A 57671-nucleotide genomic window follows, 5' to 3' on the forward strand; every position below is an offset into this window, starting at 1 on the left:
CTTTAAAGTTTACTAAATTGTATAAATACATTACTTTATACGTTATTACCTCATAACTTATTAAATTGATCTCGTTTAAACCATTAATTCCGTTTTCTGACTTAAGCCTATATTCTTGTAATGCTTTTTTTATTGAATAATTGTATTTATCAACTTCATATGTTGTGTAACATCCTGAATTTCCTATTGAATACTTTATATCTTTTAATTGACATTCTGATACTACTGGCACATTAAAATGTGAAGATAACCTTTTTATAAATTCCCAATCTGTTTCTTTATATTGAACTATTAACTTATCTATTTTAGTCCCATTCGTAATACTGTCTAATATGTTGATGTTATTATATTCACCATTCACAATATTAAAGATTTCTCCATAACTAGAGTTTTTATCTTGAAATGTTCTACTTTTTTTCTTGATATCCATCAAAAAAGTTCTGCTTAACGCCTCTATTTCTAAGGTTCTTACATCTTTATTTGCATTAACTTGAATATTCGTAACTACCCCTTGGAACACATCAGTAACAGAATCTTTATCATCCTTAAGTGATATTGTAATACTAGACTTTTCATCTGATGTTTCAACATATTTATCAATATTTTCTTCATCAATAATTCCACTTATATAAAGTTTTGCATGCTCATTTAGATCCCTAGTTACCTTTAGTTTTAATATTTTTTGGAATTCATAAGGTGCAATTAAGATATCTCCCTGTGTATACATGTATTCCTCACTCATTAATTCTCATCTCCCTTCTCCCCTTCTACTACCTTTAAATTATTTATTACTTGAAAAGCGACATCTCTCCAATCATTATATTTTTTATAGGGACAACTGAAAGTTCCCATTAAAGTCTTTTCCTTAAATTCCAAAAAGAACATTAAATTATATAAGAAATCATCTATTACTGAGCTCTTAAATTCAAAGAATCCTATGTTCTTAGACTCAACTTCTAAAACCCCATCCTCATAAAATACATTAGATGGATTACTTTTCTTTATAATCATCTTCATTCCATCTTTAAGTTCTTCAACACGTTCTTCATCTAATGGACTATCAATAATGTTGAGTGTTATAGCTATACTTCCTTCTTCATTACTCTTTATTATTTCTGGACGACTTTCCGATGGATATTTAAATTTTCTTACATCAAGTGGCATATCCTCAAAATCCTTTGGAATATATATTTTCAATTTTTCATCAAAAAAATCTTTTTCTTCGAATTCGTAATATCTATTTCCAATTTTTATAGGTCCACTACAAATATCTTTTTTTGCTTGTTTTTTTTCTGATTCATTTATAAAATCTAAAATTTTCTCATCGATTCTTTTATCCATATTTTCTACATTCCTCCTATTCTTATATAAAAATGAAGCTTTGCCTATTTCATAAATGTTTTTAGGTACATGTAAAGTTTATAAGCACTCATATATTCTAATTTATAACTAGTTCCCCAAAATAAAACATATTATACCTTCCATTATATCATAATATATACCTTAATTTTACTCATTTGTAATCCTTTTTAAAAAGTTCCATTTCTCCCATCCTTTCATAGCAAATTTCTTTTTAATGCATCTCTCGTTGTTCTAAATAAACTATGAATACATTTTAAAGCCAATTTTTCATTGATCATGGGGATACCTCATATATGCTTACGGAGCAACAGTTTAAACTTCATGACGTTGACTTCGCTGTAATTCAAGTAATTGGGCCTACTAATAATGATCCTGTTTCAATTAAATATCGATGGATTAAATAAAAATGTGTTTTTATTGTCATCCTTAATTTTTAAAGCTGCAATTACATGTTGACAAAAATAGTGTCTTAAGTGTATAGTGTGTATTAAACAGATACACACTAATTTTTGGGAAGGTGATAAGGTGACATGAAGATTCTAATTTCTAATATATCTAATATACCCCTATACCAACAAATAAAAGATCAACTAAAAGATATTATTTTTAAAGGTGAGATGTCTGAGGGTGATGCACTTCCATCTATCAGAAATTTTGCCACTGATTTGAAAGTAAGCGTTCTTACTATTCGTCGTGTATACAATGAATTAGAACAAGAGGGTTTTATTACAAGTCAGGTAGGCATTGGCACTTTTATTTCTGCAGGTAATTTAGAACTACTTCGGGACTCTAAACGGCGTATTGTTGAACAAAAAATGCAGGACTTAATTGTAGCAGCAAAGACGTTGAAAATTTCTAAAGAGGAATTAAACGCAATGATGGATATTCTATATGAGGAGGATGAACAATGAGCAATGTATTAGAAGTATCAGTTTTAAATAAATCTTATGGGGATTTTGCCCTTAATGATGTTAGTTTCTCTTTACAGGAAGAGTGTATTACAGGGTTTATCGGCATCAATGGGGCTGGTAAAACAACCACTATAAGGACCATTCTTAATCTTGTAATGAGAAATTCCGGTACTGTCAAATTCTTTGGAAAGGATATGGATAAGCACGAGCATGAATTAAAAAATCGTATTGGAGTTGTATTGGATGGAAATTGCTTTTATGACGAATTGTCAATGAAAGAGATGAAAAGCATTATCGCACCGGCATATTCTAGTTGGAATGAACGAGATTATAAAACCTATATGGAACGTTTTTCGCTAAATCCGCGCCAGAAGATTTCAACACTTTCAAAAGGTATGAGTATGAAGTTCGCATTAACTTTGGCACTTTCTCATCAGGCAGACTTACTTATTATGGACGAACCTACTAGTGGACTTGATCCCTTAATCCGTAGCCAGCTTATGAATATCTTAACGGATTATATGAAACAAGGTGGCAAAAGCGTTTTCTTTTCAACGCACATCACTTCAGATCTTGATAAAATTGCTGATATTATAATTCTTATTAATAATGGCAAAATTTTGTTTGATAAAGAGAAGGATACATTGATGGATACCCATAGATTAGTAAGAGGTGATAACAAAGATTTGACTGTTGACACAAGAAAACTATTCTTAAATATTCAAGAATCAAGATTTGGATTTACTGGTATCACAAATAAATTATCTCAAGTTCAAAATAGCATGAAAGACATATTGATTGAAAGGCCTAATATAGAAGATATTATGCTTGGTTATGTAGAAGGAGGGGGAAAATAATGTTGTTTCATCTTGTTAAAAAAGACTTTTTACTTATAAAAAAATATTTGCTACTTTTGGTAGCTTTACCATTCATTGTGACATTTCTTATAATGATACAAGCATCCCACATGACACAAGAACCCCAAATTTTAGGGCTTATTGTTTTTGTGTTATCAGTAACTTTTACGGTGTTTATGTTGTATCAATATGTTTTGATGGCAGAAATGAAATACCCTAAAGCCGAAGCTCTGCTATGTTCTACGCCATACTCTCGCAGTATTCTTGTAAAAGCCAGATATGTTTTTCTCCTATTACTATTTGCTTATTGCTGTGTGGCATACAATGTATTAGCACTACTATTTGCCAAAATTGAGTATCTTACTCCATTCAGCTACATTATTACTCTATTACTTTCAGTAATCCTATTTGGCGTATATACACCTGTACAATATAAATTAGGCTTTGAAAAAACAAAGTATTTCTTCATGATAGTAATCATGGGATCGCCATTTTTAATAACTTTATTACTAAAATTCAATATTAAACTCGATTTTATGGGATTCTCTACTATGCCTATTTTTGTCCAATACCTGCTACTGATTGTGGCTATAATTGCTGTTCTCTTTATTTCTATAAATGTATCCATAAAAATTTACTCAAAGAAAGAATTACTATAACTACTTTATTACTTATTCATTTTGAGAAAGGAGTCATACCTATGCAAGATTTACAACCAATAGCAATAACATTATGTGTGCTGTTTCCCTTTGTGTATTTAACTTATAAGCACTTTAAAGATAATCCAAAAAAATAAACTATATCTTTAAATAGAAATAGAAATTGAAATGGCATTAGCTAATGCTAATGCCACAATCAAAACCTATATATTATTTTTCATTGCATTTTTACAGCTTTAATTAATAAAAAATTTGGTTTATGGATATCTTTTTCCATATTCGGTATAAGCTCTAAATCTTCCTCGTCTGGTAATGGTTCAAGCATTTTTTCAATTTTAAAGCCCGTTTCAATTAGAGTGTTTATAATTTCAGAAAATGGTCTATGATATTTTATTACACCTTCAACAAACCATTTCACACTACGTTCACCACTTTCCATATAGTCAGAAAGATTATAAAACAAAGGTTTTTTATTTTCATCTAATGTCCATATTGGCCCTTGTTTTGGAGCTGTGGTAAGCGGATGCTCTTGTGAATAAATAAGCAAGCCATTATCTTTTAGTAAATAATTTATGTCTCTAAGTAATTTGCTAAAAGATTTAACATAATGAAAAGCAAGGGAACTATAAACTATATCAAACTTATCCTCTATTGTGCTTATATCATTCATATCAAGATGAATATATTCAATATTTTCAAAGGCATTATCAACTTTTGCAATTGATAGCATTTTTTCTGAGATATCAACACCTACAACCCTGGCAGCGCCCCTATTTAAGAAATTAACACAGTTCTCTCCAAAACCACAACCTAAATCAAGTACAGTTTTTCCGACCATATCAGGGAGCAAACTTTGCATTGCAGGTTTTTCCTGAATATTGTTGTAATTAATTTTGTTATCTCGAAGCTTCTTGTATCCTTCAAAGAAAATTTCGTTATCATATATATTTTGAACATTAGACATAAAATCCACTCCTCTAAAAGTATTAAATAAGATTTAGTAACCTATAAATATATTATATACCATAAATTTACATTGTACAATTTACAAAATGCCGTAAGTATATCTATAAAAAAATAAGTTTACAATCATTTTAATTTAATGATTATAAACTTATTTTATTGAGCATCTATCCTAAACAAATATTTAATATATTACTTTGAAGCTTATAATACCTCACCTGCTACTTCTGATTCTACTTTAACTTCTATATCAGCTATTATAGGTAAATCTTTATTTATCTTAGCATAAACACTAAGTATATAGTCTTTGTCTATATAGTAATCTTTAGTGTCTTCGGAAGGAGCATCATATCTTAAATCTCTTAAAACTCTTGAAACAATACTAACTAATCCTCTGGCACCCATCTTTTCTTCAATAGCTATATCCGCAATTGCTTCAAAGCAATTATTGTTAAACTCAAGATTTTTACCCAAATAAGCAAATATCTTTCTATACTGTTCAAATACACTAGTATCAAGTTTAAGTACTTCAATAAGATTATCTCTTGATAATGGATCTAAATTTGATAATACTTGAAATCTACCAAGTAACTCTGGAATTAATCCAAACTCCTGCAAATCTTTTTTAATTATGTTTGATCTAAGATACTTTGTATATTCATAATCTTTTTCATAATTCTTTACAGTTGATTCTACATTGTCAGTTACATTAAAACCTAATTTCCTTACAATTCCTGGCTTAGTAAACTGTTTCAACCTATTATTTGGACTGAATTTAAGACGATTTTCGACAATAGTTTCAATACCATCAAAAGATCCACCTGCAATAAATAAAATATTAGTTGTATTTATCTCAATCATTTTACTTGTAGGGTTCTTACGACCTCCACCTTCAGGTACTCTAACAATACTACCTTCAACCATCTTAAGTAAACCTTGCTGAACTCCTTCGCCGGATACATCTCTTGTAATAGTCATTGTCTCACCTTTTTTGGCTATTTTATCAAGTTCATCAATAAATATAATTCCTTTTTGGGCAAGTTCAATATCACCCTCTGCCCTTACTAAAAGTGAGTATATCATGCTCTCAATATCATCACCAACATATCCAGCCTCGGTCAAACTTGTAGCGTCACCAATAACAAATGGTACTTGGGCAATATCTGATAATTTTTTGGCTAGTAACGTTTTTCCAGTACCTGTTGGTCCAGTTAGTAATATATTATGCTTTTCTAAATCTATACCAGTTGCAATCCTTATCATATGATTATGTAATTCTATAGATAACTCTATTTTAGCCCCTTCTTGGCCTATTATAGACTGATCTAATAGTTCTTTTATCATTTTTGGTGTGATTGTTATCCTTGTTTCTTCTGATGTTATATTTCCGTAAACTGCCTCTTTTTGCTGTGGTTTTATTGCTATACTACGTTTATTTAACATTTAATACACCATCCTTTTAAATTTACACTGCCTTTTAAACTTTTTATTTTTTCTAAAGCTACTTTTCATCACTTTCATAGTATTCAAATATTTAGCAAGTGATTGAGTATTTTTCCTATTCTGTATATGACTTGTGGCAAATAAAACACGTTTAACTTCTTCGCTTATAGGACATCTAACATCAATTCTATTTATATAGCTTTTAATAAGTTTAACATACACTAATAAGAAAGACTTAAATATGTAGCTAATATAATAAAATTGTATTCTATCTAGACAGCATTTACAATTAAAATAGTCTTTAAATAGAAAAAAGAACATATTTTATGCTTTAATTGAATATCTCTTTACATAATATTCTTATGTTAAATATTTGAATTTATATTAATATTCTATATAATTGAATAATGACCTGCTTATATTAAAAGTTGAAGCAAAGTTTAGTTAAAATGCAACTACTATTATTATTAAATGGAAAATATTTTTTCTATGCGAGACAACGCAAATAAAAAGGCATATCTAAGAATTTTCTTAAATATGCCTTTATTCCATCAATTGCTGCTACAAATGTTTATTCTCAATGGCACAAAAATAAATAAATAACAATATTCTATATTCTTACTCTAGATTTTTTTCATCTAACAAGTAAATCTTATCAGCATATTTTGACTCATCTGAAATCTTCAGCTCAGAATTTTTAGTCGCTTGTTTAACCTGACCACCAGCTATGTTAGGTTTGACAATACACCCAGCTCCAGCCACGCAGCCACCCGGACACGCCATTCCTTCAAGGAGATATCCATCATACTTTCCTTTTGCGGCATCATTACACATCTCTCTGCATTCTCTCAGCCCATTCGCAGCTTTAATCTTCACTTCTCGCCCTGGATGTTCTTTTGTTATCAAATCAGCTACAGCCTTAGCAACTCCACCTGCAACCGCAAAGCCTCTTCCTGAACCAGTTGCTTCATTACTCAAGCTCATATCTGTACCAATTATTCCTACTTCTTTGGCTTCTAACATTCCAGATAACTCCTCATATGTAATTACAAAATCAACTTCACTCTTTACGCTTTTTCTTGAAGCTTCTAGTTTTTTAGCGCTACATGGTCCAACAAAAACAATCTTTGCATCTTTATGTTTTTCTCTCACAAATCGAGCAGCAAAAACCATTGGAGTCAAAGTCATTGAAATATTTTGTGCATGCTGCGGATATAATTTTTTAGCCATAACAGACCAAGCAGGGCAGCATGAAGTACCCATGAATGAAAGTTTTTCAGGTACATTTTCTATAAAATCGTTTGCCTCCTCAATCGTACAAATATCTGCACCAATCGCAACTTCAACAACATCTTTAAATCCAATTGTAATCATCGCTTTTTTAAAATCATTAAATCCAACATTTCTACCAAACTGCCCCACATATGATGGAGCTACAATTGCAATTACTTCTTTCTTTTGATTAATCGCCTGAATCAGTTGAAATATTTGACTTTTATCAGATATTGCTCCAAAAGGACAATTTACCAAACACATTCCACAGCTAACACATTTATCATAATCTATTGATGCTCTGCCATACTCATCCGTATATATTGCATCCACTCCACATGCCTTGGCACAAGGTCGCTCATGTTTTATTATTGCTGAATATGGACACGCTTTAGCACATAAACCACACTTTATACATTTTTCCTGATCAATAACACTTTTCCCATTAACTATACTAACTGCACCTTTAGGACAGACTTCTACACAAGGGTGTGCTAGGCAGCCGCGGCACATATTTGTAACCTCATAACTATTTGTTGGGCAAGAATTACAAGCAAATTTTATAATATTTACAAGTGGCGGTTCATAATACTTTGAAGGTTTTGTTGCCTCTTCTAACCCTTCTGTAATTGCTCTTGATTTATCATTTAGTCTTAGATTTAATCCCATTGCCAAACGGATTCGCTCACTAACTATTGCTCTTTCAAGAAATGTACTTTCTCTATACTTACCCACATCTCCAGTAATAATCTCATATGGAATATTTCCCATTTCTTTTAAATTGTCTTCAAAAGCCATCTTACTTACGGCCGTAAAAACTTTGTGTCTAATACTAGCTAGTGTTTTATATTCGTATTTCATTATAACTCCTTTTTTGCTTTAATATTTATAAAAACTATATATATATTCTTCGATAGAATATCATATAGCAACAATTTAGTCAATTTTGTTTGTGCATTTATTTCAATTTTACTGAGTTAATTTTTTATTTGAATTTTGATTGATAAATGATAATGAGAGTAATCATCATTTGAATCTCTGTACAGAGATATGATAAATAAATTTCCTGTTATATAAATCATTCCAAACTAAAAAACCACGAAAATCTATTTTTTGATTTTCGTAGTAGAGCATCGAGCTGAGGATAAATCACAGCTCTCTTACCTTTTCTATATGACTATACCATCACAATGGTCTACTTCATGTTGAATAATTTGAGCGATCCATCCTGAGTATTTTCCCCTTCGCTTCTTAAATTCGGAATCAAAATACTCTACTTCAATCTCTTTGAATCTATTAGTTTTTCTAACACCTATAAGTGAAAGGCATCCTTCTTCTGTTTCATATTGACCCGATTTATTTACTATCACAGGGTTAATCATCGCAGCGTTCATATCGCCCATACTGATAACAATAATTCTTTTTTTGACACCAATCATATTAGCTGCCATTCCTACACATCCTTCTTTATTTGCTTTAAGCGTATCAAGCAAATCCTGTATCACCTGAACATCTGCTTTTGTAGCAGGTTCTGATTTTTGATTAAGAAAGAATATGTCTTTCATAATTGATCTAACCATATGTTATACTCCTTTATATTTATCTTTTTTATTATATCACATTTAATTGTATCTTCTTTTATCATTTTACCTATATTCCAGTATAACGATACAAGTTCATATTTTACAGAATACTATCCCCTTTCCTTATAACATTATAAAATAAAAACCGTATTTAAATAAAGTAATATTAGTTTTAAAATGCTGAAGACCATTAAGCGCAGCCATTACGATGGCTGAATTTATTACAAATGTCACCACGCAAAAGGTAACAGATTTTTTTCTTGTAAGCATTGTGTGATTCAATAATGTATTCAAAAGAGCAATAGTTATTTCAAATAGTAAATCCATAAGCGCCCTTCCTTCCATTTTCTTACTTTAGTTGATCACTTTTGTTTTCTTCAATTATTTTTTACGTTTCTCATGTACCTAAATTAGCTCACCTGCTTCATATTTACTTTCATGCTAACATTATAATCAATTTTGGTATTAAAATATATACTACTAAACATTTAATAATTATCTGATACTAGGTGACAATTCTTATTGTACTTCAATTAAAGATGGAAAAAGCTCTAAGCAAAAAAAAGCTGAAGATATGATTTTAAATGGTCTAGATATTCAAGTAATACCTGAAACTACATTTTATCAAATATTAAAGAACGAATAAATTGGGAGGGTATAAGCTTGAGTTTAGAAAATGTAATAAAAGATATTTTTCAAGACATCATTTAGGTAAAAATATAGAAAATTTTGACCCATCATTATTTGAATTCACCTTAATATATCCTCCATGCTGCATTATGATTTCTCTACTTAAATAAAGTCCAATTCCTATACCTTCAGCATCTCCTATATTTCTACCTCTGTAGAACCTTGAAAATATCTTAGGAAACTCATCCTCATTTATTCCTATTCCATTATCTTCTATATCAACCCTGCAAAAGACCTCATAGGTTTTAATTGTAATATCAATTCTTCCACCATCTTTTGTATATTTAACTCCATTTTCTAAGATATTGAATATTGCTTCTGATAACCAATTTTTATCATGATTAATAATAATTTTATCTACTTCATTTAAGCCAATAAGTATATGTTTATTTCTAGCTTTTTTCTGAACTTCGCATAAAGCTAATAAAACTGTTTCGTTTAATGAATCTTTTTCTAATTTCAATCCAATAACTCCACTTTCAAGCCTTGACATTTTTATCATACTTTCAACTAAAAATGTTAGCTTATTTAATGAAAATAAAACTATAGTATTAAACTCTTTTCTTTCGTCTTCTTTTAAATTATCATCCTGTAAAAACTCACTATACATTTTTATATTGCTTAATGGAGTTTTTAGTTGATGGGCAATATCTGAAATCAAAGATTTTATTTCATTTTTTTCTTCTTCTATTTCCTTATTTTGAGATATTAATAAATTAGTTAATTTTGTAGTTTGGCTTTGTAGTTTTGAAAAAATTGTATCTTCCGTTGTTAAAAAAACTTCTTCACTTTCCATATGACTAATTGTTTCTAGCATATCTGAAAGCTCTTCTAAAATAGATGTCATGTAGTTTTTAAATAATATATCATAAAGAAAAATAAAGCTTATTATTCCTAAAGAAAATATTGCTGTTATAATTGTTATCTGTATATTTAATGTTTTAAAATAAATTGTTGTATTAAATAAGAAACAAAATAATATAATAGAAGTTTTATAAATTAACATTTTCAAGTTATAGTTTGTCTTCATCACTACTCCCCAAAGGTATATCCAATACCAAACACTGTAATTATATATTCTGGTTTTTTAGAATCCTTTTCTATCTTTTTTCTAAGTCTTCTTATATTAACACTTAAAGTATTTTCGTCTACAAAATTACCGTTACTATCCCATACCTTATCTAAAAGCCTATCCTTTGTAATTACCTTACCTTTATTTTTAGCTAGTATTTCTAATAACTTATATTCAGTAACTGTTAAGTTAACTTCTTTGCCTTCTATTGTTACTAATATTCTATCAAAATCTATTATTAAATTATTGCAATCAAACTTATTTTTATTTGCTGGCTTATTTCTCTTTAAAATAGCATTTATTTTATACTTTAAGACTTCAATAGAAAATGGTTTTGCTAAATAATCATCTGCTCCAACTTCAAAGCCTTTCACCGTATCCTCTTCTGTATCATTTGCTGTAAAGAAAACTATAGGAAAATCTATTTTTTCTCTAATTTCTTTGCAAAAATCAAGTCCATTTCCATCAGGAAGATTTATATCTAAAAGAAGAAAATCTATTTTACTATTTAGCATTTCGTTCTTTCCTTCTAGTATTGAATATGCTGAAATAACCTCATACCCTTCTTTTTTAAGAGCAAATGCAACTCCCTTATTAAGATTTTTATCATCTTCAACAATTAATATCCTACTCACTTTACCACCCCTGTATTTATTATACCCAAAAGTGGCATATTTTCAATAACATGCCACTAAGTAAGGTTATTCTATTCCTCTAATTCTTTCCGTTACACTCTTCTTTGTAGAATTAGTAAATAAAATAGCTGGTGTAATTAAACATACTATAAAAATAACTATTATTACTGATATTATTTCTATTGCTGGGACGGTAGATACAGCATAGTCTGCAATTTCTCTGGTTAAAGTCCCAACTCCATAAATAACAGCCATTCCTACTGTTAATATTAAGATAGTAGTTATTCCTGCATAATAAAGCCCCTCAAAGGTAAGCATCTTCTTGATTTGCTTTTTAGTCATTCCAATGCTCTCCATAATTGCAAGCTCTTTTAATCTTACATTTACTCCTGTTATCATTATATTTATGAAATTGAGTATTCCAATTAATATTAGTATTATGGAAATACCTCCACCTAAAACACTCATTACTAATTGAGATTTATTGAACTCTTCTGTTTTTTCACTTTTTGATTCAAACCAGAGGCCACGTTCACTACTCATTTTCTTTAATTCCATATTTATTTTCGGTTCATACTTTTTCTCTCCATCAATATATAAAATATAATTATTTGTAGCCTCATCAAGCTTTTCTAAAGCTGATGTACTCATATAAATAGTTGGAAGTCCAAGAGATGCTGGTAATCCTGGAGGTAAGAACTCTGTGTTATCTTTGAAAATTTGAACTGGATAGGTTTCTTCTTTTCCAGTCTTAGTATTTTTAATAGTTAAGTCACCCTTAATATTTTTATAGTTATCTCCATACGACCAAGATTCGATTAATATTAGTTCTCCTTTTTTAAAAGCTTCAATATCAAATTTTTCTTTAGCTTCCTTATGAATTCTTTCTATTAAATTATCATCTATTCCAATAATAGAACTAGAAAGTAAGCTTGGATTCTTTTTAGTAGATTTTAAAAATCCCTTTAATTGTGCTTCTGATTGACCAAGTCTTTTATAGACTTCATTAAATGCTGGTAATAATACGTCATCATTCATTTCTAATTGTAAAAAGGATGTCTTTGTTCCATAGACTGTATTTACACCTTTAACAGATTTTATTTTTTCTATAAAAGTATCATCTATCTTCCCTTTTTCAGCCTTTATATTTTGTATTGTAAAATCCTGTTTAACATATTTGTTTATATAATTTTCTACCTTCACACTACCTAAAAAGGTACTTACACTTAGAAATGTTATAATCCCCATAAATAATGATAAGAACACTATTATAGCCCTTTTCTTTTCTCTAAAAATGTTATACCAAGCCATTTTATATAGTTTCCCACCATTAGTAGTTTTTCTCTCCTTCTTCTTTTTAATATTAGCTCCTGTATATCTAAGTGCCTCTGCTTCCGATATATTACCTGCTATTTTAGCTGGTTTTCTGCAACTTAATATAACTGTTAATAAAGAAAATAAAGCTGCTGCTAAAAATATAAAAGGATTAAATGAAACATCGGTTGGCATTGCTCCTGCCTCTGCTCCCGAAAATAATATTCTCATTGCCATTGGAACAATTCCAAAAGAAACTATTGCTCCTAAAACAAGACCTATTGGAATTCCCATTAAAGAAAGCCTTAAAGCTTGCCCTTTCACTATTTTTTTAATTTGTTTAGGTGATGCTCCTATAGTTTTTAGTAAGCCATAGAAATTTATGTCCTTATTAACAGCTATATATAAAACGTTGTAAATAAGAAGATATCCACTAAGAACTATAAATAATACTATCATTATAGCAACTCCAGCTGTTGCAATTGCTGTGTCCGATAAACTATCTGTTATATCATAATTAAAAGAAAACTCTTGCTGACCAATTAATTTAACTTCTTTTCCTAATATTTTTGGTGCTGCATCTTTACTGCTTTCTTTTAAAGTAATAAGCAGGTTTCCATCTTTTTCTAAAGATAGTCCATTTTCCTTTATAAAATTTTCTGAAACCAATAAGTAACCAGTATCTTGAACTATGTCATAAGTTGTATATATTCCACTTAATATAAATTCTTTATTTACTACTTTTCCATCTATTTGGGCTGGAACTTCTATTTTATCCCCTATCTTAGCATCACTTTTCCCTAAAAACTCTAAGGCCTTTCTTGATGCCATAACCTCACTTTCTTCTGTTGGATATTTACCTTTAATATTGCTTATAGCTGGTTTGCTTTGCTTTTCAAAATTATCTAAACTGCTATTCTTTATAATAATCTTTGTTCTGTTTTTAGTTAAACTATCTAAGTCAACTCTTCCAGCACTAATTTCATAGCCAATATCTGTAGCTAAATCTAAATCTTTAATTTTATTTATTTGAGTCTCAGTTGGTTTTCCTAAAGCTACACTAGCTGTGGTTCCTTGGATTCTTAAATTCATAGTTTTATAATTCTTAATAAAACTAATACCTATACTAAATACAGAGGAAATCATAAATGTTGTTAGAATAATTGCAAGTATTGCAAATATATTTCTAATTTTATTAGTTTTTAAAGAACGGTTAGTTATTCTTTTAATAACTTCCTTATTATTATTTTCAAACTTCATTATTTTTCACCACCTATAACTGTAACCTTTCCATCTTCGATTCTTATTATCTTATCTGCAAGCTGAGCTATTTCTTCATTGTGAGTAATCATAACCATAGTTTGATTGAATTTTTTACTAGTTGTTTTTAATAAACCTATTACATCCATACTAGTTTTACTATCTAGATTTCCCGTTGGTTCATCTGCTAAAATCAAACTAGGTTTTGTAGCTAATGCCCTTGCTATTGCTACTCTTTGTTGTTGACCTCCTGAAAGATTATTAGGCATACTATTTAGCTTTTCTTTTAAGCCTAAAGTGTTAATTACTGAATCAACATACTCTTTATCTACCTTGACTCCATCTAGCTCTATTGGTAAAACTATATTTTCATAAACATTTAATATAGGAACAAGGTTATAGTTTTGAAATATAAATCCTATATTTCTTCTTCTAAAAATAGTTAGTTCTTCATCATTCATATTGCCAATATTTTTATTTGATATAATTGTTTCTCCACTAGTTGGCTTGTCAAGTCCACCTAACATATTTAAAAGAGTTGATTTTCCACTTCCTGAAGTACCTATTATGGCAACAAACTCCCCTTCGTTTACTTCAATGCTAACATTATCTAAGGCCTTAACTATAGTTGGCTCTTGACCGTATAATTTCACTAATTTTTCCGTTTTTAAAATACTCATATCTTCACCCCAAAATTTATTTTATTTGCTATACTTTATATTTTACCAATAACTTCTTACAATCTTCTGACATAACTAAAGCAAAAAATATAACCGCCTGTAAGCAGCTATTTAAGCACCCTAAAGACGGTCGTTGATATGTATGTGTGTTACATGCTAAGCTTTTCTAACTATATCACTGTTCATTGAGAGATCTATATTATACAGTACTAAAAGTAAAATGTTTTTATCTTCAATCATAATCATTTTCTTTAATTGCTGTGATTCCACCTTGAACAGCTCTCTTACCTTTTTTCTATATGACTATACCATCACAATGGTCTACTTCATGTTGAATAATTTGAGCAATCCATCCTGAGTATTTTCCCCTTCGCTTCTTAAATTCCGAATCAAAATACTCTACTTCTATCTCTTTGAATCTATTAGTTTTTCTAACACCTATAAGTGAAAGACATCCTTCTTCTGTCTCATATTGACCCGATTTATTCACTATCACAGGGTTAATCATCGGAACGTTTATATCTCCCATACTGATCACAATAATTCTTTTTTTGACACCAATCATATTAGCTGCCATTCCTACACAGCCTTCTTTATTTGCTTTAAGCGTATCAAGCAAATCCTGTATCACCTGAACATCTGCTTTTGTAGCAAGTCCTGATTTTTGATTAAGAAAGAATATGTCTTTCATAATTGATCTAACCATATGTTATGCTCCTTTAATATTTTCATTTTATTATGTTCTGTTCTAAACATTCATTCCTTATAACGAAGTCCATCGCTAACGATAGATATCAATTTATTGAATCGGCTGATATCCAGATCACCTTTGCGTTGATCTATAGCCTGCAGAAGGCCCATCATAAGAGTAATAATATCATTTATACCTATTCTTCACGTACTGCCTTGGATTGCTGTGCCTTGGCAAGAAGATTGGCAATGCCTACCCCTGCTTTGTGTGCAATTTCACCAATTGGATAAACAAATGATGTTCCATATTCGAATATTTTAAAAAAGAGGTTGTAGCAAAACCTAAGTTTTGTTACAACCCCCTAGAGTACCACCTTAAATTCAATTGTGCCCGAGCATTAATCAATGACAATTCTATCAATATCAGGTGCATATGTCGCGGAACCATTGTCTAATTTTATGATATTATTCCCGGCATTCAAGTTAACATTCGTTGTTACCGAAGCTACACTTGTCCAATCGCCAGTGCCGGTACATGGAACCCCTGAAAATGTGCCACTGTTCGGAGTCACATATATAATACGTGTATCCGATGAAACATAGTAAATGGTCATCGAATGAGTACCTGCAGTTGCAACATTGACATTATTTATTACTACTGTTCCGTTGCTCGTTCCAGTTCCACCCAGATATCCAACACATTTTCCGCCTGAACAAGCATTTACACTTTGTATATTCGCTCCATTGGAAAGCGTTCCATTTTCAGCTTCATAGCTTGTACTGATGCCACTACCTGAAGCCGGAGTAATGTATATACGGTATCCAGAACTAGCATTACATCCTGTCATTGCTACGGTAATCTGACCGTTAGATACGGCGTAGTTTGAGGTTGATACTGTGGTTGTTCTTCTACATACAGTATCCTTGCTTGTCCAGTCAACCTTTTCAACCCTAACCGATGCAGTAGATCCGATAAAAGAAGGTATATTTTTGATTGTTGTATTTACAGTACCACTATTCGATCCACCCAAAACACAGCTTATATATTTGGCACCCGAATCCACGCAAGCAGCACCATCTATATTTGCACTTGCATCATTTGGAACTGAGACACTGACCATGTTGCCCGTCATCGAGCCATACCAATTCATAAAATACCAGCCTGCACCCTTTGCAGTATCAGTTGCAAGAAGGCTTCCCAATCTTTGATAAGCTGTGAACCACCAAGTTATACATGCACTGTCTACCTTATAACGCTCGAATTTCCCAATAAATTCCCCAAGCGATCCAGGTTGCCCTTCAAGGTTATGGTCAGCATCACAGTACTCGTTTATGCTAATAGGCAATGCGCTTATTCCAATAGAAGTTTCCAATGCCCTATAGTCTTTCAAATTATTTGCTACAGACCCGATTCCACTAAGCTCATGCCAGCTAATTATATCGGGAATACAGTTGTTTGATTTACAATAGCTCAAAAACGTACTCATCCTATTATGATTGTAATAACTATAGCAAGGACCTACAATTTTATAACCGGAAGCATTTGTACGGATAGCACTGTAAGTTTGCTTCCACAATGTGCTATTGAATTCTCCATTGCTGCTATTCCATGTGCCATCAGGTTCGTTCCATGGTTCAATCCCATAATAATTGGAGTAACCGGATGCTTTCATGTCGGTTATAAAAGAATTCACCTGGCTGAGCCAGCTTGTCATACCTGGCCATGTGTATGGCCACCCTGGTAACATATCCGCCAAATCAACAGAAACCTTGGCGCCAGGAACTGAGCTAAGCCTTCCCGCAACAGGTATTGCAGCACCAAATGGATGCTGGTTGCCAGAGCCCCCCCGAGCCGGATTCCTCATTACATATGGATGAATCGGAGTTATGAGACCCGCAACATCAGCTGGTTTGGTTTCAGTCATTCCATAAAGTGAACCGCTTGCGCAATGAGTTACACCCCTTAACGTACTTCCGCAATCTACAGTTATGGCGTCTGCCGCAAATACTGGTGTCAAATGGAAAACATTTGCAAGTGTAATTGAAAAAACCAATAACATCGTACAATATTTTTTAGAATTTCTTTTCAACATTATTACGCCTCCTAAAATTCAAAATATAACCTCAGTCATTACTAATCTGTATCTTCAACAAAAATTAGTAATTAAATAATATATACAAGTAGTTGTTCTAACATTATTAATAACTGGGCAACCAGTCATCTTTATATGTTATAATTATTAATATATAAATAATTATAATTGGGGGTAAATCTTATGAACCCAAAATACACCAATTCAGCGAGATATAGGTGTCTTGAATATTTAAAAAAACAATCTGTTGATTTATATTTAAGTTATTGTGGAATAGAGGAATGTGACCCTGGTCATTCATATGGTCCTACTATACGTACAGAGTATCTACTCCATTATATTTTAAAGGGAAAAGGAATTTATAATGTTGATAGTAAAACCTATAATTTATCCAACCATCAATCTTTTATTATATATCCCAATGAAATAACCTACTATGAAGCAGACAAAGAAGACCCATGGACTTATATTTGGATAGGTTTTAACGGTATTAAAGCTGAAACTTGCCTAAACTATGCATCCCTTAATAAAGAAAATCGAGTATCTAAATTTGATTGTGAAGATATTTTACTAGAGTGCATTAATGGTATTCTGAATGCAAGTAAATTAACATATGCAAACGATTTAAAGAGAGAAAGTTACCTATCTATGTTTCTCTCAGCAATAATTCAAGAAAAGCATGACTGCATAACGCAATTAGAAGACATCCATGATTACCCCTACCAAGTATATGTAGAACATGCACTAGAATTCATTGACCACAATTATCAAAAGAATATTAAGATTAACGATATCGCTAACTATATTGGCATTAGTAGAAGTTATCTAACCAATATTTTTAAAAAGAATATTAATTTGTCGCCTCAAGAGTATTTGATAAAATATCGTTTTGATAGGGCATGCAGTTTATTGAAAACTACCACCCTTCCAGTAAGTACCGTTGCATCTCAAGTTGGTTATGATGCAACGGTACTTACCTTTTCAAAAGTATTTAAAAAGTTTTACACAGTTAGTCATACAACTTATCGTACTCAACATGAATTAATTAGTTATTCTAATACTAAAGGAAACTAAAAAGAGTTGTCGTAAACCTTTTATCAAATTTTACGACAACTCTTTTTAAAACTACTTTTTAATCTATTTGTGTTAAATTATATAATACGGAGGAAAAATCCATACCCTTGGCACAAAATTCTTTCTCGTCTATAATAATCCCTATGTTCATCAATTCATCTCCATGATATATTCTATTTCCATCCCCATTGATTATATATCTTTTATTGTCATCTAATCCAACTAATTTAAATCTTCTAAAAGCTTCATTAGCCGAATTTAACACATTATAGTATGCAGCTATAGCTTCTCTCTTATCTTTTGAAACGACAATCCAGGTTGTAATATTTTCTTCAAAGGGACTAGAAATACGATAGAATACACCCTTACTGATTAACTCTCTATTAGCCTTGTAATATTCAACCTGTTCTCTCACTTTTGCTTTTTCTCTATCAGACAAAAGACTTAAATCGAGTTCATATCCAAATGCACTAAAATATGCAACATTTGCTCTTGTTTCAATAGGTGTAACTCTGCCTACCTGCTGATTAGGAACTGATGTTACATGTGCTCCCATGCAGGCAATTGGATAAACATATGATGTACCGTATTGAATCTTTAACCGTTCTACTGCATCTGAATTATCACTAGTCCAAGTCTGAGGTGCATAGTACAGCATTCCGGGATCAAATCTTCCACCACCACTAGAGCATGACTCAAATAAAATATACGGAAATTTAGAAATCAAGCGTTCATATAAATTATACACTCCTAGGATATATTTATGAAATACCTTCCCTTGAAACTCCGCATTCTCTGCTGAAGAATAACATTCTGTAATATAGCGATTCATATCCCATTTTATATATGATATCTTTGCCTCGCTTAAGATTTTTTCCATTAAACTATATATATAATCCACCACTTCATTTCTAGAAAAATCTAGTACATACTGATTTCTAGAAGGAGAACTTCTTCTTCCTGGAGTTGCTATAATCCAATCATTATGTGCCTTATATAAATCACTATCCTTATTAACCATTTCTGGTTCAAACCAAAGACCGAATTTCATTCCCATTCCTTCAACTTTATTTGCTAACCCTATAATACCGTCAGGTAATTTTTTGAAATTTTTAACATACCAATCCCCTAAACCGCATTTGTCATTATCTCGGTTACCAAACCATCCATCATCTAATACAAATAACTCCATACCTAAATCTTTTCCAGCCTTTGCAATTTTCAAAACTTTTTTCTCAGTAAACTCCATTTCTGTAGCTTCCCAGTTATTAATTAGTATTGGCCTTACTTTATATCTCCACTCACCTCTAACTAATCTTGTTCTATACAATTCATGATAAGTTTGGCTCATTTTATTCATACCACAATTTGAATACACCATTACCACTTCCGGTGTCTGGAACACTTCTCCTTCACTTAATGGCCATTCAAAGGTGTCAGGATGAATTCCTATAATCACCCTTGTCATATCATGGGTACTTACTTCTATTTGTTCTAAATGGTTTCCACTATAGACCAAACTAAATCCATACACTTCACCATTAAATTCATCAACATTTGTTCTCTTTAAAGCAATAAATGGATTATGTTCCGAGCTACTTGCACCTGCCATGCTATAAATTGCCTGAGTTCCTTGTTCTAGCTTTCTAATTTTGACATGCCTTTCTCTACCCCAAGCACCAGCTAAATGAATCATTTCGAATTTGCTATCTGGAAAATCTACACATACACTCATTGCTCTATTAAGTATAATAGTGCTCTTACCTTTATGAATAAACTTAACATTCCTTGCTATTACCGGTAACTCCTTATAAATAGTATAGCTAAGTACTAATTCAGTATCTATTAACGAGTCATATAATGTAATTTCAAGGGTCTCTGCTTCATTATCATCTTCTACATATGTAGCTGGTAGCCCTTCTAATTTCCTTTTTCCCTTAAAAATTTTATGAGATTTAAATTCAAAATTTGTTATTTTGCTTCCATTTTCTTGCTTGATTTCAAAAGCGGGATATCTAAAATCTGTAGTCCCATATGATGGATATTCTTGCTTTGTATATTGAAGCGAAAGCTCATAATTATCTTCAAATATATAGGCTGCTAAAGATCTCAGTTTTCCCTCCAATAGATAGGAAAAAGAATCTCTATCATGTACCTTCTTTCCATAATATAAATTTCCTAATTGATTATTGTCTAAAATTTTAATAATATAACTTATTTCTTCATTATATATATGAAATTCCTTTGATCCTTCATGAAAAATAATAGCCATAATGTCCTCCTCCATATAATTATAGTTTTCCACCAGATGTAGATATACCCTCAATAAATTGCTTTTGGAATATGGAATAAATCAATAGCATTGGCCATATGGCAAGTACTGAAGCTGCCATTAGTTGTGGATAATTAACTGAATATCCACTCTGTATTTTAGCTAAAGCTGATGATAATGTAGCCGCATTTGAGTCTGAATTTATAATCATTGGCCACATTAAATCTTTAAATGCAAATAATGCTGTAAAAATACTTAGTGCTATTAATCCTGATTTTACTAATGGAAGCATTATTTTAATGAAAATTTGACCAATATTGCATCCATCTAATATTGCCGCTTCTTCCAATTCTTTTGGAAGTCCAGCGAAGAATTGTCTTAATAAAAATGTCCCAAAGGCACTAACTAATCCAGGAAATGCTAATGCAAATACGGTGTTTCTCATTCCAAGCTTATCAATCATTAAAAATTGTGGAATAATGAATATCTGAGTTGGTACCATCATCTGGAATAATACTAAACCAAACAAGAAATTTTTTCCGGGAAATTTAAGTCTTGCGAAAGCATATGCGGCCATTGCACTAAATGTAACAGAACAAACGACTCTTACAAACATCATTGCAAATGTATTATAATACAGACTTAGAAAATTATTTTGCTTAATTACTTCAATATAATTTTTAATTTTCCACTTTCCTGGGAAAATAATAAAAGGATTCATGGAGGTGGATTCAGTTACTGATTTAAATGATGTAAGTATCATCCAAATAAATGGCAAAATCATTATACATGCACCTATTATTAACACACTATGAACAAGTATCATTTTCGATCTTCTTTTAGTTTCCATTTGTTCTTCCCTCCTACATATAATTAACCCATTTTTTCTGTACTTTCATTTGAACTACCGTAATAATCATTATAATTACAAGTAATAACATAACTATTGCAGATCCATATCCCTTATTAGAATATTTAAATGAATTGTTATAAAATAAATAAACTAAAGAAACTGTTTTATTGTATGCAGGATTGGTTACATCAATCATCATGTAAATAACATCAAATACCTGCATTGATTGAATAATTGATGTTACCATAACGAAAAACAAAGTTGGTGAAATTAGTGGCAATGTAATATTAAAAAACTGTGCAAATATATTTGCACCATCGATATTAGCTGCCTCATAATAATCCTTTGGTATTTCTTGTAATCCTGCTAATAACAATACCATGTTATAACCAATTGCACTCCATATACCAATAATTGCTATTGAATAAATTGCCACCTTGGGATCACTTATCCAATCTACCCTTCCGAATCCAATTTTCTTTAAGAAAACATTTAATAGACCAAATTGATTATTGTATAACCATTTCCAGACCATTGTTACAGCTGCCGGAGCCGCCATCATTGGTATAAAATAAATAGTACGGTAGAGTGACTTTCCTCTTAGTTTACCATTTAATAGAACTGCTATAACCATTGATAATACAATTGTAAGCGGAACAACAATTATTGTATATTTTAGTGTATTCACTAATGCATGCCAAACTTGAACATCTGATAACATCGTTTTATAATTATCTAAACCTATAAATATATTACCTCTTCCAAACGCTCCATTTTAAAAAAAACTCAAATATAGATTCTGAAAAATCGGAATTATGTTCAACACTAAAAGTCCTATAATTGTTGGAGCAATTAAAAACCATCCCCAGAGACATTCGTTTATTTGTGGTTTCGTTGGCTTCATTTTAAGTTTTATTGGCTTTATCTTAGATTTCACCATGCCTGAATTAATCACTAATATCATCCCCTAATCTATATAAATTCTGTTCTAAATATAAGAATTTATCTATCAAAACCAATTTTGACTTTAAAACATACAATCCTAATTATCTTGTTATTTGTTAGATCTACCTTTATTTTGAATCTTTGTATACTATAATTTAAATATCACATTTAGATTTTCTACTTACTTTATTTTGTTCCTTACTCGCTACGCAATTGAAAAACTATGCGACAACCATAATGGGTTATCGCAAAATATATAATTATTTTTCTTGTACCAAACTTTTATTCATTACAGCTGCTGCATCCGTGCAGGCTTGTTCAACTGTTTTTTCTCCAGTAAAAGCTCCCTTTAATACCTCATATGCCTTATCTTCCCAAACACCAGTTGTATTAGAATATGGTCTAATTTGAGCATATTTTACCATATCAATAAATACCTTTACGTTAAATGTTTTATTTGAGGCAACCCAAGCATCGGCAGTTCCGTCATACGCTGATATAGCTACACCAAGTTGTGCCTGCCTTGCTTGCCCCTCTTTAGAACTTAAATATTCAATCCATTTAAATGATTCATCTGGATGTTTAGTTCCTTTTGCTATTGCATTTCCAAGGCCATTAAAAATAGTGGCTCTCCCGCCATTGTTAGAACTTGGTAATACTGCTACATCAAAATTTTTCTTCATATAATCATTTGAAGAAAAGCCTGATAAATTCCATGATCCAAAGAATCCCATTGCACATTTTCCACTTTGCATATCAGTAGCACGTTCTGCATCCCCAAATTCTTTAGGTGAAAGGCCATCTTTTACAAAGTTTACATAGTACTTCATCGCTTCAACTGTTTTTGGATCATCATAACCTGATTTTTTATCCTTTGTAATTATTGTCCCACCATTTTGATATACAAAATTGTAATATCCCTCTTGATTATGAAGTGGGGTAAGAATTCCATACTGTGAACCATCAGCTTTTGTTAACTTTTTAGCTGCTTTTTGCAAATCAGTCCATGTCCATTTATCATTTGGATAAGCAATACCTGCCTTATCAAACATTGTCTTGTTGTACCAAAGAGCTATAGTATCGTAATCTTTCGGAATTGCATATTGATTTGACTTATAATTATATATAGATTTTAATCCACTAGGAAACTTATTCATTTCTATCTTCTTACTTGTTTTTATTCTATCATTCAAGTTCATCAACTGATCATTTGATGCATATTTATAGATTTCATTTGAATGCATCCAGAAAGTATCAGGTAATGACCCTCCAGTTGCACCGGCCTCAAGAGCTGTCCAATAATCTGCCCAACCTGTTACTTGAATCTTAATTTTAATATTAGAATTTTCTTTTTCAAATTCATTAGCCATTGTTCTTAATCCCTTTTCTTGATTAGAATCCCAAATTGCATAGGTAATAGTGACTGCCTTACTCTTTGTAGTATCAGTACCTACTGCAGCTTTTTTAGTCTGCGTTCCACACCCCGTAAATGTTGCTAGTGTTAATAATAAACCTAGTGTTAGAGCTAATGCTTTTCTTTTCATAAATACCCCCCCCTATTAAATTTTAGAATTAACTTATTAAATAAATGACCGCCTTTGTAAACGTTATTATTACTACTCCTCTATAATAATACAACCTACTTATACTTGAAATAGACCTATGTCCTTTACACATGGAATGATGTGCTTTTATTATTTAAAGAGAGTTCCTATTTGTATATAATCAATATAGTCTAAATTAATTGCATCAATCACCTCATATTTATCCTTTTGTTGTTCCTTCTATAATTTTTAACAATAAAAAAGTACCCACAATTTAATATAGATACTTCCTAAATTACATATGTTATTTTAGGTTTGAAGCTACAAAAACACCTAATTCATCTAATTCAACAGCCCTACTTATTTGTTCTAATTGACCTTCGTCCATCATAATTAATCTTCTCCTACCCATATGCTCTTTATACTACAGCCTATGAGAAACAACCTGTTTCTATAAGCATGTCCAACATAAAAATCTATGGATTTAATCACTAGACCTTAAAAATCCCTATATCAAAATCTCCAAAAAACAACGAAAACCCCTGAATTTCAAGGGTTTTCCATTGTATCAATATTTGTGAATTCAGAAATCATCTATTTACTTATATGCTGAGTTTTATAAAGTTCAGCATAGACACCGTTTTTTTTCATTAAGCATTCGTGATTTCCATCTTCAATAATATTTCCACTATCAAATACAAGAATCCTATCTGCATTTCTAACAGTCGATAATCTATGAGCAATAACAAAAGTTGTCCTGCCTATTATTAAACTATCAAAAGTTTCTTGTATTTTAGCTTCAGTAACACTATCAAGGGCAGAAGTTGCTTCATCTAGTATTAGGAATGGAGGATTTTTTAGAAATATACGTGCTATAGAAATACGTTGTTTCTGTCCACCAGAAAGCATTGCACCACGTTCTCCAACAAAAGTATTAAATCCATCAGACATATCAATAATATCATCATAAATCTCAGCCTGTTTTGCTGCCATTGCAACTTCCTTAGGAGTAGCCTCAGGTCTACCATATCTAATGTTTTCAAGAATACTATCAGCAAAAAGGAACACGTCTTGTTCTACAACTCCAATATTTTTATGCAATGATTCTTGTGTAATATTACGTATATCTACGTGGTCAAGCAAAATTTTTCCTTCATCAACATCATAGAACCTGGGAATCAATTTACATAATGTTGATTTCCCTCCACCCGATTGACCTACGACTGCAATTGTTTCACCAGGGTCGACGTGAAGAGAAATATTGTGTAATACTTGAATTCCTTTTTTATAAGAAAAACTAATATTTTCAATATCTAATTCGCCTTTTACTCTGCCTATCTCTATAGCATTAGGATCATCTTTCATTTCAGTTTCAGTACGCATCATATCTACAAAACGTACAAGTCCAGCTCCACCTGTTGCGAAGAGTTCAGCAAAGTTTGAAAGTTTTCTAATTGGAGTTATAAAAGTAGCAATATATAAAGTAAAAGTAATTAAATCAATTTGATTCATCTGTCCTTTCATAATTAATATACCACCTACTAAGATAACTGTTGCTGGCAAAATACAAAGGAAAAATTCCATTGTAGCATTGAAATATCCCATAGCCTTATAAAATTCGGTTTTAGATGTTTTGAAAGCATCATTTGATTCACTAAACTTATCAAATTCTGAATTCTCATTTGCAAATGCTTTTGCTGTTTTCATGCCTGAAAGCCCTGATTCAATATTTACATTTATAGAGGCAGTTTTTTCTTTCACTTCAAGAGAAGCTTTTGACATTTCAGAACGTCTATACCATACAACTAATAAAAATATAGGTAATATTAAAGCAATAACCAGCGTTAATTTCCACTGAATAGTAAATAAGATACCTAGTGATCCTATTATTGTCAAGGTGGATATAAAAACATCTTCAGGCCCATGATGAGCAAGCTCAGTTATATCAAATAAATCTGCAGTAAGTCTACTCAGTAACTGACCTGTACGGTTTTTATCAAAGTATCCATAAGATAATTCCTGCATATGCTTAAATAAATCGCTTCTTATATCTGCTTCTACTAATACACCAAAAGTGTGACCATAGTAGGTTATTATATAGTAAAAAAAAGCTCTTAATGTATAAGCAATTAACATAATAATCATAATAGTTATAAAGGTTTTATAAGCATTAACAGGTAATAATTCATTTAGAGAATAACGAGTTATTGCTGGAAATGATAAGTCAATAACTGCAATTAAGAATGCACATGACATATCTAATATAAATAAATTTTTGTGTGGTTTAAAATATGAGAAGAATATTGAAACTAGAGATCTTTTTTTAAATTCTTTTGTATCCATTTTTGCTATTTCCTTTCTTTTATGCATCTTTATTTTTCTATAAGTATACCATATTTATCATTGCTATCTATATTTTCACTTTGACGTGAGGCTTTCTTATAATACACTACCAAATCAACCGTCATCTCGTAGTTTATTAGAAATTCGCCTCTTGCAGAAATTGCTATTTTAAACCTACCGCCTTGCTTATAAGCTTATCCTTTATTACTATCGCACCTTGGGGACAAAGTTCCTGACAACAGAAGCATCTGATACAATTATTATAATTTCATTTTGGTATCACCTTATTATTATTATTATTATTATTATTATGCTTTACAAAAGAAATTACTTTAGGTCTTCTTGGACATACCTCACCACATTTCTTACAACTTATACATTTATCTACTATTAAAACTGGATTACGTGCTACCAAAGATGTTATAAAATTATTTAGTGTGGAACTTATAAAATTAATTACCTTTGCATTTCGAGATAACTTAAAGTTTTTACATTTCATATTATCAACTTTTTCGCCAAGCACCTCTATTTCTTCAGGAATTACAGCTCCCCATTTAGTATCATAAGCCACCTTTAGAAAAGGTACCTGTAATACATTATCATAGCCAATTAATCTTACCGCCGTAGAATCAACTGCAGTAAGGCATTTTCCCATAATTATTGTATCCATTTTTTTAGGAGTTCCATTCCTAGGCCCGTTTCCTTCCATAGCAATAATACCATCAAGAATTGCAAAACTAGTCTTGACAACAGAATTTAAGTCCAGCAACATTTTACTAAAATTGTTCACATCCGTTAGTTTTGTATGTAGCCCTCCCTTTTGAGAACCAGGTATACAACCAAATTGATTTTTAACAGCTCCAGTATAATATTATTACTATATTCTTTAACTATCCTTACAACGGCTTCAAACATTGCATAATGTGTTATAACCGGCGATCCCTTTTCAATTACACTAAGGAAATTAGGCTTTAATAATACTTTACTATTTTCAGGTATAAGCTCTCTTAAATAAGAGATGCCCCCCAAAAGTTCAAACCCTTTTCTAAGCTTTTTTTCAATTTTATCAACGTTGTAATCTGCACATTTTAATAAAACTACTTTCTCCATAACAGACTCACCCCTTATATTTACTTTTTTTCTTAATTATAACACAAGCCAATGATTTCTCTAATATCATTGGCTTGTGTTTGTACTATATTAGTCTAAGCTTTGAAATGGTTATAAGTAAATAACCTTAGTTCTTCGTAAAAATTGGGCCCCCTAAACCAAAAGTTTCCCCAAACTCTCGTCTGAGGTAACATAAAACACACTAAAATTTTCACATTACAACATCTAACCCCTTTGCTACCAGACTATTTCTTCTCTCTCCTAGCAACACACTCAATATGTGGTGTTTGTTTACATCTCATATTTCATCCTATCTATATATATTAAAAACTATCATATAATCATTGATATTAAACTACTTATGAGGTGAACAATATTTTTTTCAATTAAATATTAACTGTTTTTATTTAATCATATTTTATGTAGCGGTGGCAATGCCATCATTAGTTTTTATGCGTCAACATTGAATATAACCTTCGACCAACTGGTTTAACGACTCAATAAATATATTATGCTATAGTTTGTTATAAATGTTGGTATTGCTATGTTTTATATTTTTGGTTACACATATAATCACTTTATAATATGTATTTTTTTACTCGTGTTGTGTTATTTTTAATTATCACAGACTATAGTTATTCCAATGCATTGTCAAAATTAGTTTAAGTGTATAGATTGGTACTATTTATTATTTGTAGTACCTATTAATAATATTTAAAAATAAATCAAAAACACTGAAAATAGACGTTAAAACTATCCGAATCTTCTTTAATTCAAAGCCAAAGTTTCATCTCATTAAAAATATATTGTAATTATTGTAATTAAGTTAAAATACAACAAAATAATTTTTTACTAATATTATGAGCTTAATTTTTTATCTCTTTTCCAAATAGTTCGAATGCTTTAACATTTCTTGAATAACTTTTTTCGCTACCTATTACAGCACCTTCAGTAGTAAGCAAGTAATTAAATTCCCATTCTCCAGTATTATTTAGTAAAAATTGTACTTTATTAATTACAAATTTCAGTTTAAAATCTTCAATTCTACTTAATACCTTTTGTATTTTATCTTTTTCAAGTGCCCTCATAAGCAATTCAACTTCTAGTGTGATTGCTATTAATTCAATATCCATGCCTTCAGACATCTGAAAAACATAAGTTATTGGTCTATTTTTAGGTATGGCATATTTTATATACTTAGAAATTGTACTTCTCACAAAATTGTAAAAATTATCTACTTCAACGAGTGCTTTATCCATAAACTTGTCAATCACTTTATCAACTAGTTTCTTTCCAACTAATATTCCAAAAACACTACTTGATATCGCAAATATAATCTCTGGATCAGGTATTAATTGTTTCCTTACGAATAACTGTAGCTCTATATCGTATTCATCGGTTAAACTCAATAAAAACTCATCCAAAGCTTCTTGAGATTCAAAATTAACTAGATCATAACCTAATCCTATTTTATCTATATTTAAATTATCTTCTACAAATGGGCGTTTGTCACTTTCACTCTTTTGCTCAATATATTTCTCTCCATCATTAAATTCCAATACTTTAGCATTTTCAAAGATTTCTTGAGTAATCTCGATTTTATACTCACCATCATCCATTATACTAACTTCGGCTTCAATTATTTTTCCAAATGGCATAATTGTTTTATCATGATTTAATCCTACCGATGGTACTCTACCACTTTTATTAATTTGGTCAGCAGCTGATTCTAAAGCTTCTTTACTCATCTTCATATTATGACCATCGATATGTGTTGTTGCTCCTATTCCTTTAAATATCATTTCATTTATCTCTCCCTTTTTTATTATAAGTACGGTATTATCGACACTTCCGGTACATTTATAATTAGTCTAAAGGTATACTTGTACCACTTAGCACTTTGTCATGTCTCTAAAGACCTCCTGTACCCTTCGTTAATACCTAATTTTATCTTTATACCTCACATTCTTTTCTTTTTCCTACATCGTTCCATATTTTTATACAAGTATTTTTTTAGAATATAAGCATCGAGTCTGACAGGAGTTAAACCCCCTGCCAACTGGTTCATAATGCGGTAGATAACCTGTTTTAACTTAGGCAATATTGTGTAAGCCCTTGTATATCAATGCTTACACAATATTAACTTGAAGTATCCTATAGTAAATTGATGTGATCCTCAGCGAAATAAACACAAAATAAACACCAAATAAACGCCAACAAAAGTTTTCTCTACTATTATCTTTTAATTATAGTATTAATTATAGTATTAATAATAATTTAAAAAGTCAAACCAAAAACTGCAGCTTATGCCCAGTTGTAACCAGCGATGTTATAATCGTTTATATTACTGTATCCTAAATTTTATCATACACATATTTTTACTTTTAATCATGCATTTTTTTAGTCGTGTTGTGCTATAGTTGTGTTATTTTTTGTCACATTATATGCTAGTTACACCAATATGTTATCAATATTTGATCAAGTTGTAGGCCCACAAGAATAACTATCACTACTACCTATGTTCTTAGACTGCTCCTTAGTACCATATTAACATTCAAGTACATTTTCCTCGCCAAACCACTCTTTAGCCTTGTTTATTATTGATAATGATGGACTATTGTAATAAACAACTAGGTTTTCCTTTGCTCTTGTAATGCAAACATAAAATATTTTTTTAGTTCTCATAAGAATTTTATCATAAGATTTTTGTTTGCTTTTACTTAATGTAGATTGAATGCTATCATCTAGTAAATATTCAAAATTGTATTTATTCCATCCACCACCATCTAAAACGACAAGAACATTATCAAATTCTGCACCTTTAATTTTATGTTGAGTCGAAAATGGAGTGTGCCCCTCTAAATAATTGTATAAATTTTGAAACTCTAGGAATTTGATTCTTTTTACACGTTTATAAAGATACTCATTTTTTTCTATAAAATCAGTAAATTTATCATCCTTTTTGCAAATTCTTTTTTCATCTGCAAAGTTAATTACTTCCTCAATAGTAGACATAGACATTGATTTGATTATTTCAACTATTTCTTTTATTTCCTTTTTTTTGATTATTGAATCTATTTTAAACTTAGTTTTTCTAATAAATTCACTATACCTCTTATTTTCATACAATTGTACTAGCATTTGTATTTTAAAAAGATGTTTCATTAAATCATCTCTTTTAGAATCACTTTTTGTTTGATCATCAGCATCATCCTTTTTATCATCTATCAATGAGTCTACATCAAAGTAAATTTTTCTTACTATAGAAAATGGTAAATCCTTAAGTTGTTCATATAATTTATTATCCTCTGTATTATCCATAATTAAATCTACCTTTAAGAGTTTTTTTACATTTTTTACTTGAACTAAAGACACAACTTGCCCAAAAGTAAGATTTTCCTCAATAACCATGTTGTTTTTTTTAATCTTGCTTACTACGTCATTCTTCAATTTTATAATTGGATCTTTCCCATATATGTCCATAAGATTGCCAAACCCTGCTTTTGGTGCTATCAGATTGTGAGTTAGACTCAACTCTTTAGTTTGCTTTGCATCTTCAAACTTCCATCCAGCAAACCACTTCGTATTTTTCAATTTATCTAAATCATTATTTGATGAATACAAGAATTTTATATTTCCCATTTTAGCCTGTCCATTTCTCATATTGGGAGCATTATTATCTGATGAAGGTATTTGTATCAATCCATCTGTCCTTACATTGTTCGCCAAATTAATAACTAACTGTGGGCTTCTTCTATTTTGTATCTTTTTAATTTCTTGTATAATATTTGATTCAATGTACTTACTTAAATCCCCAATGCCATCATCATAAATAGATTGCATAGAGTCCCCAAAGAAACCAACAATACATTTTTTTTTACTTTGGAGTAAATATTCTAGAAATATTTGCACAACTAATGGGTTTGTGTCTTGATACTCATCTATAAATATAAATTTATACTTATCTTTTAAAATATCACATAAGACCTTATAATTCTTGTACATATAATTAGCCACTATAAGAACTTCATCATGCGAAATTTCTCCATTCTTTATATTCAAATGTTCCTTGTAAGTAATTCCGTTTTCAAATTCATTTATATATATTTCTTCACAATCTTCATTTGGTTTTTTTATTTTATACTCATCATCATTTATAATAACTAGAAGTGATTTCTTTAGCTGCTTTTGAAACATTTTTATATTATCCCATAAGAAATCATGAATTGTAGAAACTCTTAAATTCTTATGATTAACTCTTTCCTCAATTTCTTTTACAGCAGCATTAGTATATGTCATACATACTATATTGGCTGCAGGATTCTTCCTAATAGCTTCTTTTATTACTTGAACCAATGAGTAAGTTTTACCACTACCAGCACCACCACTTAATAAAAAATTATCTCCATTATTAATGTTCCTAAAAACTTCTTCAACTTCGGGCTCTAATCTTGCTTCAACCATAGTAATCCCTCCTCTATATAGTTTGGTATATCCCAGTTACTAAATTCATTTCCATCATCAGACTTACTGTTAAGTAAAATTTCCATGGCGAATGACGGCTTCTTATCTATGCACTTTTCAGCTAAAAAATAAGCATCATTATTCTCATCTTCAAAATAGTCAATATGTTTAAGACTCTTAAAATTTACACTATTAGCAACAATAAATTCTCTATTTATATGAAAAAAGGCATCCTCAAAGCTCCTAGCATAGTAATTAACTCCCTTTAAATTTATATCTAACCCTTGATATGTAACTGCAACCTCTCCTATAGCACTTTGCTCCCAATTATCTGTTTCACAATTTCTTATCAATTTCTTTTTATTAAAAGGCAGTTTAGCAAAAAAATGTAGCATATTGTAATCTTCTTCAGATTTTTTTAATTTATCTAAACACATCGAGTAAAAAAACTTTAGTGCTGCATTTGTTGTAATTTCTGCATCATCATCATCTACTTTACATGCTGAAATAACACGGATCTTTTCACCCTCCTTATTTCTCTTACATGTACCATCTGTCTTTGTTGACACTACATACTTTGCCGAATCTATGTCTGTTATAATCAATGATTTTATCCCAATAAAGTCAATGAATCTTTCGAATATATGAGAATATGCCCCTACTTCAACAATAGAAATATTTTGAGACAGCATTGGAACCCCTGAATTGCTTTCTATTTGATCTACTTTTTTCATCATAGCGCTCATTAATATTCGTTCTGTATCACCTTCAATTAATATTGCTTTATCTGCAAAAAACAATTCAGACCGATTTAAAGTTAAGTATTGTTTTAAAAACTTAAATTGCTGTATTCCCCTATCTTGTGACCTAGAATACTCAACTTCTAAATCTTTTAAATTTTTGGCTAGAACATTTCCATTTTTTGTTTTATAAAAATATTTTATATCATTAAATTTACTTTCAGATGTTATATGGGAAGAGTGTGTTGTAATAATAGTTTGAATGTTAAATGGCCTTTTGTTTCCGCTACCACTGCATCCCTCCTTTAAAATGTCTTTAATATTTTTTATGAACACATACTGCATCTGTGGGTGAGTATGCGCTTCTGGTTCTTCAATAAAGAACAAATTAATGTCCGCTGGTTTCTCATTTTCCTTTCCTTCTCTTCTAAATTCTCCTAGATCTACTTCTATTTCAAAAATCATGCTAATTAAATTTAAATACCCTAATCCATTGTAATTTTCTGGCAGCAAATTTGTTTCATTGTGGTTATACATTACAGTAGTGTTTCCCTTCAATAATTCTTTACGCTTTAATGAAGATACTATTTGAATAGCAGATTCACCTGGTTTTATACCTCCAAATTTTTTAACTTTATTAATAACATCATCAAATAAACTATCATATATTTTATCGAGTTCTCTATCTGTATTAATAATTTCATCCCTAAAGCTATCTAATGCAGTCTTTTGATCTTCATTTTCCTCGATCTTTTCGTAGTACTTGGAAGAAAGAGCGGAAAGTGTACTATCTGTTTCTCCATTCGAAACTGCCCTACGTGCGCTTATAAACTTAAAATTTATAATATTATCTAAACTTATTTTATTCTTATCTAGATCTATATACTCATCATCTTTTTCTATTTCATTAATTAAATCATAAGCAATTGATTTTTTTGAATACTTAAAATACCTTTTATATTCATTCTTAATAAAATCTTGAAAATATTTTTTAGCAAGTTCATCTTTATTTTCTAATTCTTTATCTCTATCCAAATGTATATCTTTATACTTATTAAATTGCTCTTTTAATGTATTAAAGTCATCTTGAGCTAAATCATATTCGAACCCTAACACAATGTTTTTGTTATCGGGGTCTAAATCCATCATAACAGCACTTATGTTTGATAAGTTATCATCTTCACAATACTTTATGAATAATTTCATAGAAATTCCTAAAGGGAATAATACATCATTATTTAGAGGGTTATAATTTTCTTCTACTTTTTTTTCTAATTCCTTTTGAAAATCAACACTAAAATCGTCATATGCAAAACTGTTTATATTCGCTTTGTACCCAATAAACTTATCTAAAATAGATAAGAATGACGTTTTTCCACAATTATTTTTACCGATAACCAATGATAATTCTTTTTCTAAATCAAGTTCAAATTGTTTTAGTAACCGAAAATTTTTTACTTTTATCTTTGAGATTATCATAATTTCACCCTTTTCTTTATATATTTGTATCTTGATTGTCATGTTTCTTTCTAAACATTTACTATAATACCAATATTCATTAAATAAACTTAATTTCCTTTAAATTTTATAAAATAAAATAATAAACTTCAAGATTTACCTCCTAGAGTATATTAACTGATTTTTAATACTACAAATACAATCTAGTTTGTGTAGACATAAGCATTAGCACCATCCACATGTTTTCTTGTTTCTAATCTTCCACCTATGTTTAAATCCATAAAAAAAAGAGCATCTCTGCTCCATAAAACTATTCCCACAAATCCTTAGTAAATTCCTCTATCTCTTTTTTCCTTTCCTTAGTTTTTCTCTTCTTTTTTCTTTAGTTTTTCTTAACCTATCATCTATCTGTTTAACTGTAATTTCAAATGACGGAACCCCATATATTATTGGACCAATAAAAATATCTTTAACTAAGGAATCAAATAAATCATAAGTTTTGCTCTCATCCCAAACAAAATCTCTATGGAAATCTGGCAATACTACATCTCTTTTTTCTATATTCTCCATTATATATATTATAGAATCTGGTATTAAGAGGTACTTGTACTCCGTCTAAAATTACAGATACTTCTTCTTTATCTTTATTTTCAGTTAAGAACTTTATTGTAAGTTCTTTTCCACTTGTACCTGGAATTATTTTATCTTGAAGCGTAGATATAGCGTTAAAATAATCTTTTATCACTTTTCTTCTTTATGTTCCTATTGGATATAACTCCATTTCCTTATTCATACTATTGTTTACTTCCTCTAAGTTCATATTCTTTTATATTTCTATATAGTGTTGCTCTACTTATCTTCAATAGTTTTGCAAAATCAACACCTATAATCTCAGCTGCCTTCCATTTACTATAATACTTCTTAAAGTTCATAGGTGAATTTCTTACAGGTCTACCAATAGGCTTTCCACTCTTGGTTCCTTATAGCCTGGCTTTCTGTATACCCTCGTTTACCCTATCAACTATGATTTCTCTTTCCATTTCTCCAACCGCTCCTAATATTGATAACATGAATTTGTAGGTATTGCCTACTGTGGTGAAGCGTTCTTTCACAAAGTGAACAAATAACACCCTTGTCTGTAAAGTAGTCACATAATTGCCTTAGATCCTCGACGTTACGTCCTAACCTGGATATACTCTCTATATAAACATTATCACCTTTTTTAGCTGCTATCTTTAATTTGTTTAACTCTGGTCTATCTGCATTTTTACAACTTATTTTATCAATAAAACTTTTTTCTGTTTTAATATTACTTAATGCTATCTCTTGACGCTTTTCATCCTGGTTTACTGTTGAGACTCTTTCATAGCTATATATCATTTTAACAACTCCCTATGGATTTATTATTATCATAGCTTTATTATGTAATGTATCAACAACCATATCCATTAGTGTGATACACTTTTACAACCTATCCAGTGGGTTTATGTGTATTATTCTCTTCCGTTCTTCATGTATCATGTAACTATAGTTAAATGTTACTATAAATTGTGGCACTTTCGTATCTATAATTTACAAGTCGAAATAAACTAACATAATATAAAGGTAAATAACTAAAATAGCACTCCACTTGGTAGTAAAGTGCTATTTTAGTTATTTAGAATACTTATATGATCTATATATATCAACCACTTACTTTTTATTCGGTCATTATACTAATACTACTCCGTAGAATCATATCCAAACAGAGTTACTACTGTCAAGTTGTTTAAATGCTATAACCGTATAATCGAATCACTACACCAAGTTCTATTTATTTTAACTGCTACCTGTACTCATACTACACCAAAATCATAATTCGCTCTTATTATTTCTTTATAATTTTATGTCTTCCCATTCTTTCTGGGCCCACTCAAGTAGTTTTTTTGTCCTTTCTTCAATTGTTACTATATTCCACTCATTATATTTTGCTACATCCTTAGCCGAATACATAAGCGTATCGCTATACTTTGATTTTTTAATATCAAAACCATTGTTTTGTAGCTGTTTATTTAACCCTATGGGTAATATTAATAAATTACCTATTCTATTTGCATGATATTCCTTTCTCTTGGTAACTTTTCCTCTCCATGCTAGACTCTCTGTTTGTGGATATATATGCTCTATACTGTCTTGAACAGAACTCTCCCATATTTTATCCCAGAAAGCCTTCGGGAAATTATATCCATTCTCCCCACAAAGATACCTTTCATAATTGTAAAAGAAATATATTGCTTCTTTTTCCCAACCATTATAACAATTAGCATCTTCAAGTGCTTTGGAAATTCCTGCTGCTGGGTAATCGATTCCTAACTTAACTAGCTCGTTAAAAACTTCATTGAATTTGCCCTTTTCTTTTATATATGTCATATTATCATTTATTCCCATAATCTTTTGGGCTAATCTTGTGTACTCACCTATTTTTGTCCTAGAATCCTTTTGATAAAGTCCAAATATTCTAAAGGTAACTTTTTCCCACTGTTGCAAAAGAATTTCCTTTTCGTTCTCATCGAAATGTTCAGATAGTTTTATTGCAACAGCGACTAACCTTGCATGTATTTTATCTGTTACAGCTGTTAATCTTACATTAGAATAGATTTCGCTAAGCTCTGATGCTACATCTAGAAGCCATTTTGAAATATCTACTACCTTACTTGTTGACTGTTTAGTTATCTTTCTAAAACATTCAATTGCATCTTCCGGTTTCATAACTCTACTTTGGTCATTAGTATAATATAGAGTTGCTGCAAACCTTAAAATTTCACTTCCAGGCACTTCATTAATACCTATAGTTCTATAGATTAATGACCAATACTTATGTAAAAAATTTAATGTACTATCCGTGCTATTCTCCTCATAAGCAATACCCATTAACATGCTCTTACATTTATCAAGCCAATCAACTTCAAGCCCTCTACTATTTAATACTTCAAAAACAGTATATACCGTTGATTCATTCTGTAACTCATGGAACACAAAACATAATCTGTACTTTATCAATATTAATAGTTCTAATATATCATCATTTTCACACCACTCCTCTACGAATTTTTGGCACTCTGAAAAAGCATATAACAAATTATATTCTGCCTTGGTTTTAATTTTTTTTCTGTCTGCCTCTTTACCCGATAATAAATAATCTCTTAATATAAGCGAACTATCATGATTATTCTGTATTAGGATTAGTCTGTTATCACTATCCTTAACAAATATATCGTCTAACTTAATAATTTCTTTTTTAAACTTAGCGTCGTTTAGATCTAGTAACTTCTTATGAATGGCTTTCAGTAAAATAATTAAGGTTGTAATCCTTTGTTGTCCATCAACGATATCAAATATTTCAAATATTTCGGTACCATACTTTTCTTTTCTTTTTTTGTTACAACAAACTACTGTCGCTAAGAAATGATTGCGAGTTCCTTCATCAAAGTCAGGATAGCTATATAATTTTTTTATATCATTAAATAAGTCTTTACGTTGCTTGCTAGTCCAGCTATATGCTCTTTGATACTCAGGAATTTCAAACAAGCGTCCTTGAAGAAATTCATCAAAGTTATAAAATTGTGGGTTTATCTTTTCCATCTTATCCTCCAATTTATTAATTATGTGCTTTTAAAGTTATCTTATCTTTCTTAAATGAATACCCTGTATTTTATCTACTCTTCATTATCATCATAGTTTCCTCAAAAAACTTCAATAGGTCCATCCAAGTTATAACTTAAATTATTCTATTAGATAGTTTGTGCCTACTACAGTCTTCTTTAATCTATATATTCTGTAATCTTAATATTGTTTAACTCAATGTATAATAAGAAATCTATACAGTTTGATGTTAATTTTACAAATCTTGGTGAAGTTTTTTCTATAAAATTTTTACTTATTAAAGATTTTATTATATATTCTTGTGCATCCCCTAATATTGTAATATCAAGAATATTTTTTCTTTCTACAATTGTTCTTTCATTCCAAAGCATATTAATTAATTCTGCCTCATTATTGGTTAGTATTAGTTTATCGAAATCGTTCAAAAACTTCTCCTCCTAATTATTATTTAATAAGTTATAACTTTTCTTTAAAACACATATGTAAAGTTTACAGGTAACCATTCAACTCATACTTTATAATATAATAGTTCAACATTAAATTGCTTTTTCCTTCATTATATGCAAAAATAATCAATATAAAATTTAAAGACTATCACATCAATTACGTATTCTTTACTGTAAAAAAAGAACATACTCAACTTAGAGTACGCTCAACCTTGTATTCATTCAAATCCACCTTCAATAAAAAATTTATTTTCGCAAGTTTTAGATTTTGTGTCGTAAATTATACCCTTGGATGAACCATTACTAGAAGCACTGTTTACTACAACAGTAAAATGTACTTTTGCTATACCAATATCTTCATGTACATGACCACAAAATATAACTGCAGGCTGTTTTTTCTCTATGATATCTCTAATTGCTTTAGAACCATAATTATGACCACTATCCCCTAAATCACATAAACTATATGGCGGTTGATGTGTAATTAGAAATTTCCCCTTCATATTACCAAGTTTATTTAACCCGATTTCTAAGTCCTCTTCACTTCCCTCTCTATCTGTCCCATAAAATGCAATATGCATTAACTCAAATGGAATAAAGTCTTTCTCTATCCCAGCTTATATGCATTCGAGAGAAAATACATGTCATCTTTATCAGGCTTAAATACATCATGATTACCACGGATGTAATATACTTTCTTATTTGTTATTTGAGTTACTGATTATATACGTTTAAGAGAACTATATATACTTTAATGCTTAATATATAACGTTTTATTTATGCACCATAAATTAAATTATTTTTTAAAACAAGACATTTACCTGCAGTTTTATTACGATTATCCTCAATGATAATTATTGATCATCTAAATGTCCACTTTTAATTAAATTTGCTCTAGAATCTATCTACTTAGATACGGTTGTATATAATTTTTCCATATTTCACTTACTACTTCTTCAATAGATGTAGCCATTTTACTAAGTGAAAATCCCATTGTGAAATATAATACTAATTCTCCATCTTGTACTTTTGAGGATATTATACCATTAAATGAATTATTACTGCCAAAAGAATATTTATCACAAGATAAACCTATAGTCTTATCTCTGCCACTTAACCCGTTTCCCAAAAATAATTTTAATGCTGTAATTTGCTGTCCACTCCTATAAAACTCATATATAATAGTTCTGTTATCTACCGGTTCAATTTCAATTTTAATATTACTATTTTCTATCTCTACCTGATTACAGAGTTCTTTAAGCACCTTATTTATATTTTCAAAACTAGTAGTCATAAACTTATTCTTCTCCAAATCTGTTGGTTCTGAATTTGTATTAACTCTTGGAATATTTAAACTTGCAAAAACATCTCTATTTTCTTTCATTGTATTATTAGTAGTTACCTTTTCATTTAGCAATCCCTGCTCTATTAACTTGTTCTCTATTGCTACATTTACCTCTGTAATATTCGAATTATTCATATCAGCGACTTTACTCAAGAACTCACCCATAGATGAACAAATGTTTTGTGTTCTTTTTAAATTCTCTATCAGATTACCTGCATTAACAATATCTATTTGTGTAAACTCATTTTTAAATTCCTTATACTTAACTTCCCAATACTTTATATAAGATATTATCTTTGAATCTGAATAAATACTTGTTTCAACTATTACAGGGAAAATTTTATGTTCATAATTTCTTTCTTTCATAACTTCTAATACTTCATACATACAGTTAAAAGATTTTAAATAGTTATCTGTTATAATTAATATTGCATAATCCATATCTCTGATTGTTTGCATATACTCACGTATACTCTTGAAAGGACTAATATCTCTTATATCTCTATGTATAACAATATTCTTATCTTTAAAATACAAATCAATATTCTCAGCATATACTGCATCTTTCTGACAATATGATACAAACATATTTACCTCTCTCATCATTACACCTCCTTTAATTAATTTCCCTAATACTCTATTGGCGTTGCATTCCAGCATTTAATGTAACTAAATCCTTTCTTACTTTATAAGAATATAGCTTTATTATTAACTTCTCCCACTCCTATAGTAATACATTGTTAAGCAAATGAATTACTTATTATTTAGTTTGTCCACATTTTTTCTCAACTCTTTATAAGCTTCCATACGAGCTTCTATATTTTTTTCAGCTTTTAAAATATTACCCATACCATCATTATACGTTTTAAGAATGCTTAAAATCACTTCATCAATATTAAAGTTGATTCCATGAACCATAACATTCCTATATTGTCTCAGCCTATTAATTGTTTCTATATCCTAAGAGTTAATAATTTGATTGTAGCTAAGTATTTTAAGTGCATCTATAATTCTAGGCTTCGTTTTTCGAGTAGGTCTACTCACATAAATTTTATCTAGTTTTTGAGCAAAATCAATTATTGTTGACTCAAGTTCGTTATAGTTCTTCATAAATTCAAATAACATTGCATTAGACATTTGAGTATCATCTTTTTTAACATTTTTGTGCGACTTATGCTCCTCAATAAGGCCTTTAATACTTTTTTCTATTTGACTTAATTTATTAGGATCTAGAAGTTTTATACTAAACTGCACTATAGAAGTAACAGCAGTAACAACAAGAGCCATTGTTATAGTTAATGTTAGATTAATTGGAAATTGTTCATTAAAAACAACTCTAAAGAATGAAAGACTAAAAATACACATTAGTATGGCTAAAATTGTTATTGCTCCAATCGTTGTGATATCACGATGATAAATTTTCTTTAACGATTCAATGTGATCATAATAAGTCTCATCTTCTAAGACAATATCTTTGAGCTTTGATTCGAAGAATGTAAAGCCTGCTAATGTTAATCCATATAACCCAGCAATTACTTGAGCGCTTGTTGAATATATATATATAGAATCTGATTTTCATCTAAATTAATAGATGGGCCTTTTAGTGACAAGTACACAACTGATATAGTTGACAATACTATTAGAATTATTATATATAAATTTTTTCTTTCATATGTAGTGCTAAATACTGCCTTACTCATTGCTTTACTCATTTGGATTTCAATCATTAATGACATCTAGTTCACCCTCAATCTATTTCAGGATTATTGTTTTGTATAACCAGATTATCTTTAAACCCAGCTTACAATACTTTCAGAGATATCCCTTCTCTTAGAATTTAATTCCTTTCCACTTGAATATCCAACAGATATAACAGCCATTAACTGCAAGTCATCTGAGACCTCTAATAATTCTCTTACTTTACCTTCATTTTTTAATATTTCACCAATCCAGCAAGTTCCTAAACCAAGTTCATGTGCAGTAAGTAGCATGTTTTGTATCGCAGCTCCAATTGATTGAGCATGTTTCAAGTAAATGCTTGGTATTTTATCGTCTAAAGATTTACTATCTAGAAATACTGCTATTAAACATGGTGCATTTTCCACCCAATTATGGTATACAGTAAGTGCGGATAATTTTTTTATTAATTCTTTGTTATTCATTACTATAGAGAACTTCCATGGTTGTATGTTGTTACCAGACGGAGCCCACTTAGCTGCATTTAATAATAACATAATCACGTCTTTACTCACTTCTTGTGAAGTATATGTTCTAATACTTCTACGCTTGAATATACATTGCATTGCTGTATTCATTTTAACACTCCTTTAGATAAAAAAGTAAAACTCCAGGATTACCCCTACCATTTAAACTCTTCTTAACTCATTGACCTGTATTTATTTAATACTCAAATAAATTATTATCAACCTAATTTAACTTTATATATTACTCATTTATTGTAACTGCCTCTAAAGGTTTTCACTTAAGTACAGTATAAACAACAAATTAACAATAGTGACTTATATTTATTATGTATAAAGCATCTTCATTCAAACCCATCACTATATCAAGATATTAATTAAGTAACATCCTCAATAATTTCAGTTATATCCTCTATTGATAACGCTGCTTCATCAACAAAGCATCTAAGTATTTCTACATTAGTTTTATATTCATTTATCGTTATTTTCATAATATTGCATCCTTAGTTAGTTCACAACATTTATAAAACCAGGTAAAAAATAAAACTCCAAGATTACCCCAAGTCTCTTAACTAGTCTTTAGCTATATAAATAATATCACTGCCGTTCTTGCAAAATTGAAATAGGATTCTACAACCTTAATTACTTCGTATATTGTAATACTAAAATTAACTCGATATTTAGATAAATAATAAGTTTAGGTCTGTACTTTCTTTATATGTAATTAGCTATGTCTAAATAAAACAACATAATTTAAGACCTATATACCTTTTAAAACTCTATTACCCCATAAACTTAAAATATAAAGATACAACTGCACTCAGTTTATATACTAAATATGAACCTAACCTTTAGTTGTTTACAGGCCTTTTACCACTTAAAAACCGAACCATTACATTTCAGATTTGATAATCTTACATAGTTACAACAATAAATTTAGATTAACGTACCTAATCCCTACAAATACTTACCTAAAATTTTTTGGGTACTGAATTTGTAGAGTTTTTACTGCTATCATTTGACATACATAAAATGATTTACCCAAATAATCCAATTTGTTTTTCTTCTTTTAAATATTCTTCCAATTTACTTTCCTTTATCAAATTATCAAGCATGTTAACTATTTTATAATTGATTAGCACATAATAAGTATCATCATTTGTTGTTGTTTTTAATACCTTTACATATCCATTAGGCTGAACTATGTGTATATTAGTCCCCCAAGACTCAAATATTCTACTAACTTCAGATATACACCTTGCTTTCTTCTCAATAAACTGCTCTAACTCGGTATCCAAAATTAACTCATCCTCAAATTCTACAAATCTTAACTGTTTATGTGTATTATGTTTAACCCATTTGCTTTTATAACAACTTGAATATCCCCTTGGTTGTCCTCTACCCCGCCATGTTTTAATAAACCTTGTTTCCATCTTTCACTTGCTATTTCGGTTACATAGGTACTATTAAAATTATATTTTCCATATTTTGACTCGTAAGATTATGTAAATAATCATTACCTCATCCTTTTTTACAAATTTGAAATACCCTCTTTATTTTTTCCCTATACTTATCAGTGTGCTTTCATCGAATCAGTTTCATAAATCACATTGTAACCCTTCAGCTTAAGGGCTACATCAATCTTTAATAATTTTGCATAATTAGTATTAATCAATAGAAAATTAGACTCAAAATCCAGTGATAACAATACAGGTCCAATTTGATTTTCACCTCAACAATCCCCAAATTAGTTATAATAATTTATCAAGGCTATTTTAGATTCATTATAAAAAATTTTAAAATCATGTATGTTTAAATCATTTCTTGTCTTTTCCAACCAATATTTATTTACATAGTTTTTTTCATAATTACCTGTTCCACCAATAATACTACTTTTATTTAATACTAATCTGCTCAGTTCGAGCATTATTTATTTCTGAAACCATATTTCTAAATTTCTCCGCAGCTTCCTCTTTTTCTTTTAATAATTTATTAATTCTATCATTAAAAGTTTCTTGTAGTTCCTGTATCTTTAATTGTTGCTGTTCTTTTAATTTTAAAAGCTCTTTGTCCATTTGAAAGATGCCTCTTTCCTTTTGAATGTCAATATCCTGTTTGGCTTTCATTTCTATTTCATCTATCTTATTCTTGCTAATTTCCTTTAATTCATTTACCTGGTTTACTAATCTACTAGTTTCCTCATTTTTATTTGATAAATCCTGCTTGAATTGTATATTATCATTTGTTAGTTTAACAAGTTCTGTTTTTAAGACTAAGATTTCATCTTTATATTTAATATATTTTTCATTGGTTTCACTTAGTTTTAATATTTTTTCACCTTGCATGTTATTTAGTGTTTTCAAGCTCTTAGCACTTTCCTGTAATTCCTTAATTATATGTTTATTATCTACTTGATCTTTTTCAAATAAGCTAAGTTTCTTATTGTCTTCTTTTTTCTGTTCTTTTAATGAAATGATGTCTTCATTTAATTTTTGTGTTTCTTTATCTTTATCTATTAACTCATTTTTATGGACATTTTTAACCCCTAAGTTTTTAATGTTATTTCTTTCTACTATATTTATATATATATCGGATATCCTATTTGTTATTGTTTGTAATTCATTTATATCTGATGACATATTACTGTCTTCTTCTCTAGCTCTATTCAATTCATAGTATTTAACTACTTGCTCCATAAATTCCTTATTGTTTATTCCCTCACTTTGAGCCAATTCATTAAACTTTTGTTTTACCTCATCACTTATTCTTACGCTTAATATTGCATCCATCTTATTCTTCCTCTCTTAAAGCAGTATTTTATAGAATTAATTCGATCTTTTTTACAATTAAATCCATTTATAATTGAAACATTGCTACTGCCTATTAAAATATCATTATATTTATAATATCATGTAAAATACTTATCTGGGTTCATTTATTATTATTTTTTTTGTAAATTTATTGCTAAATAGTTATCGACATTTATAAATGTTATTTTGTATACTTATGTATACCATTATTTTTAAAGGCTTTATACATGTAAACATAATGTTTACATTACAAGTATACCATAAAACAAGAAAAATCATATAGAAAATGGGTGAAAAAGCGTAATTTAAAGTAAAAGAAAAACCATTCAATATAACTTTTATTATATTGAATGGTTTATTTTTATTTTTATGATGAAAAACCATAATTATTGGTAATCATTTGATAGAATAAACCGATGAGGAAATAAGAATAGTTGGTGTGGTGATTAATAAAAATCATACTCAAAAAGAGGAAGCGAGGTATACTCTATTAATAAATAGCCCTCACCTTACCTTAAGATGAGAGCTATAAATAAATTTATTTGTTTTTCTTACGTTTAATGATTCTCACAACAATAACTATAGCAATGATGACTACGATTCCTTCAAGGGTTGGCGACCACCACTCAATAGTTTTAATAATTCCTTTAGATACCCCTAAATTTAATAATAAGTTTTCCATATTATACACTCCTTTATTTTATCGTTTGTTCAATAATGATTTGTTTTGCACTTTCGTAAGTTGCAATGAAGTACACGATATACAAGACTATAATAATTGCAAAACTTACCCCCATATTTAGTCCAATAGACATTTGAAAGAATGACTCGACTTCATTTAGTACTGCTCTAGTAATAAACATAGACAAGACCATTGCCATAATGAGTGGCACAATGAAGTAAAATCCAATCTGTAGAAACAATGTGTTACAAATCATTTTCCCATCTGCACCCATATTGGATAAGGTGTGATATCGTTCTTTGTTATCTTGAGTTTCAGTTAATTGTTGCAGTGCAAGTACTGCCAAACAAATTATAATAAGCACAAGACCAATATAACTACATATAAATGCAACAACCCCAAATATTCCAAAATAGGAATCCTGTTGAACATCTTTTGTCATATAGATAATGCTTTTATTCACTATTGAATCACTCCATGCTTTATTCATCTGTCTATACAATAGGTCTTTGTTCGTATTTACTTTATAAAGACCGTTTAATAAATAAGCATCTGGTATTAACTTTGAAGCAATTTCATCAGGTACAATAATTGTTCCCTTATCATTTGCGCCTATAGGTACAAATGCTATAATTGTCTTATTAAGAGGTTCTGACCTTTGTAGTGTTAATTCTTGACCAGCAACCTTAATCTTCTTATGTTGCTTTAAAAAATGATCTACATAAGACAATGTGTTCTTGTACGTTGCATTTATAAGATATTGATTTTTAGATAAACTAATTGGTTTCTCATTTTGAAGCACCATCTGTTTATTAAAGTCTGTCTCTGACATAAAGGGAACTGTAGATTTTGGCAAGTCTTTATCCACATTAGCTAATTTCACAACTTGCCCTGCAAATATATCTCCATAGGTATAATCAGAAACATAAAAAACGCTTTCAGAATAATCCTTCAAATTCTCTTGTAAATGGACTCCATCTTTTTGGGACTTTTCTAGTGGCGTTACTTTATCCTTGATCCCAGGTAATACAATGGTAACATCATAAGGAATAGATTTATTCATCAGATTGTTCATTTTACCAATAATACTAAACCCTGAGCTAAGGACTACAAGCGAGCACAAAAGCAATCCGCTAATAACTGTGATAACAAGATAATTTGTCTGAAGTTTACTACCAATTTGCCTAAATAAGAAGGCATTTAATCCATGAAAGTAGATACGTTTATTTTTTTGAACAAACGAAATCATTACACTTGAAGCGGTATAATAAAACAATAGAATACCAACCCCTATAAGTACCATAACTTTAGGTAGTGTTTCTTTGCTAAGTCCAGTACTTAAAAGTATATATATACCTAAAATAATACAAAGTGCTGATGTAGCAAATAATAAAAATGAAATTCCTTTGTTATGAGCTCTTAATTCTTGATTCTTTCTGCTTGCTGTCAATAAATCAATTAACTTTACTTTAAAAATCGAATGCGTGTTAACTATCATAACAACCCCAAAAATAATAGCAAAATTAACAATTGTCTCTTTTACAGCAGTAACAGATAGAACCAACGAGAATGAAGACACATCTGTTGCAAATACCTTCAATGTCAATAATGAAAGTCCTTGAGATAATAATATACCTATACCTAATCCAACTATTAAAGAAAATAGACCAACCAAAACAATTTCGCCTACGAAAATTGATGAAATACGCCACTTGTCCATGCCAAGGGTCATATACATTCCCAGTTCTTTCTTTCTTCTTTTCATAATAAATTGATTTGCATATACTACAACAAAAGCAAGAATAACAGCAATAAATTTTGATAGAATCCCTATATATTGATTCATGGTATCAGTCATTTGTTTCATTGTAGAAGATAATCTGCTTAATCCTGGCTGAGAGGATATTGAATTAAATGCATAAAATAAACTAACCGCGAGTGCCAATGTTAAAAAGTAGACCACATAGTCTTTAATACTCCTACGCACATTTTTAAAAATAAGCTTAAAAAACATTATCAGTCTCACCTCCTAAAACAGAAACAACTTCCATTATGCTATTAAAGAAGGTTTTTCGGTCGTGACCGCCTTTGTATATCTCATTGAATATTTCCCCATCCTTAATAAAAACAATTCTTTTACAAAAGCTTGCATTATAAGCATCATGAGTTACCATCAATATTGTGGCTTCTTGATTACGATTTAAATCTTCTAAGCTTTTTAATAGCATTTTTGCAGATTTGCTATCAAGCGCCCCTGTTGGTTCATCCGCCAAAAGTAAAGATGGATGAGATACAATAGCACGAGCTGCTGCCACTCTTTGTTGCTGTCCTCCAGACATTTCATAAGGATACTTATTAAGTACTTTCTCTATATTTAAAGCCAAAGCTACATCATCTATTTCTTGTTTCATTCTACTTACTTGGCAATGATTAATGGACAATGCTAATGATATATTCTCATATGCTGTCAATGTGTCCAATAAATTATAATCTTGAAACATAAATCCTAATTTCTCGCGACGAAATTTGGAAAGCTTACTTCCACTTAAAAGAGTGATATCTTCTTCATCTACATATACATGCCCAGATGTAACAGTGTCAATGGTAGAGATACAATTAAGTAATGTACTTTTCCCACTTCCACTTGAACCCATGATTCCCAAAAATTCACCTTTATTAACTTCAAAAGAAATACCATTTAATGCATGTGTAACTTTTCCTTTATTTCCATATACTTTTTCAATATCTTTAACTTTTAGTATCGTATTCATCTTTATCACTCCTTGTTTATCTCTTACACTACTTTATCATTATTCTATTTTTTCAACTATCGATTTACCTTACCGTAGCATTACCATTTTGTAAGGTTTCAGCAACCTAGGTGATGATTCATTGCACCCAAGTGATTTAGTTACCAGAGATTCCTTGCCATTTTTACTAATTTTATGTACAATATACCATGTAAATCATTATGATTATATCACGTACAAAGTACTGTAATTCAATATTTGCGGCATTATTAATTATATCTATACCAAAGAGGGGACCGTAAAATGAAGATTTTTATCATTGAAGATGATCCAACAATTTCTAGAGAACTAAAGAATTTTCTATCTAAATATGGTTATGAGTGTTTTGATAGCAAAGATTTTGAGAATATTATTGAAATTGTATTACAATCAAAATCTAATTTAATACTATTGGATTTAAATTTACCTTTTCAGGATGGATTCCAAGTATGTCGTGAAATACGCAAACAATCTCATGTTCCTATCATCGTTGTCACCAGCAGAAACACCCCCATGGACGAATTGCTAAGCTTAAACATTGGAGCTGATGATTTCATTACGAAACCTTACAATCTTCAAATATTACTAGCTCATATTCAGTCTGTGTTAAAAAGAACCATCGATAATCCTGAGAGTATCTTACTTAGCCATAAAGACCTAACCGTAGATGTTTTAAAAAGCAAAATGAGCTATGATGGCACGGAAATAGACTTATCAAAAAATGAGTTAGGTATAATTCGATTACTCATACTGAATAAAGGAAATATAATTTCAAGGGATGATCTTATGAATGAGCTATGGCAAAACGGGGATTATGTTGATGAGAACACCTTAAATGTCAATATTGCGAGGCTTAGACGAAAACTTAAGTCTTTTGGCTTAATCGATTATTTAATTACAAAACGCGGTCAAGGGTATCAGATATGAGTATCATAAATTATCTTAAAGAAAAATCAATTCAAATTATTCTTGTACTTTTATCCTATGTTATTAGTACTGGCATACTATACCTGTTTAATGTTAAAAGTGATATTATTATTTTTACTTGGGGCATATTGCTTTTTTGTTATATTTCTGGATTATGCTTTGATTATTACAGAATGAAGCATTTTTACGGTGAACTGCTTTTAATTTTTAAGAATCTTGATGAAAAGACATATATCACTGATATTGTTGACGCACCACATTTTTTTAGTGGCCAAGTTTTTTATCAGATTTTGAAAGATTCAACAAAGGTCATGAATGATAATATCGCAAGCTTTAAAATATCACAGCGAAACTATCATGATTATATTGAATTATGGGTGCATGAAATCAAAACACCTATCACGGCAATCAATTTGATTATAGCAAATAACAAATCACCTATATCGCATCAAATACAATCTGAAATTGATCGAGTTGAAGGTTATGTTGAGCAAACACTTTACTATGCCAGAAGTAATACACTTTATAAAGATTATCAGATAGAGACGACTTGTCTCTCATCAATAGTCAATAAAACAATAAAAAGCTGCTCAATGAATATTATAGGTTGCAGCGGTAAAATTCAAATGAAAGATTTAGAATCAGATGTAACAACTGACCCTAAATGGATTATATTTATTTTGAAACAACTCATTGATAACGCAATCAAGTATAGAAGTGATAACTTAATAATTTCATTTTATACTAAACAATTAGCAGCAGGAACCATTCTCTATGTTCATGATAATGGCATAGGCATTCCTAAGGGGGATATTCCTCGCGTTTTTGATAGGGGATTCACAGGACAACATGGCAGGTCATATATGAAATCCACGGGAATGGGACTTTATCTATGTAAAATACTATGCGAAAAATTAGGATTAGATATAAGCGTTCAGTTTTCTGAACCTTCTGGAACTACAATAATGATTTTCTTTCCTAATAAGCTGAAAATATTTGAGTAATATTAAACATTTTCTGAAAATAAGCATATAAAACAGTTTTAAAATCCTATTTCGAATCTTTCTGTAAACTATTCTAAAAAGGGTATGTAAAATAATTTGATTTAGCATTTTACATACCCTTTTATATTGCTTATTATATTTTTAATTCAGTACCAACTTTAGAATTATTCACTTGTAAGACAATAATAGTTACCATATCACAAGCGTTTTGTTAAAATAAAATAGAATTTAACTCCCACTTCTGTGTTCGAGACTCCACAACTACCACCATGAAGTAATATTATATTTTTAACTATTGAAAGCCCTAGCCCAGTACCTCCAAGTTTTCTAGTCCTTGATTTATCTATTTTATAGAAAGTATCCCATATTTTATCCGATTCAGCTTCATCAATTTTACTTCCGCTATTTTCAACTTCTACGCAGATACTATCTTCTCTATCAAGCATTGTTACGGCTATGGAACCACCATTATTAACATGTCTTATTGCATTAGTCATATAGTTCGTTAGGACTTGTTCTATTCTGTTCCAATCAGCAGTTACTTTTATATTTTGAACTAAATTTACACTAAGTTTAATGTCTTTTTCATTAAGCATGGATGAAAATTTCTTAGCAAGCGGTTTTACTAATTCATCGATATAAAAATCTTCTTGAACCAAATTAAAATTTCCTGACTCTAGTTGAGATAGATTTAGCATATCAGATACTAAGTTGTTCATTTTCCTTGATTCATCCATTATTACATCTATAAAATATTGTTTTTCCTCGCCTTCTAAAATATCATCATTTAATGCTTGAGTATATCCTTCTATAAGTGTTATAGGTGTTTTAAGTTCATGAGAGACCGCTGCCACAAAGTCTTTCCTCATTTCTGTTAATTTCTTTTCTTTTTCAATATCTTTTTCTAACTTTGAATTAGCATCTTTAAGTGATGTTAATGATTCATTTAAATTTTCTGAAAGAAGGTTAAGTGAAGTTGCTAAAGCTCCAATTTCATCATTACTTTTTACTACACATTTTTCTGAGAAGTCAAGTTTTGCCATTTTACCTGCTGTTTTAGTTATTTTTATTAATGGTTTTGCAATCATATTTGAATAGATTAAAGAAAGAAATAAAATTATTACTATGGCTCCTATATAAAAATAGTAGTAAAATTCTTTAATAACTTGGACTGCTTCATTTACCGGTTGTAATGAAGTATATACGTATATAAATTCATCTTTTTTTTCATCATAGGAAATACCAGCTACACTATAAGAAATGGTGGTTGCGCTTACTTCCAGATCTAGGTTGTTATCGGTAAGGAAGATCAAAGGTTTTTTATCTTTTTTGAATTTAGCAACTCCACCTGCAGTTTCTATTTGAGTTGACATTAGTTGATCCATAATTCTTGCTTTTATAGAGTCCTTTCTTGCGTCAACCGTTTTTGTAAGATATTTCAAATTACCTGCTTTATCTCTTATAATTATCTTATAACTACTCTTATCTTCAAAAGTACTAATTAAGCTAGTCTCCTCATCATTTGTTTTAAGTAAACTATATTTATCTTTAAATTTAACGAGGTCATGCGACAAAGTATCGCTTTTCCATTTTATATAAAATTGCCCGAAAAATGCAGATTGAACTATTAAATTAGTAGTTATAAAAACTACAAAAACTATAGAAGTTATAGTGAAAAGTTTTCTTGTAATGCTCCTTTTACTTTTCATTTCTCACCTCGAATTTGTATCCAGTACCTCTTACTGTTGCTATAAGGTAAGATTTTTCACCTAACTTTTCTCTTAATCTTTTTATAACTGTATCAACTGTCCTTAGTTCTCCAAAATAGTCAATACCCCATAAAGCATCTAATATTTTTTCCCTACTTAATACAATTCTTTTATTAAGTATAAAATAATTTAATAGTTCAAATTCTTTAGGCGATAGGTTGATTTCGACATTGTCTACTGTAACCTCATGGCTTAGATTATCAACTACAAGCCCATCAAAGTTATCTTCTTCTTTTACAACACTCTCAGTGCTATAAGTTCGTCTTATGATTGCTTTAACTTTAGCTACTAGTAGTTTAGGAACAAAAGGTTTTGTAATATAATGATCTGTGCCTAATTCAAAGCCTAATAATTCATCGTCTTCCTCGGATTTAGCAGTAAGCATTATAACTGGAATGTTAGAAGTCTTTCTTATTTCCTTACATACATCCCAGCCATCCATGATTGGCATCATTACATCTAGAATAACCAAATCTACTGTATTTTTATTAAAAATATTTATAGCTTCTCTGCCATTTTCAGCCTGCAGAATATTATATTGTTCTTTCCTTAAGTAAATGGATACAAGATTTCTAATTCTTTCTTCATCATCAACTATTAAAATAGTTTCCATCATATAAAATTCTCCTTAATTACAAATTTAATATAAACAAAATTGGTGGTATTTACAATACCAACAATAATCATACCTTATTTTCTTTTTAATGCTATTATTTTTAACCCTAATTATATAATAAAGATATATTATGGCACACGAATGGCGAATATGTTAACAAAATGTGAACGAACTTTATAACTGCTAAATAAACTCTGTGTTAATGAACTACACTATAACTAGTAACTTTTTATAATTCGCTTCTAATCTTAATAAAAAAACCATAATAATAACATAGCTATTTCTTTTATTCATAGTATACTTAACTTGTACAACTTAGTATAATAAAGATATCAGCTTATATGTATTATATATCTATATAGGGAGGTTTTTATATGCTTAATGGAGCTAAAATTAGAGAATTAAGACTTAATAAATCTTTAACAAGCAAAGATATATCAACTTTATCTAAGAATTTGAGTGTACATGTATCACAGACTTATTTAGAAGAACTAGAACGAGGGAGCAAAAAAAATCCATCTTTTAATATAATTGAAACAATAGCAACTATTCTATGTGTTAATATAGACGAACTTAGAAGGATTTAAGTTACTTTAAGAGGTGGATTAACTCTAATAGTTAATCCACCTTAACTTTTAATTTGCTTTAATACAATCCCATTCTCTAAAGAAGTGATCTAAATATGTTATCACGAATTTATGTCTTTCTTCTGCCATCGTTTTGCCTGCTTTAGTGTTCATTAAATCTTTGTAATATTATTCCCAGGTTGTCCATATTTCTGGTACATAACCAACAGTAGCATCTTTCCCATTACGAACTATAGGAGTTTTAAAAAGTTGAGGGTTTTTCAATAAAATTTCTTCTTTAAGCTCCTCTCCCCTAATTTGGTTTAAATTTGATTTTTTATAGTCTTTTGCATTTGTGTTAATTAAATTATTTAAACCTACAGATCTTTTTACGCTTTGTAGTTCACCTTTACTAAGTCCTTTAATATTTATATCAATAAATTGATATTTTATATTTCTTTCCTTGAAATATCGTTCAGTTTTTTTTGTATCAAAACATTTTTTTGTTCCGAAAAATTGAATATTCATTTATGTAAACTCTCCTTAAGTGTATTAGTATATCTATCATGCTACCATTAATTAAAGCATAGGTCACTATTAATTAAAATATTAGCACTAATAATTATAAAATTAATAGTGCTAATATTACTGTAGCAACTATTCCACAAGTTACAGGAATAATGTTCTTCCTTGCAACGTCAAAAGGTTCAACCTTACATATTCCAGCCGCGGCAACCACGCTCCAAGGAATTATAGTTCCTCCACCTATCCAAATGGTAATTATTTGACCAAATGCCGCAACCTGTTCTTTGTCTATATTAATTGTGGTTGAAAAGGTATTAGCTAAAGTTCCAACTAACGGAAGACCCGCGAATCCTGAACCGCTAAGACCAAGAAGAGTGCTTACTGCTGTTTGTATACCTATCACAGAGTACTTAGATAATGGTATCTTGTTTGCAGCATATACCCCTATATCGCTTAGAATACCAGTAGCTCCGTTACCTAATATATTAACGGCAGTACTTTCGCTTCCTAGAAAGAAGAAAGCACCGATAATTATAATTGGCGCGAAAACTTTTATACCAAAAGCAAAACCACTCTTAATATATTTAGTAACTTCTCCGAGTGATGTTATAAAATTAGTATTAATTATAGAGCAAATTATCATTATTATTGATGCTGTTCCCCCTATTAGGGCTGTCGATTCAGATCCTATGAAGTTGAATTTTTTTATAGAAAATATATCTATTATAAATACAAGAGGAGTAGCTATTGCCATTATTTTTGTACCTATTAAGTTATTTCGTGTCGATTTATTAGGTCCAATTATAGCCTCATCTTTAATGTCTGTGGATTTGTCTCTTCTCATGAGTATAAATGCTATAGTAATAGTGACTATACTCATTACGCCCCAAAATGGCAGACATTTTCTAATTATTCCTAATGCATTAGGCAAGTTTGCAGTTTTCGCAGTTATTGATGGTGCTGCTTGAAGAACAAAATCGCTTGATAATGCTACACCATTACCGAATAGACATAAAACTACCGCTGCCCATACTGGTGGCAATCCAGATTGTATTGCTGCTGGTACCATTAGAGCTCCTATAAAAACTATGGCTGGTGTTGGCCAAATAAACCAGGAAGTCAAAGTTACAGTAATACCTAGAACAAAGAATGATATAGTTTTGTTTATCATTAATTTTCTTATAGGTTTTATAATTAGTTCATCTGCACCCAAATCATTTAATGCACTAGACATTGCATTAACTAGCGCAATAACTACAACTATTTCAATAAATTCTTTTCCGGATACCACTATAGCCTTATATATAATTTGAACAGCGCTTAGGATACTTCCTGTAAATATATAACCAATTACTCCAATTCCTAAAATACATGGAAGTATTACATCTTTCTTCATAGAAATTATAATAGTAATTATTAGAATGATAATGATATATGCATAATGTATTACACCTAAATTTACCATGTATTTTTAAACCTCCTATGTCTTATACTTAAACCTAATATATAAATTATATTTAGAAGATATATTAAATTCAGTATGTGCAATATTTCACAAAAATAATCAACTTATACTGTTTCATAAAATATGAAAAACAAATAAGATATGCTTAATATATAACATGACTTTATTTAATAATTATGATAAACTTAGGACTATCAAAAAATATTAGGCTATAAAATATATATTTTGATAAAAAAGACAAGTAAGGAGGCCGAGATGTTAAAGATTTGGGGCAAATTAATAAAGGATAATAGAATTATAAGAGATGAAGTTACCATATCGGAAATAGACGATAGTTACCAAGAAAATCTAAAAATATGTATAACAGACTTATGTTACAAATTTGATGTTTCAACACCTTATTGGCTGAAACCCAATGTCACTGAATATAATAAAAGACGTAAAACAAGTTTTGATGAAAATAATTTTATAGAGGAAATTTATTTTGATAAATTTGTAATAGAAGAATTAAAACCAAGCGAAAAAGAGCAATAGAAACTTAATAATTAAGTTCTATTGCTACCTACTCGCTTTTCTTTTTATCATAAGAATCTACAAATCTTAAATTTAATAATATTTAAAAAGGAATTATTGTATCATCAGGAAAAATTGAGCCATCAAAAATAGTAAATTCTTCGAAGTTATCAGTTTCTTTTAAATTATTAAGATATATTTCAGCTTCGCCTATTACTTTTAACTCCATTAAACTACTAACGCCAAAGCTAAGTACATTATTCAAAAATTTTGGATTATTTATAAATTTGGTAGTCGTTTTAATATTAAGCTCCAACTCATTTAAATTAAGTTCTTTGGGAATATCCAAAAGAACATCTATAGGTTTTTCAAAAAATCCATTTATGCATTTATTTGTATTATTTTTAAGATAATAAATTATATAGTTAACTCTTGCAATAAATTTAATACTTGAAAATTCAGATGTTGAGGGTATATATCTCCTGCATTCTGAGGATGGCACTATTCCCCCTTGTTCAAATTTTGTATATTTATAAATGTAAGCTGAATTTATTTCTTTAGGTAAATTATAACTTATAATAGGAAAGTTTATATTTTCATTGTATGATGCAAATATTCTTTTTGCTAATATTGTTATTTGTTTACTATCTGAATTTAAATTAGTAATTGCAACTGGTTGATCGTATGTAAAAGGAAGGTTAACTGAAATAATATCATAGGGTTGACTATTAATTGTATTCATGAGAATCGAACTAATCAAACAATTTGATTTTAAATCTATTATATCAATTCCACCATAATCATTGCAACTTCTATTAGTAATTAGTAGTTTAGTATTGTCATCAGTTATAAAAAGCCCCGTTGGTTCAGTCCTTGAGGTAAGAATATACTTATATGATTTATTAGTATCAATATCAATTAATTCTATTCTATTTAGCCCTGAGTTTGATGCATATAAGGTATTTCCTTTTAATATCATTCCATTCATTAAAGACCCTTTTGGAAGAATTAGTTTAGTGATAATGTTTGAATCAATATCTATTTTTAATATATCAATCTTCGTTGAAACATATGCTGTTTTATTGTCATTTGAAATTAAAAGGCATATTGGATTAATACCAACATTTTGAATTGAATTTATAAGTGTATAAGTATCAGTACTATAAATTCTTAACTCTTTTAATAACGTATCTAATACATAGAGTTTAGCGCCTTCTGAGTTAAGCTTTATATCGGTAATTGCTGAAAATCCTCTAATTCGGTTTATTATTTTATCTAAATTCATATCATATATAGTTATTTCGGAGGTGTCTGAAACATATATTTTTTGATTTGTTTTATCTATTAGTAAATTACCATTATTAGAAATAAAGTGTTCCTTTATTTCGCAACTTTTACAATTAACAAAAGAAATTGTATTACTTACATCACATGCAATTCCAATGGTATTATTATCTTTTATTGCTAATTTGAATGGCCTTTTTCCAACTGTTATTTCTTTTAATATTGTATTGCAAAGACCGTCAATTATAGTTAAAGTTCCAGTTTTAACATTTGAAACAAAATAAAATTTTTTTCTTGTAATTGTATCCATTCTAATCACACCCTTTAGCCTTATTAATAGAAAATATGCTTTAACTTCATAAAATATGCACAAACTAAAAAAAGGATTCGGAAAACCCAAATCCAAAATAATACAAACGTAAACTAAATCATTTCGTAGTTATTAAATTTTGGTTTTTTTACAATTTTGTATACCCCTTTGGGTTTTATACTGATTTTTAGAATTTCAGCATTAACAATATCAATATAGATTTCTTTAAATTTAATGGATAGACTGCAACCATAAGATATTTTTATTGGTGTTGATACTAGTTCAACATTGCAAGACTTCTTTAAAAGTCTTTGGTACAGAAGTGTTGTAGTATTGTGACCTGGGTAAACAACTAAATACTCGGTTTCTTCTACTTGCATATTCTTGTACATCCCCCTTGTTGCTAATCAAGTTTATAAATGATTTTATATTAAATAGAATAAGTGGATATTGTATAATATGAAAACATATTACTATTGTGCTAACTAAA

The 57671-nt window shown here is 29.8% G+C and carries 51 protein-coding genes and 3 pseudogenes; 8 read left to right on the plus strand and 46 right to left on the minus strand.

Features of this window, described 5'->3' with window-relative positions:
* Both KPL54_RS20620 and KPL54_RS20625 read right to left on the minus strand, forming a co-directional pair.
* A partial coding sequence (locus tag KPL54_RS20620) for a contractile injection system protein, VgrG/Pvc8 family (RefSeq protein WP_216108420.1) occupies window positions 1–742 on the minus strand: 742 nt, incomplete at its 3' end.
* Complete coding sequence (locus KPL54_RS20625) at window positions 742–1341, minus strand: hypothetical protein (protein ID WP_216108421.1); 600 nt, start codon at window positions 1339–1341, stop codon at window positions 742–744. The genes KPL54_RS20625 and KPL54_RS20620, both read right to left, overlap by 1 nt.
* Before the next feature lie 551 nt (window positions 1342–1892).
* Between KPL54_RS20625 and KPL54_RS20630 the strand changes: the two genes are divergently transcribed.
* Genes KPL54_RS20630 through KPL54_RS20640 form a run of 3 tightly spaced genes read left to right on the plus strand, consistent with a single transcriptional unit; the run spans window position 1893 to window position 3789 of the window.
* The gene (locus tag KPL54_RS20630) at window positions 1893–2273 is read left to right on the plus strand and encodes a GntR family transcriptional regulator (RefSeq protein ID WP_216108422.1); all 381 of its coding nucleotides are present in this window, start codon (window positions 1893–1895) and stop codon (window positions 2271–2273) included.
* Window positions 2270–3130, plus strand: coding sequence for an ABC transporter ATP-binding protein (locus KPL54_RS20635; RefSeq protein ID WP_216108423.1), 861 nt, complete (start codon window positions 2270–2272; stop codon window positions 3128–3130). Before KPL54_RS20630 ends, KPL54_RS20635 begins: the two co-directional genes overlap by 4 nt.
* Window positions 3130–3789, plus strand: coding sequence for an ABC-2 transporter permease (locus KPL54_RS20640; protein ID WP_216108424.1), 660 nt, complete (start codon window positions 3130–3132; stop codon window positions 3787–3789). Before KPL54_RS20635 ends, KPL54_RS20640 begins: the two co-directional genes overlap by 1 nt.
* Before the next feature lie 217 nt (window positions 3790–4006).
* Here the strand turns inward: KPL54_RS20640 and KPL54_RS20645 are convergent, their stop codons facing one another.
* The 11 genes from KPL54_RS20645 to KPL54_RS26230 all read right to left on the minus strand — a co-directional run bounded on the left by KPL54_RS20645 (window position 4007) and on the right by KPL54_RS26230 (window position 16968).
* Window positions 4007–4753 carry a class I SAM-dependent methyltransferase gene (locus tag KPL54_RS20645; RefSeq protein WP_216108425.1) on the minus strand — a complete coding sequence of 249 codons (747 nt, stop codon included), beginning with the start codon at window positions 4751–4753 and terminating at the stop codon, window positions 4007–4009.
* 203 nt (window positions 4754–4956) lie between these two features.
* Window positions 4957–6195 carry an ATP-dependent Clp protease ATP-binding subunit ClpX gene (clpX, locus tag KPL54_RS20650; RefSeq protein WP_216108426.1) on the minus strand — a complete coding sequence of 413 codons (1239 nt, stop codon included), beginning with the start codon at window positions 6193–6195 and terminating at the stop codon, window positions 4957–4959.
* A 618-nt stretch (window positions 6196–6813) separates the two neighbouring features.
* Window positions 6814–8328: a 4Fe-4S dicluster domain-containing protein gene (locus tag KPL54_RS20655; protein ID WP_216108427.1), complete on the minus strand. Its 1515-nt coding sequence runs from the start codon at window positions 8326–8328 to the stop codon at window positions 6814–6816.
* 308 nt (window positions 8329–8636) lie between these two features.
* Window positions 8637–9047, minus strand: a complete 411-nt coding sequence (locus KPL54_RS20660; protein WP_216108428.1) for a peptide deformylase — start codon at window positions 9045–9047, stop codon at window positions 8637–8639.
* A 126-nt stretch (window positions 9048–9173) separates the two neighbouring features.
* Complete coding sequence (locus KPL54_RS20665) at window positions 9174–9377, minus strand: hypothetical protein (RefSeq protein WP_216108429.1); 204 nt, start codon at window positions 9375–9377, stop codon at window positions 9174–9176.
* A 376-nt stretch (window positions 9378–9753) separates the two neighbouring features.
* Window positions 9754–10770, minus strand: coding sequence for a sensor histidine kinase (locus tag KPL54_RS20670; RefSeq protein ID WP_253203650.1), 1017 nt, complete (start codon window positions 10768–10770; stop codon window positions 9754–9756).
* A gap of 2 nt (window positions 10771–10772) precedes the next feature.
* A complete protein-coding gene (locus tag KPL54_RS20675; RefSeq protein WP_216108430.1) occupies window positions 10773–11447 on the minus strand; it encodes a response regulator transcription factor in 675 nt (224 codons plus the stop codon).
* A 66-nt stretch (window positions 11448–11513) separates the two neighbouring features.
* Window positions 11514–14021 (minus strand): ABC transporter permease, encoded by a 2508-nt coding sequence (locus KPL54_RS20680; RefSeq protein WP_216108431.1) that lies wholly within the window; start codon window positions 14019–14021, stop codon window positions 11514–11516.
* Window positions 14021–14701, minus strand: coding sequence for an ABC transporter ATP-binding protein (locus KPL54_RS20685; RefSeq protein ID WP_216108432.1), 681 nt, complete (start codon window positions 14699–14701; stop codon window positions 14021–14023). Before KPL54_RS20685 ends, KPL54_RS20680 begins: the two co-directional genes overlap by 1 nt.
* A gap of 295 nt (window positions 14702–14996) precedes the next feature.
* Window positions 14997–15407: a peptide deformylase gene (locus KPL54_RS20690; RefSeq protein ID WP_216108433.1), complete on the minus strand. Its 411-nt coding sequence runs from the start codon at window positions 15405–15407 to the stop codon at window positions 14997–14999.
* A 382-nt stretch (window positions 15408–15789) separates the two neighbouring features.
* On the minus strand, window positions 15790–16968 hold the full coding sequence (locus KPL54_RS26230; RefSeq protein WP_253203652.1) for a hypothetical protein: 1179 nt from the start codon (window positions 16966–16968) through the stop codon (window positions 15790–15792).
* A gap of 699 nt (window positions 16969–17667) precedes the next feature.
* Between KPL54_RS26230 and KPL54_RS20700 the strand changes: the two genes are divergently transcribed.
* The gene (locus tag KPL54_RS20700) at window positions 17668–18558 is read left to right on the plus strand and encodes an AraC family transcriptional regulator (protein ID WP_216108434.1); all 891 of its coding nucleotides are present in this window, start codon (window positions 17668–17670) and stop codon (window positions 18556–18558) included.
* Between the two features lie 58 nt (window positions 18559–18616).
* On the opposite strand, the gene KPL54_RS20705 is transcribed toward KPL54_RS20700, so the two are convergent.
* The 27 genes and pseudogenes from KPL54_RS20705 to KPL54_RS20825 all read right to left on the minus strand — a co-directional run bounded on the left by KPL54_RS20705 (window position 18617) and on the right by KPL54_RS20825 (window position 48184).
* Window positions 18617–20830 (minus strand): alpha-galactosidase, encoded by a 2214-nt coding sequence (locus KPL54_RS20705; protein WP_216108435.1) that lies wholly within the window; start codon window positions 20828–20830, stop codon window positions 18617–18619.
* Between the two features lie 19 nt (window positions 20831–20849).
* On the minus strand, window positions 20850–21680 hold the full coding sequence (locus tag KPL54_RS20710) for a carbohydrate ABC transporter permease (RefSeq protein WP_216108436.1): 831 nt from the start codon (window positions 21678–21680) through the stop codon (window positions 20850–20852).
* Between the two features lie 13 nt (window positions 21681–21693).
* Window positions 21694–22587, minus strand: a pseudogene (locus tag KPL54_RS20715) (carbohydrate ABC transporter permease).
* Between the two features lie 301 nt (window positions 22588–22888).
* The gene (locus tag KPL54_RS20720) at window positions 22889–24172 is read right to left on the minus strand and encodes an ABC transporter substrate-binding protein (RefSeq protein ID WP_216108437.1); all 1284 of its coding nucleotides are present in this window, start codon (window positions 24170–24172) and stop codon (window positions 22889–22891) included.
* A 594-nt stretch (window positions 24173–24766) separates the two neighbouring features.
* Window positions 24767–26515: an ABC transporter ATP-binding protein gene (locus KPL54_RS20725; RefSeq protein WP_216108438.1), complete on the minus strand. Its 1749-nt coding sequence runs from the start codon at window positions 26513–26515 to the stop codon at window positions 24767–24769.
* 163 nt (window positions 26516–26678) lie between these two features.
* Window positions 26679–27625: pseudogene (locus KPL54_RS20730) on the minus strand (DUF362 domain-containing protein).
* Window positions 27626–28491: 866 nt separating this feature from the next.
* Window positions 28492–29427, minus strand: a complete 936-nt coding sequence (locus KPL54_RS20735; RefSeq protein WP_216108439.1) for a hypothetical protein — start codon at window positions 29425–29427, stop codon at window positions 28492–28494.
* Between the two features lie 745 nt (window positions 29428–30172).
* Window positions 30173–32089 (minus strand): UvrD-helicase domain-containing protein, encoded by a 1917-nt coding sequence (locus KPL54_RS20740; protein ID WP_216108440.1) that lies wholly within the window; start codon window positions 32087–32089, stop codon window positions 30173–30175.
* On the minus strand, window positions 32071–34308 hold the full coding sequence (locus tag KPL54_RS20745) for an AAA family ATPase (protein ID WP_216108441.1): 2238 nt from the start codon (window positions 34306–34308) through the stop codon (window positions 32071–32073). Before KPL54_RS20745 ends, KPL54_RS20740 begins: the two co-directional genes overlap by 19 nt.
* 318 nt (window positions 34309–34626) lie before the next feature.
* The gene (locus KPL54_RS20750; protein WP_216108442.1) at window positions 34627–34827 is read right to left on the minus strand and encodes a DUF262 domain-containing protein; all 201 of its coding nucleotides are present in this window, start codon (window positions 34825–34827) and stop codon (window positions 34627–34629) included.
* Window positions 34811–35032 (minus strand): hypothetical protein, encoded by a 222-nt coding sequence (locus KPL54_RS20755; RefSeq protein ID WP_216108443.1) that lies wholly within the window; start codon window positions 35030–35032, stop codon window positions 34811–34813. Before KPL54_RS20755 ends, KPL54_RS20750 begins: the two co-directional genes overlap by 17 nt.
* 49 nt (window positions 35033–35081) lie before the next feature.
* Window positions 35082–35219 carry a hypothetical protein gene (locus KPL54_RS26235; protein ID WP_253203655.1) on the minus strand — a complete coding sequence of 46 codons (138 nt, stop codon included), beginning with the start codon at window positions 35217–35219 and terminating at the stop codon, window positions 35082–35084.
* 48 nt (window positions 35220–35267) lie between these two features.
* On the minus strand, window positions 35268–35357 hold the full coding sequence (locus KPL54_RS26870; protein ID WP_375373008.1) for a hypothetical protein: 90 nt from the start codon (window positions 35355–35357) through the stop codon (window positions 35268–35270).
* A 109-nt stretch (window positions 35358–35466) separates the two neighbouring features.
* Window positions 35467–35667, minus strand: a pseudogene (locus KPL54_RS26245) (recombinase family protein); the annotation flags it as partial.
* A 495-nt stretch (window positions 35668–36162) separates the two neighbouring features.
* On the minus strand, window positions 36163–37908 hold the full coding sequence (locus KPL54_RS20765; protein ID WP_216108444.1) for a DUF262 domain-containing protein: 1746 nt from the start codon (window positions 37906–37908) through the stop codon (window positions 36163–36165).
* Between the two features lie 179 nt (window positions 37909–38087).
* Complete coding sequence (locus KPL54_RS20770; protein ID WP_216108445.1) at window positions 38088–38354, minus strand: hypothetical protein; 267 nt, start codon at window positions 38352–38354, stop codon at window positions 38088–38090.
* Window positions 38355–38593: 239 nt separating this feature from the next.
* Window positions 38594–38956 (minus strand): metallophosphoesterase family protein, encoded by a 363-nt coding sequence (locus tag KPL54_RS20775; RefSeq protein WP_216108446.1) that lies wholly within the window; start codon window positions 38954–38956, stop codon window positions 38594–38596.
* Window positions 38957–39276: 320 nt separating this feature from the next.
* A complete protein-coding gene (locus KPL54_RS20780; RefSeq protein WP_216108447.1) occupies window positions 39277–40323 on the minus strand; it encodes a toll/interleukin-1 receptor domain-containing protein in 1047 nt (348 codons plus the stop codon).
* A gap of 150 nt (window positions 40324–40473) precedes the next feature.
* Complete coding sequence (locus tag KPL54_RS20785) at window positions 40474–40638, minus strand: hypothetical protein (RefSeq protein WP_216108448.1); 165 nt, start codon at window positions 40636–40638, stop codon at window positions 40474–40476.
* A gap of 42 nt (window positions 40639–40680) precedes the next feature.
* Complete coding sequence (locus KPL54_RS20790) at window positions 40681–41085, minus strand: hypothetical protein (protein WP_216108449.1); 405 nt, start codon at window positions 41083–41085, stop codon at window positions 40681–40683.
* A 167-nt stretch (window positions 41086–41252) separates the two neighbouring features.
* Window positions 41253–41456: a hypothetical protein gene (locus KPL54_RS20795; protein WP_216108450.1), complete on the minus strand. Its 204-nt coding sequence runs from the start codon at window positions 41454–41456 to the stop codon at window positions 41253–41255.
* A gap of 54 nt (window positions 41457–41510) precedes the next feature.
* The gene (locus KPL54_RS20800) at window positions 41511–42035 is read right to left on the minus strand and encodes a nitroreductase family protein (RefSeq protein ID WP_216108451.1); all 525 of its coding nucleotides are present in this window, start codon (window positions 42033–42035) and stop codon (window positions 41511–41513) included.
* Window positions 42036–42958: 923 nt separating this feature from the next.
* On the minus strand, window positions 42959–43354 hold the full coding sequence (locus tag KPL54_RS20805) for a hypothetical protein (RefSeq protein ID WP_216108452.1): 396 nt from the start codon (window positions 43352–43354) through the stop codon (window positions 42959–42961).
* 462 nt (window positions 43355–43816) lie between these two features.
* Window positions 43817–44710, minus strand: coding sequence for a hypothetical protein (locus tag KPL54_RS20810; RefSeq protein ID WP_216108453.1), 894 nt, complete (start codon window positions 44708–44710; stop codon window positions 43817–43819).
* Window positions 44711–45269: 559 nt separating this feature from the next.
* Window positions 45270–45413 (minus strand): hypothetical protein, encoded by a 144-nt coding sequence (locus KPL54_RS20815; protein WP_216108454.1) that lies wholly within the window; start codon window positions 45411–45413, stop codon window positions 45270–45272.
* A 13-nt stretch (window positions 45414–45426) separates the two neighbouring features.
* A complete protein-coding gene (locus tag KPL54_RS20820; protein WP_216108455.1) occupies window positions 45427–47427 on the minus strand; it encodes an ABC transporter permease in 2001 nt (666 codons plus the stop codon).
* Complete coding sequence (locus tag KPL54_RS20825; RefSeq protein WP_216108456.1) at window positions 47417–48184, minus strand: ABC transporter ATP-binding protein; 768 nt, start codon at window positions 48182–48184, stop codon at window positions 47417–47419. Before KPL54_RS20825 ends, KPL54_RS20820 begins: the two co-directional genes overlap by 11 nt.
* A 282-nt stretch (window positions 48185–48466) precedes the next feature.
* Here KPL54_RS20825 and KPL54_RS20830 point away from each other — a divergent pair, with 282 nt between their 5' ends.
* Window positions 48467–49129, plus strand: coding sequence for a response regulator transcription factor (locus KPL54_RS20830; protein ID WP_216108457.1), 663 nt, complete (start codon window positions 48467–48469; stop codon window positions 49127–49129).
* Window positions 49126–50133, plus strand: coding sequence for a sensor histidine kinase (locus tag KPL54_RS20835; RefSeq protein WP_216108458.1), 1008 nt, complete (start codon window positions 49126–49128; stop codon window positions 50131–50133). Before KPL54_RS20830 ends, KPL54_RS20835 begins: the two co-directional genes overlap by 4 nt.
* A 197-nt stretch (window positions 50134–50330) precedes the next feature.
* On the opposite strand, the gene KPL54_RS20840 is transcribed toward KPL54_RS20835, so the two are convergent.
* A complete protein-coding gene (locus KPL54_RS20840; protein WP_216108459.1) occupies window positions 50331–51842 on the minus strand; it encodes a sensor histidine kinase in 1512 nt (503 codons plus the stop codon).
* Complete coding sequence (locus KPL54_RS20845) at window positions 51832–52518, minus strand: response regulator transcription factor (RefSeq protein WP_290444458.1); 687 nt, start codon at window positions 52516–52518, stop codon at window positions 51832–51834. Before KPL54_RS20845 ends, KPL54_RS20840 begins: the two co-directional genes overlap by 11 nt.
* A 374-nt stretch (window positions 52519–52892) precedes the next feature.
* On the opposite strand from KPL54_RS20845, the gene KPL54_RS20850 reads away from it, so the two are divergent.
* Entirely contained in the window at window positions 52893–53105 is a 213-nt protein-coding gene (locus KPL54_RS20850) for a helix-turn-helix domain-containing protein (RefSeq protein ID WP_171297056.1), read from the plus strand.
* 168 nt (window positions 53106–53273) lie between these two features.
* On the opposite strand, the gene KPL54_RS20855 is transcribed toward KPL54_RS20850, so the two are convergent.
* Together KPL54_RS20855 and KPL54_RS20860 are read right to left on the minus strand one after the other, a co-directional pair.
* Window positions 53274–53612: an arsenate reductase family protein gene (locus KPL54_RS20855; RefSeq protein ID WP_216108460.1), complete on the minus strand. Its 339-nt coding sequence runs from the start codon at window positions 53610–53612 to the stop codon at window positions 53274–53276.
* 94 nt (window positions 53613–53706) lie between these two features.
* Entirely contained in the window at window positions 53707–55074 is a 1368-nt protein-coding gene (locus KPL54_RS20860; protein WP_216108461.1) for a hypothetical protein, read from the minus strand.
* A gap of 255 nt (window positions 55075–55329) precedes the next feature.
* Between KPL54_RS20860 and KPL54_RS20865 the strand changes: the two genes are divergently transcribed.
* The gene (locus tag KPL54_RS20865; protein WP_216108462.1) at window positions 55330–55608 is read left to right on the plus strand and encodes a hypothetical protein; all 279 of its coding nucleotides are present in this window, start codon (window positions 55330–55332) and stop codon (window positions 55606–55608) included.
* Between the two features lie 82 nt (window positions 55609–55690).
* On the opposite strand, the gene KPL54_RS20870 is transcribed toward KPL54_RS20865, so the two are convergent.
* The gene (locus tag KPL54_RS20870) at window positions 55691–57181 is read right to left on the minus strand and encodes a YncE family protein (RefSeq protein ID WP_216108463.1); all 1491 of its coding nucleotides are present in this window, start codon (window positions 57179–57181) and stop codon (window positions 55691–55693) included.
* Window positions 57182–57294: 113 nt separating this feature from the next.
* Complete coding sequence (locus KPL54_RS20875) at window positions 57295–57561, minus strand: putative Se/S carrier-like protein (protein ID WP_171297061.1); 267 nt, start codon at window positions 57559–57561, stop codon at window positions 57295–57297.
* Window positions 57562–57671: the final 110 nt, after the last annotated feature.

Source organism: Clostridium estertheticum (genome assembly GCF_018861295.1).
GTDB lineage: Bacteria > Bacillota > Clostridia > Clostridiales > Clostridiaceae > Clostridium_AD > Clostridium_AD estertheticum_D.

Coding starts and splice junctions, on each gene's coding strand:
- KPL54_RS20625 (WP_216108421.1), bottom strand. CDS start 1,341: ATGGATAAAAGAATCGATGAGAAAATTTTAGATTTTATAAATGAATCA.
- KPL54_RS20630 (WP_216108422.1), top strand. CDS start 1,893: ATGAAGATTCTAATTTCTAATATATCTAATATACCCCTATACCAACAA.
- KPL54_RS20635 (WP_216108423.1), top strand. CDS start 2,270: ATGAGCAATGTATTAGAAGTATCAGTTTTAAATAAATCTTATGGGGAT.
- KPL54_RS20640 (WP_216108424.1), top strand. CDS start 3,130: ATGTTGTTTCATCTTGTTAAAAAAGACTTTTTACTTATAAAAAAATAT.
- KPL54_RS20645 (WP_216108425.1), bottom strand. CDS start 4,753: ATGTCTAATGTTCAAAATATATATGATAACGAAATTTTCTTTGAAGGA.
- clpX (WP_216108426.1), bottom strand. CDS start 6,195: ATGTTAAATAAACGTAGTATAGCAATAAAACCACAGCAAAAAGAGGCA.
- KPL54_RS20655 (WP_216108427.1), bottom strand. CDS start 8,328: ATGAAATACGAATATAAAACACTAGCTAGTATTAGACACAAAGTTTTT.
- KPL54_RS20660 (WP_216108428.1), bottom strand. CDS start 9,047: ATGGTTAGATCAATTATGAAAGACATATTCTTTCTTAATCAAAAATCA.
- KPL54_RS20665 (WP_216108429.1), bottom strand. CDS start 9,377: ATGGATTTACTATTTGAAATAACTATTGCTCTTTTGAATACATTATTG.
- KPL54_RS20670 (WP_253203650.1), bottom strand. CDS start 10,770: ATGAAGACAAACTATAACTTGAAAATGTTAATTTATAAAACTTCTATT.
- KPL54_RS20680 (WP_216108431.1), bottom strand. CDS start 14,021: ATGAAGTTTGAAAATAATAATAAGGAAGTTATTAAAAGAATAACTAAC.
- KPL54_RS20685 (WP_216108432.1), bottom strand. CDS start 14,701: ATGAGTATTTTAAAAACGGAAAAATTAGTGAAATTATACGGTCAAGAG.
- KPL54_RS20690 (WP_216108433.1), bottom strand. CDS start 15,407: ATGGTTAGATCAATTATGAAAGACATATTCTTTCTTAATCAAAAATCA.
- KPL54_RS20700 (WP_216108434.1), top strand. CDS start 17,668: ATGAACCCAAAATACACCAATTCAGCGAGATATAGGTGTCTTGAATAT.
- KPL54_RS20705 (WP_216108435.1), bottom strand. CDS start 20,830: ATGGCTATTATTTTTCATGAAGGATCAAAGGAATTTCATATATATAAT.
- KPL54_RS20710 (WP_216108436.1), bottom strand. CDS start 21,680: ATGGAAACTAAAAGAAGATCGAAAATGATACTTGTTCATAGTGTGTTA.
- KPL54_RS20720 (WP_216108437.1), bottom strand. CDS start 24,172: ATGAAAAGAAAAGCATTAGCTCTAACACTAGGTTTATTATTAACACTA.
- KPL54_RS20725 (WP_216108438.1), bottom strand. CDS start 26,515: ATGGATACAAAAGAATTTAAAAAAAGATCTCTAGTTTCAATATTCTTC.
- KPL54_RS20735 (WP_216108439.1), bottom strand. CDS start 29,427: ATGATATTTAAAGGAATAGGAGCAACAACACATATCGATGGTCATAAT.
- KPL54_RS20740 (WP_216108440.1), bottom strand. CDS start 32,089: ATGGTTGAAGCAAGATTAGAGCCCGAAGTTGAAGAAGTTTTTAGGAAC.
- KPL54_RS20745 (WP_216108441.1), bottom strand. CDS start 34,308: ATGATAATCTCAAAGATAAAAGTAAAAAATTTTCGGTTACTAAAACAA.
- KPL54_RS26235 (WP_253203655.1), bottom strand. CDS start 35,219: ATGAACTTTAAGAAGTATTATAGTAAATGGAAGGCAGCTGAGATTATA.
- KPL54_RS26870 (WP_375373008.1), bottom strand. CDS start 35,357: ATGTTATCAATATTAGGAGCGGTTGGAGAAATGGAAAGAGAAATCATA.
- KPL54_RS20765 (WP_216108444.1), bottom strand. CDS start 37,908: ATGGAAAAGATAAACCCACAATTTTATAACTTTGATGAATTTCTTCAA.
- KPL54_RS20775 (WP_216108446.1), bottom strand. CDS start 38,956: ATGCATATTGCATTTTATGGGACAGATAGAGAGGGAAGTGAAGAGGAC.
- KPL54_RS20780 (WP_216108447.1), bottom strand. CDS start 40,323: ATGAGAGAGGTAAATATGTTTGTATCATATTGTCAGAAAGATGCAGTA.
- KPL54_RS20785 (WP_216108448.1), bottom strand. CDS start 40,638: ATGGTTCATGGAATCAACTTTAATATTGATGAAGTGATTTTAAGCATT.
- KPL54_RS20790 (WP_216108449.1), bottom strand. CDS start 41,085: ATGTGTATTTTTAGTCTTTCATTCTTTAGAGTTGTTTTTAATGAACAA.
- KPL54_RS20795 (WP_216108450.1), bottom strand. CDS start 41,456: ATGTCATTAATGATTGAAATCCAAATGAGTAAAGCAATGAGTAAGGCA.
- KPL54_RS20800 (WP_216108451.1), bottom strand. CDS start 42,035: ATGAATACAGCAATGCAATGTATATTCAAGCGTAGAAGTATTAGAACA.
- KPL54_RS20805 (WP_216108452.1), bottom strand. CDS start 43,354: ATGGAAACAAGGTTTATTAAAACATGGCGGGGTAGAGGACAACCAAGG.
- KPL54_RS20810 (WP_216108453.1), bottom strand. CDS start 44,710: ATGGATGCAATATTAAGCGTAAGAATAAGTGATGAGGTAAAACAAAAG.
- KPL54_RS20815 (WP_216108454.1), bottom strand. CDS start 45,413: ATGGAAAACTTATTATTAAATTTAGGGGTATCTAAAGGAATTATTAAA.
- KPL54_RS20820 (WP_216108455.1), bottom strand. CDS start 47,427: ATGTTTTTTAAGCTTATTTTTAAAAATGTGCGTAGGAGTATTAAAGAC.
- KPL54_RS20825 (WP_216108456.1), bottom strand. CDS start 48,184: ATGAATACGATACTAAAAGTTAAAGATATTGAAAAAGTATATGGAAAT.
- KPL54_RS20830 (WP_216108457.1), top strand. CDS start 48,467: ATGAAGATTTTTATCATTGAAGATGATCCAACAATTTCTAGAGAACTA.
- KPL54_RS20835 (WP_216108458.1), top strand. CDS start 49,126: ATGAGTATCATAAATTATCTTAAAGAAAAATCAATTCAAATTATTCTT.
- KPL54_RS20840 (WP_216108459.1), bottom strand. CDS start 51,842: ATGAAAAGTAAAAGGAGCATTACAAGAAAACTTTTCACTATAACTTCT.
- KPL54_RS20845 (WP_290444458.1), bottom strand. CDS start 52,518: ATGATGGAAACTATTTTAATAGTTGATGATGAAGAAAGAATTAGAAAT.
- KPL54_RS20850 (WP_171297056.1), top strand. CDS start 52,893: ATGCTTAATGGAGCTAAAATTAGAGAATTAAGACTTAATAAATCTTTA.
- KPL54_RS20855 (WP_216108460.1), bottom strand. CDS start 53,612: ATGAATATTCAATTTTTCGGAACAAAAAAATGTTTTGATACAAAAAAA.
- KPL54_RS20860 (WP_216108461.1), bottom strand. CDS start 55,074: ATGGTAAATTTAGGTGTAATACATTATGCATATATCATTATCATTCTA.
- KPL54_RS20865 (WP_216108462.1), top strand. CDS start 55,330: ATGTTAAAGATTTGGGGCAAATTAATAAAGGATAATAGAATTATAAGA.
- KPL54_RS20870 (WP_216108463.1), bottom strand. CDS start 57,181: ATGGATACAATTACAAGAAAAAAATTTTATTTTGTTTCAAATGTTAAA.
- KPL54_RS20875 (WP_171297061.1), bottom strand. CDS start 57,561: ATGCAAGTAGAAGAAACCGAGTATTTAGTTGTTTACCCAGGTCACAAT.